Source organism: Candidatus Saccharimonadales bacterium, from assembly GCA_039928925.1.
Taxonomy (GTDB): Bacteria; Patescibacteriota; Saccharimonadia; order Saccharimonadales; family Saccharimonadaceae; genus UBA6022.
In genome coordinates this window covers 229,789-287,459 of sequence record JBDSSF010000001.1, presented here as the reverse complement: position 1 = coordinate 287,459, position 57,671 = coordinate 229,789, and the positions used below count along the sequence as shown (strand labels likewise).

The window sequence follows — 57,671 nt, the reverse complement described above, 5'->3', positions numbered from 1 at the left end:
ACTTATATTATATCGATCAGCAAATTCATCTTTGATTGATCCATCTTCGTTAAATATATTTTGCACATATGGGAAATACACATCCCAACTAAGGACAACGAGTCCAGTCTCGCGAATGGCTGGCACTAACGACTCTACCGCACGTATGCCGCCCCAGTTACCATTACTCGCACCCGCAAGAGCAACAGGTTTGTGGTTATAGTTACCAAGTTCGCTATCAAGCATCCGTTTTAAGCTACCGGGGAAACTGTGGTTATATTCTGGTGTAACAATGAAAAATGCATCGGCTTTTGCGGTAATCTCACTATACTTTGGATCTTTTGCTTCTGGATCATTGCCGTCACCTGGTAGATTGAGATCCTTGGGATCAACAAATATGATATCAACACCTTGCAGTTGCCTACCAAATTCAGCAACGTAATGTGCGGCTTTTATCGATTCTCGCTGGACCCGTGTAGTGCCACCGAGAACGGCTATTGTCAATTTTTCGTCCATTAAAATATACCAAATGAGCCACTATCACCGCGTAGTTCATCTTTCTTGCGTTTGATATCGTCAGCTTGTTGTCGCAACTTTTGCTCTTCTTGTTCGAGTCGCTCTGCTTCTTGTTCGGATGAATCGGCTAGTTTCTCCATCTCCATTGCTTGTTGCTCGAGTGTAGCTGCTTCGCCATTTAACTTATCAGCCTGAGATGTATGTGCCTGCGCTTGGTCATATTGTGCATTTGCGCTAGCATCGGCCGCGGCTTGAACAAACTTTACTGCTTCTTGCCGTTTGCCGCTCGCTGTCTGACGTATTGTGCCGGCATCCGTTCGTTGTTGCTGTGCTCCCATACTGTACCTCCTCTATTACCCTATTTTACACTGTTTGTTTCCTGTTAAGATAGTCTTATGCTAACAATCTTGCTTCATTCATCCAAAACAATGCAGCGCAGAAAGTCTGACGACAACACGTATCAGGCACCGCAACTGCTCGAGAACGCAGTAGAATTAGCGAATTTTGTCTCAACTCTTTCAGCAGATCAACTAATGAAGCCGATGCAACTTTCGTCTCCTATGGCTACAACTACACAGACTATGATGAGATCATGGAACACTAATCCGCATGAGCAACTACCTGCTATTGATGCTTTTTTGGGAGACATTTATAGCGGACTGCAATCCCAGTTATTTACTGATAATGATCGACGGTATGCAAATGATCATCTTTATATTTTATCTGGACTCTACGGGGTACTGCGTGCGTTAGACAGCATCATGCCGTACCGACTAGAAATGGGCTATCGATTAAGTGATGAGCGATACAAAAATCTCTATACATACTGGGGAGATAGCATAGCTAAAATACTACCAAGTGATGTTCCGATCATCAATCTTTCAGCCGCTGAATATACCAAAGTAGTTTTGCCGCATCTTAAAGGTGCAGATATCATATCACCAAGATTTCTAACTATTGATCCAAAAACAAATGAGCCTAAGTTTGTTGTAGTTCATGCCAAAGTTGCGCGAGGTGCTTTTGCAAGTTGGCTCATCCGTAATCGGATTGAGTCTACTAAAAATCTCTGGCATTTTAATGAGTTGGGCTATGCATTTAGCACCGAAATGAGCACGCCAGAAATACCAGTTTTTATATGTAAAGTTTACGGCGGGCTAGGTCTTAGTGTACGTTTGACATAATAAATAAATACTTGTATTATACTAGTTATCGTCTTTTCATGCCTACCCGAAGGAGAAGTCGTGGTTCATTACAAAGAAGGGCTGTGGTACCCAGACGGCTACAAAGATCCATCGGAACCAAGGCCCGCACCGGTATTGATTCCAGCTCAGAACTCGTGGATGGCTATGTCCGTATTAGCCATTCAGTCATGCTACATGATGCCATTCATTGACACTGTAGCTGATGCTGCGAGTGTCAGCGTGCGTGACAAGAGGTTTATCACGCTACGGAAAAACATGCAGGATGACAGCGAAGAGTATCTCATTCGCTGTCTCCAACGAGCTGACGAGTACGAACGAGGGCCGGCGCTCGTCAACCACTACCTCATGGTTGCTTCATGTTTCCCGTGGGTCCGAGCACACCAGGCATTCCAGTTAACTGTCGAGATGTTTCTTGAAAGTCTCGAAATCGACTGATGCGGAGAACAAGGCAGAAAAGGCGAAGGCCACTCGATAGTTTCGAGTGGCCTTTTCCATATAACGACGTGGTGATGGCTACTTTAGGTTGCCGACAAGTTCATCGAGAGTTAATTTAATCTGCTCAGCGATATCCTGACCATCTACAGCTGAACCATCTGGGTTTAGTTGTTTCATGAAGTGAAGGTGTGTTGTTGTTGGGAGTAACTTTGCTTTGAGGTTACTAAATACTTCCTTAGCGGTGATATGAGCAAGCGCCGCGCCACCCCATCCGTAACCAATAATACTAACTGGTTTTTCATTCCATTCTGCAGATATCCAGTCGATTGCATTTTTCTGAATGCCGCTAAGTGAGTGGTTGTACTCAGGCATAAGGAGAAGAACTGTATCAGCATCCGCTACCATCTTTGTCCATGAAAGTACTTTTTCATTACTAGTCGAAAAGTTTGGTGCTGATGGAGCTGTTTCATTGTCAAAGAATGGCAAATCAATTTCTTTTAAATTTGCGATAGTTGCGGTGACGTCATCATAATTTTGAAGTTCTTCTTGAACGATTGTTGCAATTTTATTGCCGACGCTAAGTTCGCGCGCGCTACCTGTGACGATAAGAATGTTTGACATTAGTAATAACTCCTTCGATTAGATTGTATAAATAACTTTGCATACGGCGGACCATTCGGTCACGAGCTGTATTACTAATCTAAGTATACCACCAGTACTATACTTTGTATAGTACATTAAAGATCTATCTTATTTCTGAAATTGAAAGCGGCCATCCCAGAAGGGATGGCCGTGTAGCCTTTCAGATTGAGTTTTCGTTTTCTAGGCGGTGACTCGTTGCTCGCTTAGCGAAGCGGTCAGACCGTCAGGTAGGCCTTTCCGACGCTGAGGAGCTGACGCGGGTCACCGTTGATCGCTGAGCCCATGGCATTGACGACCTTGATCGTCCAACCACCACTCGTCGCGTCGCGCAGGATGCGCGCCATGAAGATGGTGTTCTTGGTCGCATCGTCGATCGGGACGGCGAACTGGCCGAGGCCGAACAGATCCTTCCCGAAGTTCTCGGAGAAGAAGCAGTCGGCGCCGGCGATGTTCGCGAACGACACACCCTTCTTGAAGGCGTTCAGGGTGACGACGATCCCGGTGATGTTGGGCGGCAGTCGGTCGAGATCGATTTCCATCGACTCGTCGATTCCGTCGCCCTTTCCGGTCTTGTTGTCACCAGTGTGGTGCATGCCGCCGCCGAAGAGATCAGGGGTGTCGAAGCCGCAGACTCGTACGCCCGACCCGGTGTTGTCGTACACCAGACCGGCGAGATCGAGATCGATCCCTTTCGCACGGCTGAGCATTCCTGCGAAGCCCTTCTTGCCGCCGGACGACTTGTCCCAGCCGACACCGACGGTCAGCTTGCTGACGGCGTGTCCGTTGGGGTTGACGAGCGGCTCGGCGGGCGTTCCCTTGATGAGCGAGAGAGACATGACGTCTTCTTTCTGTACTTGGCTACATGAAACTATTGTTTCAATAATTAGTATAATATCATATTTATGCTTTATGATCAATAGTATTTTAAAGTATGTTATATATCAATTTGCTCAAATATCATCTTATATCCAATCATAAAAATGTTGCATTCGATACACCCGAAGAGCGTTTCTCCGGGTGTATCGTCAGCGACGTACAGATGTCGATCAGTAGCGACGGTCGATCCCTGGAACTCCAGTGATCAAACCAACCTGTGCACTAGCATCGAGCCAGTCACGCACCTCGCCGGCAAATGCTTCGGCCCATCTCTGGTCCGAGTCCCCAGGACTGACCTTCTGTGAATCAACGTTGTCGATCAGTCGTACTCCTTTCGGATTGTAGTCGAGGATGACGTGACCCTCATGATCATGGACTGTGTTTCCACTGTTGTCCTTACGAACCTCGTACCAACTCTGTAGATCGTCGATCGTTTCGAGATACGGAACACTCTTCACAGCCAAGTTCTTGACCTGAATTGGTTCGCATGACGAACTTACTACGGAGCGAGTCATGGCCTTTTGAGCCATGATCTTACTGACCCCATCGTTGGGATCACCGTCGGTGATATTGATCACCATGGTCGGTAGCCGGATTTCGGAATTGCGAGCGATATCGAGAGCCTGCTCGAACCCGAGTGCCATGTTTGTGCACCCAAAGTCAGGTTTGATCAGGGTGCCCGCACTGCTGTAGTTCGAGAGTTCGATGAGAACCGGACGGCTAACACTTGTGCCGTATGTGAATACAGAGATGGATTTGCTCGGGTCCAGGTTCAGAGCGAACCCGAGTGCCCTATTGAGCATCTTCTGCACATCCTGCTCCGCGTAGGCCCCTTTCATCGAGCCCGAACCATCGACCATCACGATGATCTTGATTCGGACACCGAAGAGTCCTACCGCCTTCAGTGCCGCTTGAGCCGCGTAGTACGGGCCCTTCACAAGCTGGACGGTTTCTGGAGCGTGCTTGGAAAGATCAACGGCTGGCTTGCCGGTATCGTATCCGTACTGCACAGAGCGCCTGATCTGCATCGGCCCCGTCACCATGGTCTTGCACGGCATTGGCTGCGCGGTGGCAAAAACGGGTGTTGCTTCGGGTACCGTCTTGCGACGATTCCACCAAGTCATGTGATTTCCTATCTGTAGTCGCTTCCACAAAAGTATGTGGTCCACTTGATGAGTGGATATAAAATGACAATTATTGTAAACGAGCAATTCTATGCAAAAAAGGTTTAGATTATGATAAAACTATAACATAATTATAGTATTATAGCAATTCATCATTCAGTTACTGAAGCAGAAATCAGTTCTTTATTCATAAGTTCACTTATATCAACGCCATCCGAATAGTCCGTAAGGTATCCTTCAACCGCTCTACCGTTTATTGGACGTTCAAATTTAAAAGGGTCATCTCTTGCTGGCATCCACATACCATCAATCATCATGCCCCCTGTTGTCAGCATTTTCTTAAAATGTTCATCGAGCATGCAGAGGCTTACGACATAGACACCGCTTGGTCGAGCTGTAATATTATCTAACATTACAGGTAGCCTCAGCGCCTCATACTTTTTACTTGTAAGTCGTAGCATGGCGCTATAGACATCAACGTTGTTAATGTCCTGTTCTTTAATACGCTGTTCTAGCTGTCTATTATATGCAGCTAGTGTAGTGAGTTCTCCGCCTTGTATGCCCATAGTATTTTCAATCCTACTGCATTTCAATAAAAATAAAAACCATAACTGGTTAGCTGTATTCCTCTTTCTGCCGACTATCACTTAGTGATCTTATGCCTGTTATATCCATAGCGATTGTTTCCTCACTAGTATCGTCACTATAAGCATCGATCGTATTCGTCGTATTTACAGCCTCCGATTCAACTATTTTCGATGTCCTCCCAGTAGAGGATGTCACTGTACTTGCAGCAAGCGCTGCCATAGCACTGATGCTTGATACACTAAATATTCCAATACTGGCCGATCCTAGAATTAGTCTTTGTACTTTATTCATTCATGCCCTCCTTTCATATGTGTTCTTTAGTCACTTTACCTAGCTCGTCTTAATACTACCTTGGACGGAAAGAATATTTAGCACATAAATTCATCTGCAAGTTGAGAATGATCAGTAAATATGATATAAATATGTGATTATGGAATTAATGAACCCCCGTGTTTGTGCGGCATGTCCAGTGCAGCACAACGCAATGATTGAAATTGCCGATCTTGAGACAGAAAATGATGAAAATATCATGACATGCATGGGCAATCAACCCGAACAGCAAGCAAAAATCATTTTCGAAGAAGAACACGGGAAGTCGGCTGAACCTGATGATGATTCATCAATTAATGAAATAAGTCATCGACTACGCGGGGAGCTTGGTGAATCTATTGAGGAAACTAACGCTGAAATAATCAGTATAAAGAAACAGATGGGTGAATACGCTGTTAAATGCGCTGGTCCGGTTGTATTTCAAAGAACACTACCAAGTGGGCAATACCTCGGTGTTATCGTTTGTGCGTCGCCAGAAATAGAAGATAGCGAAGGCTTCGAGCCTGTCTGTGTTGTTCGACAATCAAGCGCTTCATCAACAAGAATAAGTCTATACAAACAAGACTAACAACTATATAATTCCTATTCAGTTACATGAGTATCCTCATTCTTATTTTTGAAATATTAGCGCTTATTACGATATCGGCGCTCTGCTCTGGTCTCAACATATCACTCATGGCTTTATCACTTGGTGACCTAAAGCGAAAAGCGAAACTAGGTGACGTAAGCGCTAAGCGTGTCCTCCCTCTTCGTCGTAAAAGTCACCTGACGCTATCAAGCATCCTGCTTGCCAACGTGGCCGTTATCTCGACTACATCTCTTGTGCTCGATGATCATTTTCATGGTCTTATCGCCGGAATTGTGAGCACGCTACTTATTGTCATATTTGGTGAAGTCATCCCACAAGCACTTTTTGCTAAAAATGCACTCGCATTTACTGCACGTTTTGCACCATTTTTAAAGTTTCTCGTCTTTGTAACATATATTATTTCTCGTCCGCTCGAATTACTACTTAATAAGCTCGTTGGGAATCACAAGCAAGAGCTACATTCACGCGGTGAACTGGGCATCATTATCAATGAGCAGATCGATGCCGATGAAAGTGAACTTGATGAAGACGAGGCTGAAATTATTAAAAGTGTCCTCCAAATGAGCGAAAAACGAGTTCGAGATATTATGACAAGTATTGACGATGTTTTTTGGGTAACCCCAGATTACATTATCGATACAAAAACTATTGAAAAAATTAAACGTGAAGGTCGCAGTCGCATACCAATTTTCGATACAAATCTCACACGTTGCTATGGTGTACTTCTTATTAAAGATTTACTTGCATATGATTTTGATGATCCAATCGCAGTTGATGATCTCTCACTTCATCCCGTTAAAATAGTTGGAAGTATGACCGCGCTTGATACTATGTTCCGTAAATTCATAAGTGCGCATACTCACTTAATTCCAATCGAGCGTGATGACCATATTGTTGGTATTGTAACGATTGAAGACTTAATCGAAGAAATTCTTGGACATGAAATTGAAGATGAAACTGATTATAAGAAAAAGGCTTCTCGGCGAAATTGATACGTCGCTCTACTTGTGAGCTGATATTGAACGTAGCGTAACTTCAGGATAATGGAGTGGCAAATAGATTAATTTATCTCCAAAGGCTTGCGGTTCATAAGTATTCTGATCTACAACATTAACGTCAGTAAGGACTAGATGAAGGCCAAATGGCTTTTGGTAGTGTCTCTGGACGTCCAGACTAACCTCTTCACCTTCACTTATTACATCTAAATACGCTGGATCTACATATGCCTGGACGTCGAAACCTATAAATATTCCTGATAATATTGCATACTCACTTGTTTGCTCAGGATCAAAATTATTATAAACGTCATTATAAACTTGAAAAATTCCACGACCAGAAGCCGTTACCATAGCACGCGCAGCAGGTGGATCACCTATTAATCTCCAGTGATCTACAATAAGTTCTCTAACCATCGCGCATACTTCAGCCCTATCCGTATCAATCTGAAAGTCGACTTGTCTGCCTAACTTATTTCCCAATTCATCAACAACCAGTGGTAAAAATTGTTCAAAGAAAACAAAGAGTGCTGTACGCCACGATGAGAGATCTGTCTCCATGCTATTTTCAAGCTCAGCAAAGAGTTTCGATTCGTTATTGTCAGCACTTGTCATCCGCACAATATAGCAACAAACAGGACCGGTGTGCAAGCAGCAGTGTCATTAACGAGGCAAATTAAACAGGGTTCAGATTACTCAGTTATTAAGATCTTCAAACTTTACAGCCATAGTTGGATTACCGCGAGTTAGTCGCTTAATTGTTAGATCTTCCGCTTTGTTATTAGCAAGGCGAAGATTGTTCTCCGATGATAATAGAGCGTCTTTAGTCTTTTGTAGATGATCAATAGTTTTATCTATCTCATCAATAGCTGTTTTAAACTTACGGCTTGCAAGATCATAGTTCTTTGCAAATCCCTCTTTAAACGCATTAATATTATCTTCAAAATGAGTGATATCGACATTTTGAGCTTTAACGAGGGCGAGCTCAGATTTATACTTCATAGAGTTCAAAGCAGCGTTACGAAGAAGCGTTATGATCGGTATAAAAAACTGTGGACGTATCACATACATCTTTGGATATTTATGGGAGACGTCGACGATACCAGTATTGTAAAGTTCACTTTCAGATTCGAGAAGTGTCACGAGTACACCATACTCACATTTTTTCTCATTTCTATCTTTATCCAACTCTCGCAGGAAATCTTCATTTTTATGCTTTGTAGTCGTCTCATCTCCCTCGTTCTTCATTTCAAACATGATGGAGATAATTTCATTACTAGACTCGTCTACTTCACGGTAGATGTAGTCACCTTTACTCCCAGTTTTAGCATCATTATCTTTTTCAAAATAGGCATTTGGAAATGCAGTTGCACGCAGTTTATTAAACTCGGTTTCGCAGTGCTGCTCAAGAGTCTCACCTACCATCTTTGTAGATAGTTTAGCCTTCATATCTTTATAATATGAAATCATTTGATCTTTTGATCGAAGCTCAACTTCGTATTTGTCCTTTAATGATGATTCTAGCAATTGGCGTTCCGTGTCCTTATTTTTGAGTTCATTTGCAATATGATCACGTTCTTTTTCAATTTTATTAAGAGCCTCACTAAGTTCGAGTTTCTTTTCAGTTTCAGCTGCTTGAAGTCGAGCTTGAAGTCGAGCGAGCTCAGTGTCCTTTGCGGCTTGAATCGCTAATACATCAGCATTTCTCGTCGCAATTAACTTTGCGATTTCAGCTTCTTTTTGCATTTTTAGTTCAGCAATTTGTGCATCTTTTTTTGCCGCATCTACTTGTAACTGATTCTTTGTGTTCGCTTCAGCGAGCTTAATTGCGTTCTCTTTTTCTTTTTTTAACATCTCAACGCGTTCATGAAGAGCACTCTCAAATTCATGATCACGAACTTGCTTTAAAATATCAGCAAATCCTGCTTCATCAACCTTAAAAGCTTTTTTACAGTGAGGGCAAATTATTTCATTCATTATTCTATATTATATCCTGAACTTAGTAGTTATACTGATTATTGATTTAATATTAATTATATGCTATAATAAAATTAGTACCTATATTTTCGCAATCCGCGATAGATAAGGTAAGGACAGAAGGCGGTTTTATGATTTCCGAGAGGACTATCGATGAGCGCGTAAGGGTCATTCAGCGCGTTTGCAGAGGTAATGGACTTGCTGGAGACAACGATGTCTCCAGCTGGGAATGTGGACTCTTCAATTGCGACACTGCCCAGGAAGTCTTAGAAAAGTTAAAGTCGATATGTATCGAACTTGCGAAGACCGGTGCGAAGAGCGCGTACGCCATCAATAACGCCCTGAACGTGGACATGAATGAGAGCTATGGAATTCTTTCAGACAGGCGAGATGCATATGTGCGCTCGCAGTCGTTTAGCTTCAGGACACTGATACGAAACGAACTTTCTGGAGCAATCAATATTGCAGTGAAGTTTGGTTCAATATCAGTTGAAACCCATGAAACCATGCCTAAAAGAGAAGAGTCCGAGGTCGAAAAACTCCGAAAAAGGATCAAGGAGCTCGAAGATCTCCTAGGGGCTATCAAAATAATGGTCAAGAGTATTTAGAAGAAACTCGACCATGCGTCGCTCATTTCAGTGAGCTCATTTACCGAGAACGGTAGGCCGCGACGATTTCTGTCGCGGCCGTTTTAACTTTGCATACTACTCAAATAGTTGATGGCAAATTATAAATATTTATATAATTAGGCTGCAAATACTTATTATCAATATTCTAGTTCTCACTATAACCAATGTCATTTGTTCCCGATGAGTCAGCTGGATCAGACCTACCTTTATCTCGATCAAGAGGCTCAAGTTTGTAAACCTGCACATCTTTTCCATGAAGCGTTAATAATGCGGGACTACCCTCTTCAAGCTCGTATTCAATCTTCATCGTACCGTCTGCAGAAATCATTGATACATCAGTTACGGCAAAATAAAGCCCAGCTGCAAGCTCTTCAACCATATCTGCACCAGACTGGACGTAATATGGAAAAAGCGTCACTCCTTGATATCTCCCCCTAATTACTGCGGATGGATCAATCGCATGCCCACCACCAACATGGACAACATAGCTAAGCCCTTTTAGCTGTACCCAGTCACCCTCTACGAGTTTGAGTCTCGCTTCATCTGAGGCTATGAGGTCTGAAAGATTGTGGCAATACGCCTGATACTCATTAGTATCATTCGTGTCGACTTCCCCGCAGATTAGCTGCATACTTGATACATGTTCAGCAAATTTTTCAAGAATAACTCGCCGTTCATTTTCTAGATCAATCGGCAACCAGTGGCTGCCGTCTTCGTCGATGATTTCGACCGGCTCATCAAAATCTAAATGAGCCAAAGGATCCTGCTCATGAGAGTATCCGTAAGATTTTTCGTAATCTGTCATTTTGAGATAATACTCCGCTTACACAAACTGATGCAAGCATAAGAAATTAAAGCTCATTTATTGTATCTACCAACTTATCTATGCGCAGTCATATTCTTTTCAAAAGGAAACTATGCAGCAATGACTGGCTCAAATTTTCGTACTTCTATTCCAGGACCATGAAGTGTTAGCAGCACATGATCACCCTCGGGAAAATCAAACTGCTCTTCCGTTTCACCGTCATCGCTCACAAGCCAAAGATCAGTTACAGCGAGACTTACACCGATAGGTAGTGTTTCGATAGATTTTCCTGTAGATATATCGTAACAAGGGTATAGCTCGATACCTTGATATCGACCACGAAGTACACCACCTTTTTTGAACCGATGCGGCTTGCCGTCATGGAGAATATACTCAAGTCCACCTACCTGGACCCATTCATCCATATAGAGTTCGATTTTTTCTTCTTCGTCGGCCATTAGTTCACCAAGGTTATGTACAAATGCCCGATATGACTCTTCATTAGACATATCTACATCTCCGTACATCTGAGTATAAGCAAGCATATGATCATAAAAATCATCAAGTAGTTTTTGTCGCTCTGTCTCAAAATTAACTTGAATCCACTGCTGCCCATCTCTATCAATCATAATAGTAGGTGTTTCAAAATCTAAATGAGCAAATAAGGGGTCGTTTTCACCAGAGTAATTGCCATTTTTCTCGTGATCCGTCATTGAAAGATAATACTCCGAGCATGTGGGCTTGTGCAACCATAAGAAATATATTCTAATTCAAGCAGCTTTACCAACAATTAATGGTACGAAATTAACATACTTTCGTGTCGCTGCAAGACCTAATATTTTTACAGCATGGTGGGGTTTCAATCGCCTATTAATCCTATCGATGTCTGAAAAAACAGGGTTATCCGAAGGAATATTCTGAGTTGCTAAAATAAGTTGTTGGTAGGTTGTGAAATATTTATTAAACTGCTGGGCATGGAATGCTTCACCAACTTCGTCATAATCTCCTTTTATCCTATCTGGGTGTTCAAGAATATCTTGACGACGAACGGAGAAAGTTCGCTGAGCCGTTACTGCCTGTTTGGCAGTCGCAAATAAACGTAGGAAGGCGTGTTTTGCAAGAACGTATGACCGCAAATATTGCTCCATATCGGATAGATCTGGAATTTCAGGCTCATAAGTAACATGGTGAATAACATTATGAAATTGCCGCGGCATAAGTCCTCTATTGGTTGCGAGTTCACGAAAGGCCATTGGGATGGTACTACCTAGATGGTGCACTGGGAGGTATGAATCCATTTCCCAGTGAAAGTGGTGGTCGTCAGGTTTTGTTGTTGGGTCGTCTTTATCGTACGGCCATTCATAATCATCATGAAATAAATCAAGAACAGTCTCAACGGTGTCATCTGGTAATACAAAACCGCGGTCATCTATTGGCGCGTAGAATTTTTGTCTATTGTCGGGACTAAGCCATTTGTCCGGTTCTTTCCATGCATCTGGCGGCGGGAGGTGTGCGTACGACTGCATGCTGGACGCAAGCAGTCGGTCCATCATCTAGTATGTAATTCCAGTGAATACGTTTACGCTCATGTTAATTTATTTATAGCTTATTATTATAATTTATACAAGTAATTTTGATTACTAAAATCTGTTACAATAAGTCTCATGAAAAAGCTTATTATTATTTCCGTTTCTATAGTCGCTATCCCACTTATTGCTTTTGGTACTATTAAAGCGCTAGATCTGTTAGCGCCACATAGCCCTCTAGTTGATGATTCTTCAAATACAGTGGCAGAAATGAAACCCGCTGATTCAACATCTCCGCCTAAAACACAGCCTACAGTTCAAAATGCCGCAACCGACACTATTATTCAATCTGATATGAAACGAATTACCACACTCCTAGAGTCTTACTCGTCCGACAACAATGGCAAATACCCAGCAACAGAAGCTGAAATTGCTACATTCCAAAATAAATACATGGAGGGCTTGGCTTATCCAGTAACACATAAACCTTACACCCTCAGCTCAGTCGTAAGCGATGGATTTACGAGTGTAATCTACAGAAGAGGATATATATGTGTAGGCGACAGAGATGTCCAACTCAGTACCAATTCGAGACAATTCGCGCTTCAGATACCACTAACATCAGGTAAAGACTACTGTGCAGATAATTCTTAGTCACGACTTAGCGATATCTTTTTTAGCGTAATACCGGCTAAGCCAAGAGTCCTTGAGTTCATAAAAAGTTTTATTGATAATACTTACACGAATGTCATCAACAAGTTTGATAATGAAATGTTCATTATGTATTGATACCAGTGTTCCAGCAAGAGTTTCTTTCGCGCGAAATAAATGTTGTATATATGCACGTGTGTAATGTTGACACGTATAGCACTCACAACCTTCAAGTAGAGGCGTAAAATCAGTTTTATATTTTGCGCCCTTAATGTTTACTCTTCCGTCATAGGTATACACTGCGCCGTTACGACCAACTCTTGTTGGGGACACGCAGTCAAACGTATCAATGCCTTGTTCTATTGCGAGAAAAATATCATCAGGCTCACTGATACCAAGAAGATGTCGAGGTTTATTTTCTGGGAGTATGGTGTTTACCCATTTAATAATTTCACCCATTTGACTTTTCTCAAGCGCACCACCTATGCCGTACCCATCAAACGGTAGTTGACCCATAAATGTAGCTGCTTGCTTTCGTAGGTCTTCATACTGGGCACCCTGTATGACACCGAATAATGCTTGGTATGGACGACCTGGGTCTTGTTCTCGTAATCGCTGGACTTCTATAAGGCTTCGCTCTGCCCATGGATGTGTACGAACATTCAGTGACTCGACTTGATAATCGTATGTATCAACCAGTGAGGTGAGTTCGTCAAAAGCAAATGTAATATCTGCGCCAATTCCATGCTGCACTTGCATAGAATGCTCTGGTGTAAATCGGTGCATACTTCCGTCAAGATGCGATTTAAATGTAACGCCGTCATTATCGACAAATGCGTGACGCGCTCCCATCGGTGCGATTGAATCAACCACTTTTGCGCTTCCAGACTCCATGGCAAGTACTTTTTTAAAACCACTTCCAAGTGACAAAACTTGAAATCCACCTGAGTCAGTAAATGTCGGGCCTTGCCAGTTCATGAACTTTCCAATACCACCGGCTTGTTCGATAAGTGCATGACCTGGCTGTAAATAAAGATGATAGGCGTTGGCGAGTACAGCCTGAGCATGAACAGCTTTGACCTGTTCTGGTACCATTGCTTTAACTGCCGCTTTAGTCCCGACTACAATAAAGGCTGGTGTTTGAATATCACCATGTGGAGTATGGATAGTTCCTGTTCGCGCTAAAGAATCACTTGAAAGCTTTGTCTGAATAGTAAAAGAGAATGAGTCCTGCATAACTTGATATATTGTATCCTTTTGACCTCTGTTTTACTAGATCTTACGATATCTATGTCATCTATATAGGCGCGGTTGCAATGTTTTAATAGTAATTAAATATAGATAGACCACATAACAGATTAACTAAGGTATAATAGCAATATGTCCGAACGCTATACGCTATTTGAAATTGAAAACCTACGTGATCGTTTTAAGCTCCCTAACGGCGTTCCCCCGGGTGTAAAGAAAAATTATAATATCAGCCCAACACAGCTTGCGCCAGTTATATTTACAAATTCAGATGGTGTTATTGAGCTAAAGCGGATGAAATGGGGCTTCATTCCCGAACGCGCTAAAGATACAAATGGCGTCTTTCGCTATAAAACATTTGATGCTAAATCTGAAGATGTATTTGAAAAAGTAAGCTGGCAACATGCAATCCGCAATAGTCGGTGCCTTATACCATCAAATGGCTACTACGAATGGCAAAAAACGCCAGATGGAAAAAGACCATTTTATATTAAACCCAAAGACCAAGACTTATTCTCGATTGCGGGTATCTATTCTTCATGGACAGATCCTGAAGGCACACAGTGGGGTATGTTTGCCGTCATAACGGTTGTTTCAAATATAGAAATGGCAACGATCAACCCACGAATGCCCGTTATCTTACGCCCTGAAGATGAAGCTACTTGGCTCGACCCGACAGTAGACGACTACAGCTCACTGTATGATTGTATGCGTACACACCCTGATGGCATGCTACAGATAAAGATGGCAAACCCTGAGGTGAATAGTATGAAAACAAGTGGCCCACAGCTTATTATTCCACCGGTGCGCTAAAAGCAGATATAAAAGCCCACTTATTTTTTACTGGGGTAGTATTTGTCCTGGACATGTTGAGAGAATAGCTGTGATCGCATTTTTTTCAGATTGAGTCACCCACAGTTTGTATTTTGATTTCACTGCAACCTGACGACTGACATACTGACAACGATATAACTTATTTGAGGGTAACCATGTGGCAGCGTCACCATCAGATTTTTGTTGATTTGTTGGACCATCAACGGCAAGTAACTCAAGTGGATCATTAGCAAGTGACACGCGCTGATCCACAGTAAGCTGCTGAGCACCGGTCTGCCAAGCATTACTAAGCGCAACAACATGATCGATCTGCACTGCGCTACTTGATGATTCACCTCGGCTAAAAAGAATTATTTTACCAGTATACGGATCATTGAGCGTACCGCTTATTACCTGGCACTTGTCATTCGCGGTGACATTCGTCATGTCCCTACGTAAAATAATCTCCCGAGTGTCACACCCTTTAGATATTGTCCAGCCATCACCAAATTGCGTCCTCGCGTACCCTGTTTTTGGAGAGCGACCTTTAACCGCAAGACTATTTAGTACATCTATTGCTGGTCCCGTTGCCGTACTAACGGATTGAGGCGGAGCCACTGACTGCATTATATTTGGATGGTTAATAGACACAGCTGCTACGGTAGCGAGGATAAAAATTACCCCAATGATCCGTCGAAGTACGTAACCTTGTTTCATATATCTAGTATACCTTTGTTACAATAGATATATGCAGACAGTACCTCGACTTATTGATCAATTTTCACCAACACATTATGACCTTTCATTAATGCTTGGCCGGGCTGAGCGAACTTTCCGTGGGACAGTTACTATTCACGGCGTGTCACCCGATAGTACCGGTACTATCATCGTTCATGCAAAGGATCTTGCAATTGAATCAGCTACGCTAGATGGCAAAGAAGCAGATTTTGGTAGCAGCGACAACGATGAGCTCCATATCACTCACCCAGATATCCATAGTGGAACACATATTCTTGTTATCGGTTTTTCAGGTACGATCACCGACCCCATGCACGGACTCTATCCCTGCTACTACGAATATAATGGTGTTAAAAAAGAGCTCCTAGCTACGCAGTTCGAAAGCCATCATACCCGTGAAGTATTCCCGTGTATCGATGAACCTGAAGCAAAGGCGACTTTTGACGTCACTCTCACGACCGAACAAAACATTACAGTTTTAGGAAATATGCCTGTCGAGAGACAAGTTGTGGCTGATGACCAGCTTGTGACCTCTTTTAAGACATCGCCAAAAATGAGCACGTATCTGCTCGCATTCGTTGTTGGTGAAATGCATAAAAAGACTGCAACAACGAAAAGTGGCGTCGAAGTAAATGTTTGGGCAACACCAGCTCAACCACCAGAAAGCCTTGATTTCGCTCTTGGCGTTGCAACTCGAACGATTGATTTCTTTGACGAGTATTTCGGTGTCCCTTATCCGCTACCTAAGTCGGATCATGTGGCACTTCCAGATTTTGGATCTGGTGCAATGGAAAACTGGGGCCTCATTACTTATCGTGAAATTGCGCTCCTTGCAGATCCTAAGACAACTTCAATAAGTAGTAAGCAGTATATTGCAACTGTTGTTGCGCATGAGCTATCTCATCAGTGGTTCGGTAATCTTGTCACTATGAAGTGGTGGAATAATCTTTGGCTAAATGAAAGTTTTGCAACCCTGATGGAGTACATTGCCATTGATGCACTTTACCCTGAATGGAATATATGGCTTGATTTCGCATCAGGTGAGGTTGTCATGGCCCTACGTCGAGACAGTGTTGACGGTGTACAGGCTGTTCAGGTAGATGTAAACCATCCTGATGAGATTAGTACGTTATTTGACGGTGCAATCGTTTACGCAAAAGGCGCTCGGCTCCTACGCATGCTAGAACACTACGTAGGCAAAGAAGACTTTCGTACTGGTCTTGGGCTGTACTTTAAAGAACATGCCTACAGCAACACTGATCAAGATGACCTATGGAATGCATTAGCAAAGATTAGCGGTAAAGATATTGCCGGTCTTATGAATACATGGATTTCACAGTCTGGCTATCCGGTTCTCCATGTCTCACAGGACGGTGATCAAGTAACACTCGCTCAGGAACAATTCTTTGTAGGTCCACACGAAGCATCGAGTAAACTATGGCCAATTCCGCTCACCTCTCCTTGTAGCGAGATGCCAGAAATACTTTCTGAAAGATCGGTTGTCGTGACGCGTCACCACACCACACCACTCAGATTTAACGACCAAGATACGGCTCATTTTATTACTCACTATAGTGACGATTTGCTCCAGCGATTAATCGGCGAGGTGAGTGCCGGTAACTTATCTATGCTTGATCGTATCCAACTGCTTGATGAATCAACGATGCTTGCAAGAGCAGGTATTCTTCCGAGTATTCAGCTCATTAGCCTCCTCGGTGGGTATAAAAATGAAACGAGTGAACCAGTATGGACGATTATGAGTATGGCTATTGGTGAATTAAAAAAGTTTGTCGATGATAACCCCATAGCTGAGAGTAAGCTGCGTACATTTGCTGCAAACATGGCGGCAGAGCAATATGCTCGACTTGGATGGGATGCAAAACCAGGTGAATCAGAAGAAGACTCGAAACTTCGTGCAACGATTTTAGCGCTTACACTATACGGTGAAGCTCCCGATGCACTTCAAAAAGCAAAGACTCTATTTGAATCAAATGATCTCATCGATCTTGACCCAGAGCTTCGACCCCTTATTATTAGCAGTGTTGTACGGCATGATGATGGAAAGATATTTGATGCACTATTTTCAACATATAAGTCATCATCGTCAGCTGAACTGCAGCAGGATATATGTCTTGGTATTACATCAACTCGAACTAAAGAGAAAATACTGCTACTTCTTGAAGCAATAAAAGATCCGCTAGTTATACGGCCTCAGGATGCTGCACGCTGGTTCGTGTATCTCATTCGTGGCAGAGAAAGTCGCGATGCCGCTTGGCAGTGGATTCGAGACAACTGGCAGTGGGTCATTGATACATTTGCTGGTGACAAAAGCTACGATGACTACCCGCGCTACAGTGCAAGTAGTCTTGTAACACGAGAACAACTAGCTCAGTATATTGAGTTCTTCACACCTAAGAAGGAGATTCCAGCTCTGAGTCGTGTTATTACAATTGGAGTTTCGGAAATAGAAGGTCGCGTCGAGCTGATTGAACGAGACCGTGATAGTGTCATATCAGCGCTACTGGCACTTTAATTTGGAGTAGAGTCTGGTACCTGCGATCACTTATACATACTTCGTGGATGATTTAGACTTTTTATGATTTGGTGTATCTAGTCGGTATTTTGTTAGTGGCGCAAAAGATAGTCGGTGAAGTGGAGTCACACCTAAGTTCTCTATCGCTTGGCGATGTGCTGGTGTGCCATACCCAACATGAGTCTTGAAGCCATAGCCGGGATACACAGCGTCTTGGTCGGTCATAAAGGCATCACGAGCCACCTTCGCTATAATTGATGCCGCAGAGACGCTAGGAACGAGCAGGTCAGCTTTTGGAATCGTCGTGACATAAGCAGCCCTACTTGTGTTAGCAAGAAAGTTTATTGTTCCATCAATAATAATCTCACTGTAGGCTGAAGTGACCTGTTCAACAGCCCGGCGGGTAGCAAGCCTTAGTGCGGCTGACAGTCCAATACTATCAAGTTCATCAGCACTCACCCATCCTAGACCAAAGCCGGCTGCATCTCGGCGAATAATAGCATCAAGTTCTTCGCGACGCTTTTTCGTTAGCTTTTTACTGTCAGTGAGTCCTTCGATAGGAATATCGCCTAAAACAACAGCTCCCACAACAAGAGGTCCCGCCCAAGGTCCGCGCCCAACTTCGTCAATTCCTAAAATCATATTTCTATTGTAGCTCATTGACAGAATATGAATATACTGCTATGGTAGCAGTAACTCATGTTTATCGACATGAGAACCTACTAGAGTAAGGTACTAACGTGGCGGACATCCCATCAGTGAAAGACGCTTTCAACAATGGAAGACTCGTGGCGACGGTGCGTAACTATTCCAGGAGACCGACGGCTCAGAGCCGAAGTAACGTTCTTCGTGCTTTCACCAGAGTACTCGGAAGAGAGCTCACGGCACAGGAGATATCCGAAGTCGATGCAATCCTCAGCCGGCGGTAGCGGGAGTGAGGGGCGCGCGAATTTGCGTGCCCCTCACTCCAACGATCATCTCACTCTACGTACTCTATTATTAGTAATATAGCTCCGTAAACAAAAAACGCCCGATATACATCGGACGTTTTTTCTTATAGAATGACTATTCTGCTTTTTCAGTTGCAGGTTCTGCAATAACTTCTTTTGCAGGAGCTTCGTTAACTTTGTTGACAGCTTCACGGTCAAAATCTTGCGCTGTAAGACGAGCACTTTTACCACTACGACTACGTAGGAATGAAAGGTAGTTACGGCGTACTTTCGCACGGCGAGCGATCTCGATCTTATCAACAAGTGGACTGTGGATTAAGAAACTTTTCTCAACGCCAACACCACTAGCAATTTTTCGAACTGTGATACGTGCAGTATGCGAATTATTTCGGTCAGTACGAATAACAACGCCTTCAAAAATCTGAATACGTTCTTTAGTACCTTCTTTAATTTTCTGGTGAACACGGACAGTGTCACCGCTCTTTGCGCTAACTACGCCAGCTTTTTTCTGCTCGTCGTTAACCTTTTGAATTAGTGCAAAACTCATTTTTCTCTCGCTTTACTATTTATAATACAATCAGTTACTAACTATAGCATAGAGATACGATTTTTTAAAGAGGTTAAGAAGATAATTGTATATATTATTCAGTACATCAATCTAACTATAGGAAATATGAGCCACGAGACTGTCAAAGGCGGTATAATAAAATGATTATGACTGACTACAACGAACTCGCACTTGAACTTCATAAAAATCATAAAGGTAAAATTTCAACAACACTCCGTGACACGCGCGTCCTCGATAAAGAGCTGCTGAGCGCATACTACACGCCTGGTGTTGCTGCTGTTAGTAAGGCAATTGCTGATGATGCATCACTTCTACCCGTATATACATGGACAAACAATCTTGTGGCCGTCATATCTGATGGGTCTGCAGTTCTTGGGCTTGGAAACATTGGACCAAAAGCCTCGATGCCAGTAATGGAAGGTAAAGCGCTGCTATTTAAGCACTTCGCTGGAATCGATAGCGTGCCAATCATACTTGACGTGCATAGTGCAGACGAAATCGTTGCAGTAGTTAAGGCAATCGCGCCGAGTTTTGGTGCTATAAATCTTGAAGATATTGCTGCACCAATCTGTTTTGAAGTAGAAGAACGACTTAAGGAAGAGTTGGATATCCCAGTTTTTCATGATGACCAACACGGTACAGCGGTCGTTGTTCTTGCAGGGCTAATTAATGCAATGAAAGTTGTCAGTAAAAAATTATCTGATACAAAGATAGTCATCATTGGTGCGGGTGCTGCTGGTACGGCTATTACAAAGCTATTGCACCTTTATGCAAAACCCCAGATTATTGCAGTCGATAGTAAAGGCATCATCGGTATTGGACGAGAAGATCTTAATAATGAGAAGAAGGCTCTTCTCGAATATATCGACGGTTCCCAGACTGGTTCACTCGAAGATGCACTAATAGACGCTGATATTTTTATTGGAGTGAGCAAGCCAGGTCTTCTTACCGCTGATATGATCGCAACTATGGCAAATCAACCAGTTGTATTTGCACTCTCTAATCCAACACCAGAAATTATGCCTGATGAGGCTAAAGCTGCTGGGGTAGCCGTCATGGCAACTGGTCGTAGTGATTTTCCAAATCAGGTTAATAATGCAACTGCATTTCCTGGTATATTTCGTGGAGCCCTCGATAATGGAGTCCCTATGATTACGGATGCACATAAGATACTAGCTGCAGAAGTAATCGCTGGGCTTGTTGATGAAATTGATGCTGAGCATGTGATTCCAAGCGTATTTGATGAGCGTCTTGTTCCTAGCATTGCGGCTGTGATACGATAACAATCAAAGTAACCTGTGAGGAACTAACCTATGATACATACAGAACATTATCCAACTGTTGGAGACGTGGGAAATCACATAATACCTGAAGGTAGTCTTGCCGAAACAGCTGGATTCGTTGATTACGGTGACCATACGGATCTTATCGAAGTTTTTAGTGATGACGCTGCTGGCAATAGCTTTAATTTCAGAGGTCTCCCTGAACATCTTACGACCGATGGTCCACAAACGCTTGTCATCCGTGACAATTTCGAACCGGACTTCACTGACATGGTAGATGGTCAGTATGGCCAGGGACCACTTTCACCAGAGCTAAAAGCTGTTAAACTACAGATAATAAACCGTGAGCGATATCTTGTAGCAGCTGCAGCTGGCCTTATGAGACTTCGAGATGGTGATTACTGGACCAATGTAGCGACACCCAGCCGTTTATCTGAATATAATTTTGATCCCGAAACAATCCGAGATTAGTCTTAGATAACTCGGCTTATTTCTTCAAGTGTAGTTTCACCGCGAAGAGCAGCGAGCACTCCAACTTGAGTAAGCGTGACTAAGCCATTTTCTTTGGCGACTTTTTCTATTTCATCAGTGTTCACGTCTTTTACGTCACCTCGAAGAAACTTTTGAATATTTTCGTTGACCACCATCTGCTCCATGATCACAATACGGCCTTTGTAGCCAAATGGTGCCTCTTCGCTGGGCTTTGGTCGCCATAACTTAAAGTTGTCAAAATCTGGCTTCTCGACATCACTTGGTAAGTTCTCTAGAACACTTCGAACATAATTACGTGTCGCCTCATCAGGGTCATATTCTTCTTTTGAGTCATCATACAATCTACGCACAAGACGCTGCGCAATAACAAGACGTATGGCCGAACTAAAAATCGGGTTTGTGCCGATCAAATCAATCATTCGACTAAAAGCAGCGCTTGTTGAATTTGCGTGAAAGCTTGAGAGGACAAGGTGGCCAGTGATTGATGCCTGGATAGCTGTTTTTGCTGTATCAACATCGCGAATCTCACCAACCATTACAACGTCAGGATCAAGACGAAGTACGGCACGAAGTCCATCGGCAAAGCTTTGACCATGCGTAGTATCGATTGGTATCTGCGAGATACCAGTAAGGCCATACTCGATTGGGTCTTCAAGCGTAATAAGCTTTCTATCACTCGTGTTTAGTGCGTTGAGCATGCTATAGAGTGTCGTCGACTTACCTGATCCTGTTGGGCCCACCATGAGTACCATACCGCGTGGGTGTTTTATAACTTCATCAATTTCATGACGCTGACGCTCAGGAATGCCAAGAAGATCAAGGTTTAATAAGCTCTCATCAAAGTTGAAGAGACGCATGACGGCATCTTGTCCGTAGATCGTTGGTACTGTTTCGATACGTAGATTGAGAAGATGGGTTGCACCATCTCTCGTAATTTCTCGTTGCATGTGACCTGATTGTGGAGTCGTTGCAGCAATAGATATATTGGCCCTTGAGCCAAGCGCACCCATAAGTACACGGTAACGATCTTTTTCAAGGTCAGCTACAGGATGAAGTGCACCATCGATACGCATACGAACACGTATGTAAGTTCGTTCGTTTTCAATATGAATATCACTTGCGCCCAATTTGTCTGCCTGGTCAATGAGATAATCGAATACCCTGTCTGTACTTACAGAGTTTAGTGTCTTGCTCACCTCGCTAATTGTGTCACTGTCACCTTCTTTGGCTATCTCGATATCATCATAGATAACTTCTTTTGGTGGATCATAGCGATTCATGAATGCCTTGAATCCACTACCACTGATCAGGAAGAACTGAATGCTATCACCGCGGTCACTATAGGCTGTATGCATAGATTTAATAAGTGACTGAGGCGTCTGGCTCGTCACGCCAAATCTGAATGCTTCGCCGTTACTCCCAGCAATCAGTGGAACAATATGACCGTTATACATCTCCTGAATTGCCAGTATGCCGTCAGTCAGTGAAAGATTATTTTCAATTTCACGCGTATCAAGATACTGCAGCCCAAGGATAGCTGCACGCTCACGAGTTGCGTCCTCGTCGTGCTGGCGACGGGTTAACTGTATTTTATCTTCGTCCATTAACTATGACTATAGCAAAAAGCTAATGGTTTTTATAGTGGTATAATGACTTGAAATGCCACAAGTTATAGTTATTGCTCACAATATTAGATCTACTCATAACGTTGGTGCTATTTTTCGTACTGCGGAGGGATTTGGTGTTTCAAAAATTATCTTGAGTGGATACACGCCTTACCCAAGACTGAAATCTGATACTAGATTACCGCATATTGCTGATAAGTTAACGGCACAGATTCATAAAACTGCGCTTGATGCAGAAATGATAGTCCCATTTGAGTATCAAGAGAACCCAGATATTGAAACATTACGCCAGGATGGCTACCGTATTGTCGGGCTTGAGCAAGACGCGCGAAGTATCATGCTAGCAAAATACAAGACTCCTGGTAAAATTGTCCTCTTACTCGGCGAAGAAGTAGAGGGTATTACGGGTGATCTAAGAAACCAATGCGATGATTTAATAGAGATACCTATGCAGGGTCAAAAAGAATCATTCAACGTCAGCGTAGCGACAGGTATTGCACTCTACGGGCTGTTTACAAACCCGTAACGCTTGCTGCAGCTAATTATTAGAGATATAATACCGCTATTGTCCATGTACAACCAACCAGAGGAGATGTCGGCAATGACCTTTTCAATCGAGTTCAACGGTAATGGACTTGCAATTGATAGAGGGGTGAATTTCAAGGTAGGTGCTCAGGTCACAACCAGTGAGGGTGTTTTTTTTCTCACAACAATGACTGTCCGAAGCAGTGCCCATCACCTCAGATCAATGATGGAGCGACATTTCGCGATTCCGCTCGATAAGCTGCCGGATAGTATTCAGAGATGGGTAAGGCAGCTCCTTACGGTTATCTACGAAATCCAACGCGCTCAAGCTGACGATGAGGTAGAAAGTGCCGAAACTCGGACAGTACCCCTAGACTATCGAGTGCCCGTTGTTGGCACATCTTTCGGTCGAGGGGGCTCTATCCTGAGAAAAGGTGATCCGCTTCGAATCATCATGATGCGTGGTACGCCACTCGGTGAATATCGGTCACTCGGTGTAATAGATAAATTCGAACTGATCGACTGACCAAGATGGATTGGAACATATGACAAACGCTCCGCCTGTCACGTAGAGTAAAATACTCCGTGGAGGTGGAGTATTTTATTTTAAAACGACGCAGTCTTCGCCAATCTGTTTTACAAGCTTTCCAATTAGATCAAGCTCAGCGTTAACCTTAAAAGGCATCTTGATAGCTGACTTCTTGTCAGCACCAAGGACGAGGACAATATCTACATTACCTGGATATTCACTACATACACGTTTTAATGCGATAAGAGCTTCATGATCATCTGGGTTTTTAATATGTACATACACTTTCTTTGCAACTGGGCTATCCATCATAGGTCTTGGCTTTTCAGCTACAGATGTTGGCGGCAATGAGCTACTGGGTGCACTGATTGTCTTTCCAGTTTGCTTAGCTCTATGCTCAGCAACGCGCATTGCTTTTACTTTTGTACTCATTTTGGGCGCATCCATCTTGCGTCCTGTTGATTCGTACGTGCGTAATTCTTCGTCACTCACAACAACGACTTCATCAGCGATCATTTTTGCATCAGTGCCAAGATTACCGTCTCGGTCCCTTGCACTAATTTTTCCTGTGACACGGATAACAGCGTCCTGAACTAACTTTGCGCCGACAAGTTCATATAGATTTGGAAAGATGATAACTTCCCCTTCACTCGTCTTATCTTCAATTCCAACAAACGCCATTTTCGTACCTGACTTCGTTACAATACTTCGTACTGTACTAATTAGTCCACCAATTGTTGCCTTTTTCCCGTCAACATCTGGCGTCATGCGCATGAGTGGAATCGTCTGTTCTTCAAAATATGCATCGTAGTTATCGAGAGGGTGTGCGCTAATATACAGACCAAGTAGCTCTCTCTCCCAAGTGAGTCGTTCTTTATCTGTATGTCGCGCAGGGGCTGATTGGAGCGTAACGGTCGGTTGAATCGATCCCATATCTCCAAGACCACCAAATAAATCAGTCTGGCCACTGAGTGCTTCTTTTTGAACTTTACTCGCAAATGCCTGGATGGTTTCAAGGTTGAATAGAAGATCGGATCTATCGCCCATCGCATCAAAACCTCCTGATTTAATAAGCGAATCCCATGCCTTTTTATTAAATCGTGATGTTGTGACGCGTTTGGCAAAATCTTCAATTGAGTCGAACTTACCGTTTTCACGAGCACGAAGAATTTCTTCGACTGCACCGACGCCCACGCCTTTTATTGCCGCCATTCCAAAACGTATTTTATTTTCATTAGGGACAATAGCAAATTCCACAAATGACTCATTTACATCTGGTGACATGACTGTTATTCCCATATGCTTACACTCAGTAATTTCAATTGCGAGTCGGTCAATGTCATCTTGATCACTGGTCATAAGCGCAGCCATGAATGCATCTGGGTGATGAGCCTTAAGATAGGCAGTCCAATAGCTTATCAGTCCGTAGCAAGCAGCGTGGGACTTATTGAAACAGTAGTTTGCAAACTCCTCTAACTGATCCCAAAACTTCTCAGCTGTCGCCTTATCAGCACCACTGTGCTTAATTGCCCCGTCCACGAAATCAACTTTGACCTTACGCATCAAATCAATCTTCTTCTTGCCAACCGCTTTTCGTAGCGTATCTGCCTGACCACCAGTAAACCCACACCAATCTTTACTGATCTGCATAAACTGCTCTTGATAGACTAGGATACCATACGTACTTGATAGCGCAGGTTCCATTCCTTGGTGAAGATAACTAATTGGCTCCTGACCATGTTTACGTTTGATAAAACTGTCAATAAACTGCATAGGCCCAGGACGATAGAGAGCCACCATTGCAATGATGTCTTCAAATGCTGTTGGTTTTAGCTCACGTAGGTATCGCTTCATACCAGCTGATTCTAACTGGAATACACCCGTTGTATCGCCTCGCTGGAATAGTTCGTATGTCTTAGCGTCATCTAGTGGGATTTTTGATAAAATAATATCTTCTTTATATACCTTTTTGATAATACGAAGAGCATTATTAATAATAGTAAGATTTGACAGACCTAAAAAGTCCATCTTAAGAAGGCCAAGCTCTTCAACAGGGTTCATGGAGTACTGGGTTGAGACAACTCCTTTTTGTGCCATCTCAAGAGGTGCATAGTTAACAATGTCATCAGGTGCAATAACTACACCTGCAGCATGAACACCATGCGAGCGAATCGTACCTTCAAGACGAACTGCATAATCAAACACTGTCTTTGCAGTAGGATTCGTTTCATACTCACGCTTTAAGTCAGCATCGTCAACAATACTCCTGCTAAGTGGAATATGGCGCCCCTGGACAGGTGGAGGAATCATCTTGGACAATCGGTCCGCCTCCGCATATGGAACTTGTAGCACGCGTGCTACATCTCTTACAGCAGCACGTGCAGCCATTTTTCCAAATGTCACGATGTTTGCTACTCGTGATGATCCATATTTTTCAGCACAATATGCTATTACCTCGTCTCGACGGGTGTCTTGAATATCAATATCGATATCAGGCATTGAGATACGATCTGGATTTAAAAATCGCTCAAAAAGAAGATCGTATTTTAATGGATCGAGATCTGTAATATTAAGTGCATAGGCAATAATTGATCCTGCAGCCGACCCACGTCCAGGTCCAAAAATAATACCTTGTGCTTTACCCCAGTTAATAAAATCTTGGACAATAAGGAAATATCCGTTATATCCCATTTTTTCAAGAACAGACAGTTCCATATCAAGCCTATCTCGTACTTCATCACTAAGTGTTGGTCTTATCTCGCTAACCGTTAGTGTACTCGCCTCTTCCTGTAATTTGTCGCCGTAGCGTACAGCGAGCCCCTGATAAACAAGCGTATCAAGATATGACTTTTCCGTTTCTCCCTCAGGAACTGGGAATGTTGGAATAAGAATACCGCCAAGTTCGATCTTCACTCTACAACGATCTGCAATTGTTTTTGTATTCATCACCGCGCGTGGATTAGTAATGCCCCATCTGGAGATTATATCTACAGGGTCGGCTACATGAAGTTCAAAATCTTTTAAGCTCATGCGCTTTTCATCCGAAAGAAACGCGCCAGTTCCTACGCAGAGAAGAATTTCATGTGCATCTTGGTCATCGTGTGAAATATAATGACCATCGCTCGTGACAACGCATTCGATATCAAGTTCCTCGGCTAAGCGTTCAAGGTGTTTATTAATACCGACTTGAACATCCCACTGGGCTGGACTATTAGGATGGCCGTGATCTTGTAGTTCTAAGTAATAACGGTCCCCAAATACAGACTTATACCAACTCGCTATCTTTTTTGCTTCTTCATAATTGTCGACTCTTAACTGCTCACCAAGCTCACCGCTTGCACATGCTGAAAGAATAATAAGACCTTCATTGTACTGCTCAAGTAGCTCATGATCGATACGCGGTTTGTAGTAAAAGCCTTCAAGATTTGCTTTTGAAGATAAGATCATAAGATTCTTATACCCGGTCTCATTCATTGCAAGAATGATGAGGTGATATCGAGCTTTGTCCTTAGCTGGATCACGATCATGTCTTGACCTTGTGGCAACGTAGGCCTCCATACCAATGATCGGCTTAATTTCTTGATCATTTGCGGCTTTATAGAATTCAATAGTACCCGACATCGTACCGTGATCTGTGATCGCCACCGCCTCCATGCCCATTTTCTTGACAACAGAAACAAGCTCGTCAACCTTCGTAAGCCCGTCAAGAAGACTATGGTGTGTATGATTATGTAAATGAACATAATCCGCTGGTTGCAGCTGTGTTTTTACATCAGCGCTAGTTTCAATTTCTACCCCCATGGCTCCATATAGTATAGCGTTTTTAATGATTATTTGTCTGTAGTAAAATCAGATGATGCTTATTTTTGTACTTTATGAACGGTATCGGTTAACCCGCCAATGAAGTCATTCAATGCTGGAAACCAGCCTGTAAATACATTCAATATCCACAATAGTAACGCAACAAGTAGTGTACCGCCCAAGACACTTCCAAGTCCGAAAAATAATCCACGGACAAAGTTAATCTTATAGATATTTACTCGGTTCCTATTAAAATCCATAAATAATTCTTCAAGCATATCGTGGCGTGCGCCATTTTCGTTATCTCGTTTGAATTTACTGAGGATACCCATTTTCTTCTTTTTTTCGGCCATATAACTCCTTAGAAAATATGGCACGCCTGAAATATTATCAGACGTGCCATACTAATTAGATAGATTTAGCGTTTTGCGTTAAAACCTTTTTTAGCACCTTCGACAGCACCATTGATTGCATTTTCGCCACGTACTTTGTATTCTTCTGTCTTAGAAACAACATCGTCTACTACTTCAGTTGCCTTTGCTTTGACATCATGGGCAACTTCTGTTGATTTGTTTTTAGCTACATCTGCTTTTTGAGAAGCTTCTTTTTTTAGTTCGTCTGCTTTTTTCTTAATATCAGCTCGTGTCTCTTTACCTGCTTTTGGTGCCGTAAGAAGGCCAGCAACAACTCCTGCTGCTGCTCCAACTAGTGCTCCGAGTGCGAATTTTCCTTTTGACATAACTATGTTCTCCTTATTTCTTACTTTTTGTAAATTTCTTAAATTGCTTTGTTAATAATCCTATAAGAAATACTGGTGACGTTGCCTTTGAGACATTCGCAACAACTGATTCGATATTTTCGGCTGCACGCTGTGCGGTCGAAGTAACCGATTTAATTTGCTGCGTGACACGAATCAGCATGACAATCAATATGATAGCGAGTAATATAAAAATCGCCAAGAAAATTGAAAGGATTATAACTAGTATTTGTGCCCAATCCATTAAATAACTCCTTTCATTATGTGTAATCTATAAGATTGATTCACATAATTAACTATATCACATGTTGTTTACAGTGTGAAAACAAGCAGTTTAAAAATTCTTTTAAAGGCCAACCTGAGAGGTAAAACTGCTACAATCTTTCGCGTATTAACTTCTGAGCAAGTGCTGGATTTGCTTTGCCTTGTGATTTTTTCATGATTTGGCCGACTAAAAATCCGATGACCTTATCGTTACCGTTCTTAATATCCTCAATCGCTTTTGCACTTGCTGGATCTGCAAGAACTTCATCAACAATGAGTCCAATTGCGCCTTCGTCACTAACCTGAATTAGGTTCTTTCGCTCAGCCACTTCGCGCGGTGATTCATTGGATGTCTGCATTTCAAAAAATACGTCTTTTGCGGCTGTCGAGCTTAACTCGTTTTTGTCTACCATTTCAGCTAAGTCAACCAATTTGTCATCAGATATTGATATTTTATCTGTTAAGACATCTTCATCGGTCACCGTCATGAGTAGCCATAAAGCTGAACGGCGAGCCGCACTCTCGCCAGCATTTTCTAAAATACGCTGTACTGTTTCGGCAAGTGACTTAGATATCAAAAGAGCATTTACAACTGTGCTATCGAGATTCATTTGTTTCCATGACTGGCGGTAAAATGGCGGAAGCTTCGGCACAGTTGCCTGGATTTCTGTAATTTCCTCATCAGATAAGATAATCGGTGGAATGTCAGCATCAGGCATGTAGCGGTAGTCCTGCGCATCTTCCTTGGATCTTTGTGAGTTTGTTTTTTGGGTTGCTTCGTCCCAACCACGAGTTTCTTGAACAACTTTATCACCATGGTCTAGGAGCGCTGCTTGACGACGAAATTCGTACTCGGCTGCCTTTTCAACGCTTTTGAATGAGTTAAGGTTTTTAACTTCAGCTCGTTTTCCAAGCTCAGTGGCACCTTTTGGCGCAATTGATATGTTAACGTCAAAGCGCATATTACCGTTGTAAAGATCGCCGTGTGTAACCCCCGCATATGTCATGAGTCGGTATAGCTCAGTCGCAAATGCTTTTGCCTCTAAAGCTGAGTGCATATCAGGCTCAGAAACAACCTCTATAAGTGGGGTGCCCGCTCGATTAAGATCAACAAGACTGTGATCAGAAAAATGAGTTAACTTACCAGCATCTGTTTCCATATGTGCGTGATGAATTCTTACCGTCACCTGTGACCCATCTTCAAGTGGCGCAGTCACGCTACCGGCTAAGATAATTGGATGATACATCTGTGTAATCTGGTAACCGTTTGGAAGATCAGGATAAAAATAGTGTTTTCGATCAAATCGGCTAACACGTGCAATGTCACTTCCGAGCGCTTTACCTGCTTTAATAGCCAGATTTACAGCTTCTCGATTGAGGACAGGGAGCATACCTGGAAGACCAAAATCAATTGGGCTCACGACACTGTTCGGTGTTTTATCACGTGCGTCATTGTCTGCACCACTAAATAACTTAGTTGTTGTTGCAAGCTGAACATGGCACTCAATGCCAATCGTCATATCATATTTCTGTAATAATTCATCTGTCATTAAATTGCTCCTAGATCTTTAAGCGCCTGCTTGAAACAACCGAGTGCGCTACGCGCTTCGTCGTATGATACACGCACATCAGATTCGTGAGCGATCTGATTACGTAGCTTATGAGCACGCCAAACACCATCTCGGCTTGTCCATTTGTCATGGGCAGACTTCATACGCTCACCCATTGTCTGCCCCCTATATCCTCGCTCACGGAGCGCTTGATCAAGTAACTTGTCGGCGTTAAGCACTGCTAACTGGCAACTACTTGGTTCATCACGTTTTAATTGTTGCTCGATGGCAAGCCATTTTACACGGTATTTATCAACATTTAGTGGTGATCCGCCGCGCTTTGTTAGGGTGATAACAGCAAAAAGAATAGCACCAACAACAAGTATTGCAACAAAGAAAAATACTACTGAACCATCCATTACACAGTCTCCAATGACTTCGCGAGTGCAAGTAGTGCAGCATCACTTTTACGCGCACCAATAAGTTGGACACCGACAGGAAGGCCAGAGCTCGTCATCCCTGATGGAACACTTATTGCAGGTAAACCTGCAAGGCTAGGCGGAACGGTCATGATATCTGCAAGATACATTTTAATTGGGTCACTCGTGTTTTCACCAAGTCCAAATGCGGGTGTTGGGCTAACAGGGCCAAGAAGTACATCGTAGGTTTTAAATAGATCATCAAATGCCTCGATAAGGAGTGTGCGAGCTTTTTGTGCCTGCAAATAATATGCATCGAAGTAGCCGCTTGATAATACATAGCTCCCGATCATAATACGACGCTTATTCTCTGTAACAAATCCTTCATCACGGCTTTTACCGTATAGTTCTGCAAGCGTCTTAACTCCTTCGGCACGGTGGCCGAAGCGGATTCCATCATAGCGAGCAAGATTACTGCTGATCTCCGCAGGAACAATGATGTAATACATTGCAAGCGTATGTGCAACGATAGGTAAACTGATTTCCTCGACTGTATGACCATTTGCTCGTAGTTTTTCGACATATTCTTCCACCTGAGTACGGACATCCTCATCAACATCAGATGTCATAAATTCTTTAATAATCCCTATTTTCTGTCCAGGTTTTGTTTCTGTAAGCGGCTCAAAGAAATCAGTTAGCGTAGTCATATCACGATCATCACGACCAGCCATAATACTCATCACCAGCTCAGCATCGCTTGCACTTGCAGTGAAGCAGCCAATAGTATCTGTACTACTTGCCATTGCGACAACGCCGTAACGACTGACTGTACCATAGGTAGGCTTTACTCCAATGACGTTATTAAAACTAGCAGGTTCACGAATCGAGCCACCCGTATCACTTCCGAGCGCAAATGGAACAATGTCAAGAGCCGTGACGACTGCTGATCCACCGCTACTTCCACCAGCAACTTTAGTTTGATCAAATGCGTTTTTTGTCGGGCCAAAAGCTGAATTTTCCGTACTGCCACCGTGAGCAAATGCATCAAGGTTTGCTTTGCCGATGCAGATAGCTCCTTCAGCTTCAAGTTTTTCTACAGCAGTTGCCTGGATTGGAGCCATAAAATTTTTTAGCATGTGACTGGCAGCTGTCGTTGGCGCACCAAAAGCAAGAAAATTATCTTTTACGACAAAAGCAATACCAGCGAGCTTACCAGTGATAGTTCCGGCGTCAACCGCATCAGCACGTTCAAGCGCTCGTTCTTCAGTTAGGCTAAGTAGTGCATGGTACTCGTCATAACTCTTTGCTCGATCAATTGCTGCCTGAACACGGTTACGTGTCGTATCACCTGTTTTTAAATAGTCAGAAATAGTCATAATTATAATACTTTCGGTACTTTAACTTGATTTAGATGGCTTTCAGGAGCTAACTCGAGTAATTGCTCACGACTAACGCCATAGTCAATAACGACGTCATCACGCCATACGTTTTCTAAGTCAGTCACCTGATATGTTGGCTCCACTCCTGAAGTGTCTAGTTGGCTAAGTTGCTCAACGTAACCTAGAATGTTACCAATATCAATTTGCAGGCTGTCAATTTCATCATCGGCAAGCTGCAAACTACTTAGCTGCGCTAAATGCAGCACGTCATCTCGCAGAATTTGTGTCATATGATTATTATAACGTAATTTTGATTCAGCCACTACCTTTTAATAATCTAAAAACAGTAGTTAAACGATCAATTATGATTACTATTGAAACAAACTAATATACTGCACGTGATGTATCTAAAAGCTAGGATGTAGATTATTTAGTTAAGCTCAACGTCCAGAGCCTGGCTTTTTTGGAGTAGCGTCATCACTAACTTTAGTTACCTGATTAGCTGTAATCATGGCTGTACGCATTTGCTCAGAAAGATCTGACATACCTGCAGGTGAGTGTGGTATAAGAATCGTATTTGTCTTACTTGAAAGACCAATATCTTTTATTGTGTCAAAGTACTGTGTCATTAGAACCAAATTCATAACATCCTGTGCATTCGTGCCTTCGACATTTTTGCTAAAGTTCTCAACTGAGTCTTTAAGTCCATCTATAATCGCGCGACGTTGGTTTGCAATACCCTGACCTTGTAGCGCTTTACCTTCAGCTTCACCCTCAGCAGCTTTTACGACACGAATCTTATCTGCTTCTGCTTGCTGAATTGCTGCTTCGCGCATACGCTGAGCAGCATTAATTTCGTTCATACTTTGCTTCACTTTAGCGTCTGGATCAATATCTGTGACAAGCGCTTTCATGATGCCGTATCCAAAATCATCCATAACAACATCAAGTTCAGTTTTAACAGCTGAAGCAATTTCGTCTTTCATCTGGAAAAGTTCATCAAGATTAATCGTAGGAACACGTGCGCGAACGGTATCGAAAACGAATGATGTGATCTGCATTTCTGCATTTTGCAAACGATAAAATGCATCGACAACTTTAGCAGGTAATACGTAGTACTGAACGCTAACGATAACAAATACAAAGACGTTGTCTTTAGTTTTAGTTTCAACCCGAACATCAAGTTGTTGCACGCGGAGATTCACCCGGCCAGCAATTTTATCAATAATAGGGATTTTAACATTTAAACCAGCCGTGCCTACCCGTTTGAATTTACCAAATCTTTCAACAAGTGCAGCGGTTTGTTGACCAACCGTAAAGAACATACCAAAAGCTAAAATGATAAGTATGAAAATAATAACACCAATTGTAAACACGCTTTTTCTCCCTATTTATACTAAGCTTATAATACCATATTAGCTGTCGCGAGCGCGTCGTTTTGCCACCGTGATAATTCTTTCTTCCCGACGATTATCAAATCGATCAGCACCAATTTTAGATTTTTCCATTAATGCTGCGAGTTCATCCCGTGCCAGCTCTCCTTCTCCTGAAAGATCAGTTCGTGAAAAAACTTTCCAATATTCTAATGTAGGTAGTACAACTTGCTTGAGGTGTTTCGGAGGATCATATATTCCCGCAAGTGCAATATCCAGCGCCATATCTTGAAAGTCAGGCATACCAGCACCTGGCATCTTAAAGCCTTTGATCTCTTTTAATATTGCCTTCATCATTCTATTAGGTGCACGATTAAATGTTGCTGTAACTAGCCCACGATAAAGCATCATATGATTATTTTCGTCTTTTGCGATCTGTGCAAGTAGTTGATCGGCAATATCATCACCAGCTGCCTTACCTGTGTTTCTGTGGGATACACGGGTAGCTAGTTCCTGAAAAGTGACATATGCAATCATTTCCGGCAGAGTTTTTTCTCCCGCATCGTAGCCATTTGTCATGTGCTCCATCCTCATCGATTCAAGCATTACAGGATCTACCCCTCGAGTGACAGTCAGGTAATCTCTGAGTGCGATACCGTGACGATTTTCTTCGGCAGTCCATCGCCCAACCCAATGGCGCCAAGTTTCGTGATCACCAAATTTAACAGCAATTTCACGGTGATATGAAGGGAGATTATCTTCCGTAAGAAGATTAAGTGTCATCGCAGACTGAGCGACAGGGTCAAGTCGCGACTGCTCTGGCGACCAGTCTTCACCACCAAGAAATTTAAAATTACGACCTTCACTCCATGGTATAAAATCATGTGGGTGCCAGTCTTTAGCTACACGATAATGTTGATTGATAAGCTCGGCTAATGCAGGTGTTAGATCGTGCAATAATTCTATGTCAGTAGGCTCAATACGCTCACCATTGGCGTCCAGTCGATAAGTAGATAAGTCGATAGCCTTACCGGCCATTAGTTTCAGAGGCCGATCAGCACCTTTTCGTAATATTTCAGGTTCAGCAATTTCGAGTTGAACAGATGGAATATTTTTTTCTAACTCACTCATGTTTATAGTATAACCTTTAATTGACAAGATGCGCAAGTAATGTATAGTAAAGCTACTACGTAACACTTTAGGAAATTTTATGAACAGTATTGAACAAGATATTATCCTCATAGCGGGCAAACCAGGTAGTGGCAAAAGCCGACTTGGTCGTGAAATGACGACCGCTCTTGGTAAATATGGTCAAAGTGTCGAACATATTTCTTTTGGTGATCATATTCGAAAAATAGGATCTGGTGCGGTTGCCTCTGAGTTTCGTGAACAAATCCTCTCTCATCTTAACGAACATCCATACGGTCTTCTTGACGATGAGGTTATAGCAGGTATTCTCGAAAGAGAACTTGCTCGATCTGCGGCGACTGCACTTTTATTCATCGATGGCATGCCACGGAGAGACACACAGGTCAGTATACTAGATACACTTTCAGGTGACCGCTCGATTCGCGGCATGATAATTACTGATGTAAATGACCACGCAGCTGCACTCCGTCTTCAAAAACGTGCACATCGTTCAGAGCGTAATCCAGTTAACTCAGATACTATCCAACTTCGGCTTCAAGTCCACAACCAAACCTTCCCTGCTGTTAAAAAAGCTTATGAAGTGGTTGGACTTCCTATTGAGGTAATCGATACGTCTGGCGACAAGGATATTACGACACAAAACGGGTTGATGGCTGTCAGTTGGATGATGACCGAAACAGAAGATAACCAACAAAAAAACGCCTCATAATTGAGGCGTTTTTCTTAAGTAAAGTATTATCGACGATCGATAAAAGTAAATGCTTTACCACTTGCACCAGCACGGCCCGTTCGGCCAATACGGTGAATGTAATCTTCATACGTTTGTGGTGTGTCAAAGTTAATCACATGACTTACATTTGGAATATCAAGACCACGAGCGGCAACATCTGTTGCAACAAGTACTTTCACACGCTGATCTTTGAACTGTTTCAAAGCACGCTGACGCTGTGACTGATTCTTGTTACCGTGGATAGCAGCAGATGGGATACCACTGTTATCAAGGTGATCAGATAGACGCTGGACACCAAACTTTGTTTCACCAAAGATAAGTACCTTATCGTAGTCTGAGCCACGAAGCATCTCAGTAAGGATCTCGAGTTTATGAGCCTTATCACGTGATTCAATGATGTCTTGTTCAACGTGCTCACTTGTTTCGCTTGTGCGAACAGAGACAGTGACAGGATCATTAAGAAATGCGTGAACGAGCGCTGAGATTTCAGGTGTAATCGTCGCACTAAAAAATAGTGTCTGACGTTCTTTTGGCATCTCACTTACGATTTGACGTATATCAGGTAAGAAGCCCATGTCTAGCATGCGGTCTGCCTCGTCAAGAACAAGAGTTGTCATGTTCTTAAGCTGCAAGAATCCACGTTGCATCAAGTCTTTTAGACGACCTGGTGTACCAATGATGAAGTGTGGGCGACGTTTTAGGTCACGGATTTGGCGGTCTATATTGACTCCACCGACGATAAGAGTCGAGTAAAGATCAAGGCCACGAGCAAATTCGCGGAACTGTTCGTCAATTTGCTGAGCTAGCTCACGTGTTGGTGCAACGATCAAGACGCTTGGTCGAAGTGTAATACCACTTTGGCGTTCGATAATTGGAAGTAGGAACGCTGCTGTTTTACCAGTACCAGTGTTAGCGAGTCCAATAACATCTTTGCCTTCAATAATATGAGGAATTGCCTGGTCTTGAATCGCACTTGGAGTTTCATAACCCTTGCTCGAGATGTTGTGATGCAACTGAGCGCCAAATGGAAAGTCTGCAAATTTATGAGTTGGTACATATGCAACTTCGTCAGCTTTTGCGACTGCTTTATTTATAAATTTTGATGGATGAATGTACTTTTTAGCTGGACCACGGTTTCCACCGCCACCACTACGACGACCGCCGCCGCCTCCACCAAAACTACGTCCACCACCGTTACTTGGGCGGCCTTGATTAGGGCGTCCGCCCCTTTGTTGTTGAAATGCCATAGAAAATAACCCTTTCGTTATATGTTGATAGCTGTTTTTGCAGTCAGATCTAGTACTAAGTGTACTTAGGAGAACAGCGAGAGGATATTTCGGTGGCGGCGTTTCGTCACGCTCGTCTTTGAAAGAGGCTCGACATTCTATCGAATGCAATGTATTTAACTATAGCACAACTACTATACTTTTGCAACCATTCTCTAGGACAAAGGAGTCTTAGGAGGTTCGAATTCAGATGATTTCTCAGGTGGTGACAGCGAAGTCTGAGGCGATTTTGGTAGTGTGACTTGTGATTCAAACTCAGGAGCTACTTGTTCCGGTATAGTATTTACCTGGATATCACTAACTGGTACAATTTGCACCGCTGAACCGTGGATTTTCTTTGTTCTTAGGACCATAAATATAACAAAACCAGTGCTAAAAGCAATTGCGATAATAACAATTATAATTGCTACCGCAATTGTTGAAACAAAATCATAGTTTGATGATGTGTCATCACTTGCCCCAATGTGTTTACCAGTAAGAGTGATCAAGCTACTTGCGAGATAGTTCGATGGGTATTGCTTCGCTGAAGACTTAAAACCACTTAGAGCTTGTTTGTAATTCCCTGCAAGATAATCATCAATGGCAGTATCCCATTGCTTCGTAATATCGCTATCAGTATTTAGTGAAATATTCTTTTCACTTAACAGGGATTTATAATCAGCAATGTCTCTAATTGTTCCATCCCCAAAACATTTCTGATCAGGGCACGTAATTGCACTGTATGTATTCAGTCCAATTTGCTTACCGTCAGTTGAGAATGCCGGACCTCCACTATTTCCATGTCCTATTGGAACATTCGTTTGCAAAATCTTTCGGCCACTCACTTGCCCATTATCGGTGCTAATGGATAATACAATGCCCTGAGTGACACTAGGAACAGTTCGTAACTTAGTAGTATTAAGACCGTTATCAACAAATGCCGGAAAGCCAATTGCAGTCAACTCATCACCATCTGCTACATTGTCCATACTACCGAGCTGCACACTCGGATAGTTGCCATCAATCTTGAGAATAGCAACATCTGACGTCGTAAAGTTACCAGTTGCAAGATCTTGATCTGCAGTTTCTGCGTTATAATCAGCACCAATAAATTTTGCTGGCACAACCGTACTCGAATAGTTAAGACCTACCCGATTAGCGCCATTTGCCTTCATCTCGATTGGCGTATTGCCTAGCTGGATAGCATAGCGAGTAGCCTGATTAGCTGATGTCACTTCTGAATTAGCAATAAGAGATGGGAGTTGCTGTACTGCGGCGACTGCATCACTACTACCAACTGAAACATCTCGAATAAGAGCGTTGCCTTGAGTTTGACTCATCTTTCCACTGGTAACAAGAAACCTCACAACGTCTTCGATGTGCTGTTGCTGTATATCTGTATCTGATACTAAATTAATATAGCCCTGAATGGTGTCTTTTGGCGTCACGACAGCTACGTGGCCATTCGTTGCGATATAACCATCACGAGATACGATAGAGCCACTTCCGATGCCACCACTACATGCATCTTTGAGCGCAAGCGTCGCCGCACCTGACCTAAGTGTCAGATCATTACAATATAACGTCGCAACCCTCACGACGGCAATTTGATTTTTTACGACAACCTGAGCGACTGTTTTAGGATCAAGTGGTGTCGGTACATTGGCACCATCACTTGGTAGTGAAAGATCAGATGATGACTGCTGCGCACTAGCTGTCTTTGCAAGCGTCATATCAAGGCTCGCTTTACTTAGTTTAGTTTGATCAAATGATGTAAATGTAACCGTTTTAATGACTGACTCGAGTTCGGCAGTTTGGTTCTTGTTAGCATCCGTTTGATTACTAATTTCTGCATAGTATGGACGATGATTCTGAACGGTGACATACATTGTCGTCGTGTGGATTACTTTAATACCATACGAATCATTCGCATGTGTGAAAGTAATTTTTTTGTATGCAACATTATTAATATTCACGTCGGATGGTTGACCTGGAGTTTCACCATCTGCACTTTTTTGCGAAATAATATCATCTACCCAGAGATCAATCTCACTCTTCATTTTATTTTCTGGCAAAGAAAGTCGACTCGTAAAATAATCTTTTCTTATACTTGTCAGTAGTGTTAGCGATTGATTCGACGCAAGAGTGCTCGTGTCTGATTTCGGATAATCTATATGAATCAAACCGTACGGCCGTGAAGTTTCAAGATCAGCCCCGTCAAACTCTTGACCCGTAACACGTGAAGGTGTTGAGCTTCCGTCTGTTACTTGGCCTGTCGCTGATAAATCATCTGGACTATATGTAACAGCAAAACCAAGCTGTGATGAAACTGTTCGGACTTTTTTGACTTGTTGCCCAACCCCTACGATCTCATTTTTTGCTGTATCCGTTTTTTTAGCATTGAGAATGTGTATGGCAATAAAATACGTGACGAGGAGTCCAATAAGAATTGCAGCACCAGTCGCAATGACAACGTACGTGTGTTTAATAATCTTTTTTGAACGATGGTGATGAGCGGAAGAATGTATTTTATCAGTCATGCTAAATATGAGTATATCAAGCTTCTGATTGAATAACGACGGTTACTAAAGCTAAAGTTTTTCTTTAATACTAGCAATCATATCTCGTAGTTCTGCGGCCTTTTCAAATTCAAGATTGGCACTGGCGAGTTCCATTTGTCCTGTAAGATCTTTCATAAGTGACTTATATTCATCTTTTGGAATTTTCTTAAGATCAAGTGTTGGTTTCTTGTTCTTATCTTTATCTGGAATAATTGCTCGAAGACCCTCGTCAATACTCTTCGCGATGCTCGTCGGCGTGATGCCATGTTCAGTGTTATATGCTTCCTGAATTGTATGTCGCCTATTAGTTTCGTCAATCGCAGCCTGCATTGAGCGGGTAATCTTATCTGCGTACATAAGTACTTTACCCTCTTGATGACGAGCTGCGCGGCCAATTGTTTGGATGAGTGCGCTTTCAGAACGGAGAAAACCTTCTTTATCGGCATCCATGATCGCAACCATACTTACCTCAGGAAGATCAAGTCCCTCTCGGAGTAAGTTAATGCCTATAAGTACATCGTACACACCGCTTCGAAGATCATTAAGGATATCACCTCTTTCAAGTGTATCTACATCACTGTGAATGTATGCAGTCTTCATGCCGATCTCAAGCAAGTACGCAGATAAATCTTCAGCCATACGTTTTGTAAGTGTTGTTACGAGAACACGTTGATTTTTTGCGGTTCGTTCACGAATCTCAGCAATTAAATCATCTATCTGCCCTTTTGTTGGACGAATTGAGATCTCAGGATCTAATAGTCCTGTTGGACGAATAATTTGCTGTGCAGGTTCAGGACTATGTGCAAGTTCATAATCACCTGGTGTAGCTGAAACATAAATTGCTTTGTTAATATGTCGATCAAACTCCGTAAATGTGAGTGGACGATTATCGAGAGCTGAGGGGAGTCGGAAACCATAATCAACTAGCACTTCTTTTCGAGCCCTATCACCATTGAACATACCCCTGATTTGCGGGAGAGTTTGGTGACTTTCGTCGACTAATAAAAGGAAGTCATCAGGAAAATAGTCCATGAGTGTTGCTGGTTGTTCGCCTGGTTCGCGGTTAGTGAGGTACCGGCTATAATTCTCAATACCTTTTACAAAGCCTGTCTCTTCAAGCATTTCAATGTCATACTTTGTCCGTTGGCCAAGCCGTTGAGCTTCAAGTAATTTATCATTTTTCTCGAACCATTCCATTCGCTGATCAAATTCTATTTTGATATTCTCAATTGCTCGCTCAAGCTTTTGCTTTGGCGTAACATAGTGACTACTTGGGAAGATCGTTGTTTCTTTTGGTTCACCAAGAATCTCACCTGTTAGAGGATCAATGCGTGTAATACGATCAACTTCGTCGCCAAAAAATTCAATACGGTATGCAACATCGCTACCAGCTGGAAAAACATCAACGACATCACCTTTTACGCGGAATGTTCCACGATGAAAATCGATATCATTACGCTGGTATTGAATGTCAGTAAGTAAACGCACAAATTTATCTTGCTGTCGGCTCTCACCTGTCTTTACTGTGATAGACATCTCAGAATAATCATCAGGTGAGCCAATACCGTAAATACAGCTAACACTGGCAACAATGATTGTGTCTCGTCTTGTGAGGAGGGCTGCGGTAGCTGAATGACGAAGGCGGTCTATCTCGTCGTTAATCTTACTGTCTTTTTCAATATAAGTATCACTGCTAGCCATGTAAGCTTCTGGCTGATAGTAGTCGAAGTAGCTAACAAAATAATGGACTTCACTATCAGGAAAAAACTGTTTAAATTCGGAAAATAACTGTGCAGCTAGCGTCTTGTTATGTGCCATAACAAGCGTTGGAACTTGACGATCAGCAATAATATTTGCCATTGTAAATGTCTTACCGGAGCCAGTAACTCCAAGAAGTGTTTGCTCCCGGACACCACTATCAAGACCATCTATTAGCTGCCTAATAGCACTCGGCTGGTCACCGGTTGGTTGGTAGTTAGTTTCAAGACGAAATTTGTGATCCACCCAACTATTATACTACGTATCTGTCAGGGTCAGTAGGATGCGTTTTGCAGTGTTATACTCCGCGCCGCTCAGCGCATCGATTATTTTTTGTTTATCAGTGATTTGTGTATCACTTTCTAGTGCATTTGCAACAATAGAAACACTTGCTAGGCTGCCATTTTCACCCATATCCACACTACCCTTACTGAACAAACCAGCGTACATGAAATTGCAACCTGTGCCACCAACTTTCGTTGCTAAGATTTCGGGTGATAGACGCTGTATCTCCGATCTATATGTGTATGTATCTGAATTTTGATCAGTAAAGTGTAGGATTGACTCGGCGAATCGAAGATTCGGTAGACTGGATAAAAGCGTTGTTTCAAGTTTTGTGACCTTAACGGTTTCTGGGTCACATGCACCACCAAGTCCTCCATTTTTCATAATATTAAACCTAATCGAGAACTTCCCACTTGGACTCGTTATTTTTACATTCTTTAGATAAGGCTCCTGGATGCTATTTTTATTACCCTGTTCGTCAGTTACAATTGTCCAACTTTTCGGGTAATGAAGTGTCAGCTCACGGTCAACTAGCGAACTAGCTACGACTTCTGTAAGATCTGCGTTTGGATTAATTTTTTGAGAGACATCTGTAAACGTTTTACCGTCAGCGGTAACGCACTGCTCTGGCAATGTGATAAGCATCTTGCTCGCAGTGTCCTTTTTACAATCTGAAAAAGTGTCAATGGAGGATACTGTTGGCTTTGCACTCATATACTTTTGCCAAAAAACAATACCGAGAGTACTAAGAACTGCAATTACAACTAAGATGACAATAATGGTTAGAGCACTGCCGGATTGGTTACGTTGCCTACTCATGAAAAACTCCATTAATCTAATGCTTTCATTTAAGCATTAGATTAAGCTAATCACAAGCAATTTATCCACGACCAGCGCGCTTTGAACTAATTTGACTGTCGGTACCGTCATCTTGAAAATCTGCATACTTTTTATCAAGTGCATCAATAATACGGTCAACAATTCTTTCTGGATCGGTATCGTAAATAATATCTTTTGCACCAGGTGCTTCGATATTTTCAAGCAGTGTTTTTGTGAAATCCGCAAGACCGCCACTTCCGATTAATACACCGCAGACTTTACGACTTTCAAGCGCAGTTGAGAGTTCGTGTAAACTACCCATGCGGCCACCTACAGTAATGATAGCATCGCAACTACGCACCAGGTGGACGTCACGTCCAACATACTCCATACCAGTGAAGTTAATGTAGTCAAACTCTTTAGTTGGAAGACGGTACGTGGCAACATGCTCGCGAAACGAACTAGCAGGTGAAAAACCAATAGAGATTCCTCTCTTACCTTTTACGCTCGTTGCACCCATTGCCGCATAATGCGGCAGTCCCACGGTCGCTCCTGTAAGTAGCGTCTTACCGCGTGAAGAAATTGCATGACCTATATCAAATGCTAGTTGGTGCGATGACTGGACTGTGTCGCCGCTTGCAGCGCCCGACACACAAATTTGATAGCGCATTTTATTCCTGTACCTCTGTCACTCGGTAATCCTCTGGTGCATTTTGTAAATATTCAAGAAGCTTCTCTTTCGTAAGTAGCCCAGCCTGAGCGCCGACATGCTGTACGACATTCATTGAGTTAATTGGAGCCCAAGATAGTGCAGTTTCTACAGATTCACCTGCAGCAACTGCGGCGACGAATGTTGAAGAGAAAGCATCACCTGCACCGGTACGTTCAACTGGCGGAACTGGATCAGGATAGTTTGGAATAGTAAGAAGTCGACCGTTCTGTGATACAAATGATCCATTTGGTCCATCAGTGATAACAACGATTTCTGGTCCAAGATCATGAAGACCATTTGCAAGGTTTCTTACAGAATCATGAGGAAGTCCAGTGACATCCATAGCTTCCTCGCGGTTCATGAGGACAATTCTACTTCGCTTGTAGAAGCTTCTCATCTTCTCAAGGCCCCATTCGAATTGGAATGTTCCTGGCTGGAGCGCAAAGTTAACGCTTGGGTTACGTTCAAGATAGTCAAGTAAACCTTCGTGAAGTGGCCATGAGTCCTCTCCAAGATATGCAAGGTAGATCCAGTCTGGAGCTGTTGCAGGGTCACGCCATTCGTATCGATACTTTTCACTCTTCACCAACATCGTACGATCGGCTTTGTAGCAAAGAACATACCAGTAGCTTGTTGCCTTATCAGATTCTACGATCATCGAATCAGTCGCAACATGTTCGGCTTTTAGATGATCAATCGCTTCCTCGCCAGTCGCATCACCACCAATCCATGCCATGAGGCCAGCTGAATAACCAAGTCGTGCGATCGAGACAGCAACGTTTGGCGATGGTCCAACCGATTTAACAATATCAACACGTTCGTATGGTGGCTTACGTCCAAACGGTACTGCCAACCATTCTGTATCACCTTCTTTAAAGATCTTTGCGGTATCATCACCAAGCGTAATAAATGCGTCTGTGAAAATATCACCAATCGCCAAAATATGTGGTGTTTTATTAATCGAATTTTCTGTATGGTCTGTGTCGGTTGGATTCATGTAATGTAGGCCAATCTCCGCGGCGAGTGCGGTAATTATTTTATTATCTGATCGATCACTGTCAGCATAACGTTTAACAATTTCACTCCGAAGATGTAATTGACCATGTGTCGAAACACGATGTTCAAAATCAAGTTCGTGATGATGATTATCTATAACGTCCTGAATATTAAATGATATTGGACCGTCTCCAAGGTTTATGAGGACGTAACTTGTATTGATGAGTAGGTTCTCGGCTTGTCCGGATACTGCAGTTGCTGTAAGCGCTTTATATAGCTCGACACTTGTCGTGTCGGCTGTATCAAGCCCAAGTTGACGCATGACATTGTGTGCAGCATGTGTGATGTCCGCAATTAAACGCACATCGATATTACTACTTCCCGAAGCTTGCTCAAGCTGATGGATTGTTGTAGTGAACAATGGATGGTTATTGCTCAGTAAATCTTGTAACGCTTTGGCCACGTAATCACCTCATATCCCTAAACTCATTTTATACTGGCCATATTATAGCATGCTTATGCTTGCCATATCTATCCGTCAAAACCATACTATTATAAGATATGTCATTCTCATCAAAGGAACTCCCTCTTCTTGCCTCACTCGAAAACACTATCGAGTCATGGCCTGAGATGCGTCCAAGTGAAAAAACGGCGGCTATACTTGCAAACATGACTTCAGCTGCTCGACCTGCAGCACGTCTGATTCACGAGCTTCATCGAAAAGGAAAGCCTTCTTCAGCCGATATCATTGCAAGTCTCGCTATTATGCTGAGCGATAAAGCTGATGGTGTTATCGCAAAAACTTTTGATGGACAGACAGAATTTGGCAAAGAGTTTGATCCACTGATGGATAAATTTGATTTCTTTATTTGGGAATTTGCTCAGTATCAGCGCGGTAACTTAACGATACATCACCTAATAACACGTCTTGGCCGAGATATTGCCGTCACACTTGTGCGGTCACATGTTAAAGGCGCGACAGACGGTGCTGTAGATATTAGTGCCGGCTGGCAAGGAAAAACAACCACTGCTATTCGCGGAGCATCGCTCGTATCAACAGATACAACTCTTGAGCGTTTTGCACCCAGAACACTACATCAACATCTTGCAACTGCAGCAATCGTAACGTCTGGTGCTATTAACATTAAAAATCTACTGAACGAAAAGACCAACTATTTAAATAGTCTACCTGTAGAGCAACGAGAAGACTAGAAGGGTTTTTCGTGCAGTGGCATTTCATGAAGATGAGTATCTTTATGTAGAATGCCTTTTTTAGCACCAATTTTATTTACGACAGATGTCGAGTTTGCGCTAGCAAATAGCACTGACTGTTTTAACGACTCTCCTGCTGCCCATTGGCTCAGGAAGCCAGATCCAAACGCATCACCAGCACCCGTTCGGTCAATTACTTTTACATCTTCATACATACCAGCACGAACAATCGTTTTGCCATCGCTTGCCATAACCCCATTTGGGCCATCGCTAATGACAACTGTTGGTACGTAGTGATGTGCATGACGTACGAGGCTCTCAAGATCAGTACCTTCAACGATCGTCTGAATCTCTTCTTTATTAAGAGAGAGAACATCAACATCCTCAAGAAGTGATTTTAGCTTTGTCGTATGTGCAAGCTCACCCTTTCCAGGATTAAAAAATACCTTTATGCCCAGATTCTTAGCTTGTTCAAAAATAGTATGAAGCGCATCCATACTACCTGCCATACTCGATACGTATAGCCAATCTGCATCTGAGTCTTTTAAGTCAAAATTATTAGCATCATAGTGAGTACTGGCACCGCGGTACGTAAGGATAGTTCGTTCGCCAGTTGGTGCAAGGAGGAGGACTGAATAGCCGGTGTTGTATTTCGGTGAATAGCTTACTCCGGCAGTATCAACGCCTTCACGATCGAGATCATCGAGTACCGCGAGCCCAGCTGGATCATGACCAATCGTTCCCATAAATTGACTGTGAATGCCTTGACGTGCAAATGTAACAGCAGCATTTGTCGCTCCACCACCTGTACTAAAATCAATATTGTTCACATCTGCTTTAGCACCAAGTTCGAGTTTCATGAACTGTTCGTGAACAGATTTTTCGCTTACAGGTTTAAATTCATCACTGTGGCTGAGGAATACATCTTGTACTGCAGCTCCTATGGAAAGTATCTTCAATTTTTTTGTAGTCATATGAAAATAGTATACCACTTACGCTTGGTTTTTAATCTAGTATAGGGTACAAATGGACATATGCCATCAACCCCTCGTTCTCAAGCGGCTCGTCAATTTAGCAGTGAAGAGTCATGCCCATTTCCTGGCAAGAGCGCGCCAGAAAGCGAGCTAAAGCCTCCCCACTATGGTGAGTCAGCTAAAGTCATCGATGCGGCGATGAATAAATTCCTTCTTGCTTATAGCGACAGTGATAGTGATATAAGACAGACTCAAACACAGCGTTCACTGAGTAGGACAATCGCATCAGAACTTGAACGTGCGTATATGCTCATCCAGTCTAACCCAAAATTTTATGACACGATTGAATATTTAGAAGAATCCCAACAATGTCGTCACCGACAAAATGAGAACCGCTGGTCTTCATTTGACGATACATTTATTGCAGGTATCCAGACTGCACTCAATGCTACTGAAAATATCTATGATACGCTAGCGCCTCTGGCTCCGGCCGATCAGCTGTGCCATCCTAAAACAAGTGGAATTGCACGTCATATCGCGTTAATGCATAACCGCCAATTCGTTGCCTTTCGTGATACATATCTTCAATGGCAATCTGCTTCAGTTGGACCTATTTTGGACTTAAAAGATTTACTCACTATCAGTAGCGATGAAGTATCACACTGGCTTGCTTTCAGGCCAGATTACCCAGGAAAAGCACCGGTACTACGTAGGTTTGTCGATTTCCAGGGTAAACCGATAATATTTGCCAGTGACATGGCAGTCTCCGACCCATCAACAGAGCCTATGGTTACAATTGAAGATATCGAGCTCCCCACTGACTCGCCAATTGTCGGCTGTCCACTTACTTTCATGCCAAAACATATGAAAGCATTTTGGGATGTATACTGTACCGAGCGTTCACGAATTGATAGACAGTTAAAAACTGGCAAACAAGTACTTCACCACATAAATACGTAGCGGGATATGACGCAGTTACTCTAAAACTAAACGACAGCCTTACCGACGCTACCGAATGCTTGAATTTTTTCTTCGACAACTGCCTGAACAGCACCGTACACCTGAGGCATAAGTTTGACGATTGCATATTCGTCTGGATTTTCAGCAAGTACTTTTTCGAGTGTTTTACGGAACGCATAGCGCATATCGCTATTGATATTAATTTTGCTAACTCCGATTTTTGCTGCTTCCTCAAAGAAATGAAGAGGTGTACCACTACCACCATGAAGGCTAATCTGGCAGTCAATTGCATCACGAATTTGCTGGAGTAGCTCAAGATCTAGCTGTTTTGGCACAGGATAAAGCCCGTGGAGGTTACCAACAGCAGCTGCAAATGTATCAACACCTGTTACTTCTGTAAACTGCTTAGAATGTTCTGGTGTTGAAAATGTTTTCCTGATTTCTTCGTAATCAATATCTTCTTTATGGACATTACTACTACCACCAAAATAATGAGGTTCACTTTCAACAAGTGCACCAGTAAACTTAGCGTATTCAACGACCTCTTTGGTTTTTTCAATAATTTCTTCTTCTGTTGCATCGTGATTTGCCTGGGAAATATCAATATGAATGAACTCGTAGCCAGCATCTATCGCACGCTTACACGCCTCGACTGATGGACTGTGGTCAAGATTAATATACATCTCGACGCCGTACTCAACTTTGTAGTTATCAACAAGGTCACGAATGTTCTCAATGCCCATTGCTTTAACTTCGCCGTCACTCACTTCAACAAGTACGGGGGCATTTAGTTTTTGTGCAGCTTGTGCAACAGCGATAAGCGTTTCCTGATTATCAATGTTGAAGGCACCGACAGCAAAATGTTGCTGACGTGTTCGTTGGTATAGGTGGCGTGCTCTTACTGTATTGTCACGAATTTGTTTTATTGTTAGTCCCATATTTTCTCCTTAAAATCCTTGATGATAACGTGGTACATCGTCAATAAATTGTTTAGCGGTTTTAGCCATTGATGCACCATCCAGGCCAAAATATTTAAATAGTTCACGTGGTGCACCTGACTCGCCGAAACGATCATACATCCCAACACGCTTTAGAGGTGTTGGGAGTTTTTCTCCTATAAGCTCAGCAATCGCGCCACCAAAACCACCATTTACCTGTGCCTCTTCAGCAGTGAGCACACGGCCTGTTTTCTTGATACTCGAAAGAATCGTGTGCTCATCAAGCGGCTTAATAGTTGGTACGTGAATGACTTCAGCCGAAATACCATGCTGTTCAAGCTCGCGGGCAGTAACGAGAAGCTCGTACGACATCGCGCCTGTTCCAAGTAATGTTATGTCATGGCCTTCGCGAAGTAGGTATGCTTTACCGATTTCAAAAGGAGAATCGTCAGTACTAAAAATTGGTGTTTTCTCACGAGCGAGGCGAAGATAGCTTGGTTTACCATTTTCTGCTATTGCACGCGTCGCTTTCTCTGCCTCAATACTATCTCCGGGGGCAACGACTACCATATTTGGTAGTACTCTCATTAACGCAATATCTTCAAGCATTTGATGAGTTGCGCCATCTGGTCCGACACTGACACCTGCGTGAGAGCCAACAATTTTTACCGGCTGATCATTGAGTGCAATTGTTGTCCGAATCTGCTCCCAGTTTCGTCCAGGACTAAATGCAGCATAACTACTTGTAAATGGAATTTTTCCAGCACGAGCCATACCACTTGCGACAGTTACGAGATTTTGTTCAGCAACACCGATTTCAACAAATCTTTTAGGAAATGCTTCTTTAAATAAAGACATCTGCGTACTGTCTGTGAGGTCTGCGCAAAGTGCAACAATCTGATCGTTCGCCTCACCAGCCGCTTTTAAGCCACGGCCAAATCCTGCCCGAATTGGTTCTTGTTTCACATCATCTGCAAATACATCTGGATTTAATGGATAGCTCATACAGATGCTCCTTCATGAGTAATTTTACCGTCAAGCGTCCTTAGTTTTTCAAGTGCTTTTTTAGCCTGATCACTGTTTGGTGCAATACCATGCCATTTGTAGTCATACTCCATGAAATCTACACCCTTGCCAGGAATTGTGTGACAAATGACAACACTTGGTTTATTAGTGATAGCACGAGCCATGCTCGCAGCATCAATAACGCTCTCAATATTGTGACCATCAATTTCTTGAACGTGCCAACCAAATGACTCCCATTTACCTCGAAGATCTTCAAGAGGCATGACATCTTCAGTACTACCATCGATTTGAATATTGTTTCGATCAATAAAGACAATAAGCTGACTCAACTTATTTTTACCAGCAAACATAGCTGCTTCCCAGATATTACCTTCATCAAGCTCACCATCACCGGTGACGACATATACCCACCTGTGCTTAATTTCATCAATGTACTGAAGTGTATACGCATACCCAGCACCTTGACTAAGACCACTACCGAGTGGGCCACTTGTGTTTTCAAGTCCAGGTAGTTTTGTTCGTTCAGGATGACCCTGAAGACGAGAGCCTAATTTTCGAAGAGTCTGTAACTCATTTACTTCAAAGAAACCACGTTCTGCCATTGCAGCGTACTGAACAGGAACACAGTGCCCATTGCTAAGTAGCATAATATCTCTGTCAGCCCAGTCTGGATTTTTAGGATCAATATTTAAGATATTGAAATATAGGGCTGTAAATATGTCAGCAAGATCAAGTGGACCTGCACTATGTCCACTACCGGCATGCTCGAGCATTGTAATGATGTCACGACGAATATCAACTGCTTTCGCCTCTAGACCAGTGATCGTTAATTTTCCGTCCATCTTTAAATCACTCCGTGTTTATTAATTTCGTTTACTAGTATCCGGTAGGTACTGGCTGGATCATCATTTTTAGCAAGTGTTGAACCAACATTAAGTACGTCAATCCCACCCTGTGCCAAACTGAATGCATTCTCAACCGTCACTCCACCGTCCCATCCAATCTCAGCCGTTGCATTAATTGCTTTTATCAGTCGAATCTTTTCAAGCTGCATCAAACTAGCTGTTCCACCATACTTACCAAGTTCACCGCTAAAAATCATCACATGATCTGCTGCACGTATTAATGCATCAACAGTTGAAGGTACCGTTGATCTAAGTAGTGCGACGCCTGCTTTTATCCCTGCTTGCTGTAACTGTTTTAGAATTGGCAAAAGATCTTCTTGGACTTCTGCATGGAAAATAATCATGTGAGGTTTTAGACTAAGAAGGGTTTGAAGATGTTCAGATGGACGAGCAACCATAGCGTGGATATCAACTGTCCATTCTTGTGGCCACCATACCTGGGCTTCTCCAACGGTAAAACTTGGAGCAAATTCGCCATCACTAATATCAACATGGGCACGCTCAGTAAAGCTGTGCATGCGATCGACGCACGTCTTATAATCGTCTGCTGTTTCAGCAAGTATAGCTGGAGCAATCACACTCATTCTTACATCTCGTCAATCTGCGCGTTGCGGCGGTTATACCTAGGTGCTGCAGCAAACGGAGTACTGAGCCATGTTTCAATGATGCCTTTCCATGCAGCAGGATCATCTTCGAGGACACGAGCTGGTAGACAAAGAACATTGCTATCATTGTCATTACGTGTCATGCGCGCTTCATATGCGTCCCAAATGACACTAGCCCGAATACCACGAAAACGATTTGACGCCATCGCCATTCCCTGTGCACCTCCACAAAGAAGGATTGCACGTGGGTCTTTATCCGTATCGCCAATCACTTTAAGTGCCGCCATTTGAGCGAACTCTGGAAAGTCATCATCTGGATCAAGCGCTTTATCGCCAACATCTTCAACATGGTAGCCATGTTTAACAAGATACGCGAATATCTTTTCCTTCATCGCGAAGCCATTGTGATCAGAACCTAGGTAAATATTCATGATATAAGTATAAGCATTTTCGATATAATACGATAGATCTATGACTTAAGTGTTTTGCCAATATCAGCAACGAGTTCAACAAGACGGTTGCTGTAGCCCCATTCGTTGTCATACCAAACCATGATTTTTGCTAAGTTACCACCAACAACTTTTGTAAGAAGAAGGTCAACGACACCAGAGTGGCTGTTGCCAATGTAGTCACGGCTGACAAGTGGTTCTTCACTTACACCGAGAATACCTTGGTAAAATGGCTCTTCAGCAGCTTTTTTGAAAACATTATTAATTTCTTCGACTGTTGTGTCGCGGCCAAGAAGGACTGTAATATCACTAATTGATACAACTGGGGTTGGGACGCGGATGCTCAGGCCATCGAACTTTCCTTCAAGTTGAGGAAGCGTCTTTGTGACTGCAATTGCAGCTCCTGTCGTTGTTGGAACGATATTTTCTGCCGCATTACGACCTTCACGAAGATCCTTACTTGGTGCATCTTGTAGCGCCTGGCTAGCTGTGTAGCTATGAACAGTCGTAAGAAGTGATTTTTCAACACCAAATTCTGCGTCTAGAATTGCCATTACCATACCAAGTGAGTTTGTCGTACAGCTCGCGTTACTAACGATCTGGCTAGAACCTTCTATCTTATCTTCGTTTGCGCCAAGCACGATTGTGTCCACACCTTCGCTTTTTGTAGGTCCGGAAATAACAACACGTTTTGCACCAGCTTTAATATGCAGCTCTGCATCTTCTTTTAGAGTAAAGCGACCAGTTGATTCGATAACGAGATCAACGTTTAGATCACCCCACGGAAGAGCTGATGGATCGCGTTCAGCAAGCACTTTGACGTGGTGGCCGTTTACAATAATTCCAGTCTCATCACTCGTAACATCATGTTGGTAGTCACCGAAGTTACTATCGTGTTTTAGTAAATATGCCAGTGTTTTTGTATCAGTTAGGTCGTTAATAGCAACAATAATGATGTCACTACGCTCAAATGCAATCTTGAATGCATTACGGCCAATGCGGCCAAACCCGTTAATCGCAACGTTTACTTGACTCATGAAATACCCACTCCTGGTTCATTAACCTTTAGCATTATTGTGTTTAGTATAACTGCTTTCGTCTAAGGTGTAAATCATTGACTATATGATATATTTATGTCATATTAAAGTAGTCAGATTATCTAGTGAAGGGACATAACCATGTCGCTGACAGTTTTGAAAAATCACGAGGGGATTGATGTTGAAGTTGGCTTTGACGTCGATGACTTCGAGCAGTGGCTCGTGAACTACCACCTCCAGGAGGTGCTCTCCGTTGCAGGCAGTGAAATACTGGCTCACAGAGAACAGTACGAACCAAGTCTGCAAATTGACAATGCTGCGCTAATCGTAAGGATGTGGCAGTATCTCGATCGGATCAGAATGGTCGTCTTCGGCTATGACGAGCTGCAAAAACACTACGTGTTCGCCGTGTTGCACTACGACGGCGCGAACTACACGATTGGTGAGTTCATCGTGGTGATCACCGCTGAAGATGGCGGCGAGCCGGACTTCGAAGAATTCGATCGAATGCCACTCGCCAGCCAATTCGGAGCTCTCGGCCTCTGACACAAATCGGTGGACTTGGTGGCGCACTTCGCGCCCCAGTCCACCGGTTACTACCCACATACTCACAGGTGGTTTTTATTTTTCTACCGCTCAATACCACTAAGATTTAATTGCTTGACTAATTTATGTAAAAGTGATACAAACATATAGTCAGATACCTCTAGAGAATGGACATGCATCATGTCGCTGTCAGTATTGAGTAACTCGACGGGATCATCCCGTACGGATATCCAGCTGACCAGCAGTACACGCACTATCGACGATTGGCTTAGTCGAGCCTGCCAAGTGGAGTCCTTCCACGCCGGCAGATTCGGAGAAGCGGAGATATGGGATAAAAACGGGGTCAGAGCTCCGCGTGCCACAATCTCCGCGGGCACGGAGCTCATACTCGAGCTGTGGCTGTATCTCGATGAGGATACAGCCGTCGCATGGATCGACAACGGAAAGGCAATCTATATCTTCGGTCTTAAGCGAGGTCACGAACCCCAGTGGGTAATCGGAGATGACGTCGTTGTATCCGATAGCGATCTCAACGAATTCGGTAATCTGCCGAGGTGGCAACAGCTGAAGCTTCTGGAGATCTGATCATCAAGGCCGGCTGGAGGCGCGAATGCGCCCCAGTCGACCTGCACTACCCCACCCATAGAGGTGGTCTTTTATTTTCTACTACCCTATACTAGAAAGACGATGAAAAAACGTGCGCTGATTGAACATGCTACGCCGTACTACGAGGAGAATCAACTACTCGAACTTGAACATGCAATCGATTTTGCAACAAAAAAACACTTTGGCCAGAAACGCAAAAGTGGTGAACCGTATATCATACACCCCCTTAATGTCGCCGATGTACTTATTGAATGGGGTATGGATATTGATAGTGTTCTCGCAGGTATCTTGCATGATACCGTCGAAGATACTGATGCAACTCTTGAGGAGATCGAATCTCTTTTCGGGCATGATGTTGCATTCTTAGTTGACGGCGTGACGAAGGTCTCACAGGCGCGTGCAGGAATGCGAGATCTCGAAAGCTATCGTCCTCAAACGAAAGATAACTTGTCTAAATTACTTATTGCTGTTGGTCAAGATGTCAGGGTTATTATCATTAAATTAGCTGATCGTCTACATAACTTATCGACATTACAACACATGAAACCGGATAAGCAGATAAAAATCGCACGTGAAAGTCTTGAGGTATTCGCACCAATGGCAGACCGGCTTGGTATGGGTCGTGTTCGTATGCAGATTGAGGAACTAGCCTTTAGCTACCTTGATCCCACTCAGTTTAAGCACTTATCATCACAAATGAAAAAACGGCTTGGTAAAAGTACCCGTAAGCTCGGTGCTGTCAGACAGGAAGTTGAAGCAGAACTAAAAAAGCATAGCATTGCCGTCGAAATAAATGGCCGCGTCAAGAGTATCTATAGCCTTTACAAGAAACTAAAAAAGGTTGATGGTAACATTGATGATATCTATGACTTAATGGCGTTACGTGTCATCGTAAAAAATAAAGATGATTGCTATAAAGTACTTGGTATCTTACATGGTATGTACCAGCCGATGATAAGCCGCATTAAAGATTATATTGCTGTTCCAAAACCAAACGGCTATCAAAGCCTTCACACGACTGTGATCACTCCAAGTAAGCAAATCGTTGAGTTTCAAATACGAACATACGAGATGCATGAGTATGCGGAGCGTGGGCTTGCAGCTGGATTTCACTACCACGACCAAAAAAATAGTAACGACTACCTGAAACGTCGTTCGAAATCAAGTACACTCCCAACGCAACTTCAGTGGATATCTCAGCTTCAAGAAATTGCAACTCGCCTTCGCGACAATGAAGATATCTCTCAGGACCAACTCAACATTGACCTATTTGGTGATAGGATCTTTGTTTACTCGCCAAATGGTGATATTTATAATCTCCCAGAAGGTGCGCTACCACTTGATTTTGCATACTTGGTACACAGTGACATCGGTAAACATACCTATAGCGTTCGTGTGAATGGTAATATTCATGCATTCGACAAGCCACTTCAAAATGGTGATGTCGTTGAAGTTATAACTCGCAAATTATCAACGCCAAAGCAGGCCTGGCAAGAACTTGTTACGACAACTCATGCGCGTAACAAGCTACGTTCTCAATTACGAGGTCTTGGAATAATTGAAACAATTACAGGAGCTGCGGCAATCATTCGCAGCAAAGCTACTCGAAAAAAGAAATAACTAACTGTTATTCCAGCGCTCTACCGATTCATGAATGATCTGTTTTGCTTTTTCGATGTCACCCCAGCCTTTAACGATTGTACTGCCTGGCTTTTTAAGATCTTTGTAGTGAGTGAAGTGATGAGCTATTTGGTCTAGTTTTTGCTGTGGGATATCTGAAAGAGATTGAATCGCATTTCCTATAGATCGATCGTCAGATGGAACTACGACAACTTTATCATCAACCTCACCATCATCCTCAAACATAAGTACGCCGATAATTTTTCCCTCAAGAGTAACTCCTGTTGGTAGTGGCTGATCTGTAATAACAAGAGCATCTAGTTCATCGCCATCCTCATCAAGTGTTTGTGGGATAAAACCGTAGTTTGTTGGCTTTGCAAAGATTGCAGGCTCAACACGATCAAGCTGCATGATAGCAAGTTCACGGTTCCATTCAATTTTGTGACCACTACCCATTGGAATCTCAATGACTACATTCACTAAACCATTATCAATATCACCAGTACTTACTACTTTATTAAAATCTGCCATATAAATCTCTCCTCATGTATCCGTATAGTTACTGTCGCTATTGTAGCAAATTTGCTATACTCGTAGCAATTATGTTAATAATCGGACATCGTGGGGCGGCTGGATTAGCGCGCGAAAATAGCATGGAAGCGCTGCAGGCTGGGCTCGATGCAGACGCTGACATGCTCGAGTTTGATATCCGATTAACCAAGGATAGAATCCCCGTCTTAATTCACGATGCAACGATGCGAACCAGTCACGGGACATCGATTATTAGCCAGCTCACCTTCGACGAACTCTCCGAGCGCAGTTCTGATATGCCACTTGTTCTACTATCTGACGTACTCGATACTTTCTTTGGAAGAATCCTCCTGAATATTGAGCTCAAGGGTCGTAGTACGGGAAGTGTTGTTGTTGATCTCGTTAAAGAATACATAAAGAAGCCCAACGATTGGGATAATGTCATATTTTCATCTTTTAAAGGTGCTGAGCTATCAGTTGTACGAAGACAATCAAAAAGAGCCAATCTAGCACTGCTACATAATCAAAATCCATTTTTATTTATCGCGTATCATCGCCGCCTCCGACTAACCGCAGTTGGCTTTCATCGCCTCTATGTAAACCCATTTGCACTCGAGATTGCAAAAAGGTCTGGCATCTTTACTTACGCATATACAGTGAACCGTCCTCACACTGCTGCAATACTTGCCGAGCAAGGTATCGATGGCATCGTAACGGACAATCCACTCGCAATACTAAAGGAAGTCGATAAGCTAGACAGCTAATTTGTGCTTATCGAGATATTCACGAATTGCTAATGCAGCTGCAGCACCTTCACCGACAGCACTAGCAATTTGCATCGTTGCTCCACTTCGAGCATCACCGCTCGCGAAAACACCAGGCATATCAGTAAGAAGCTTTGCATCGGTTTTAATAAGACCGCGCTCATCAAGCTGAATGATACTGTTTTTTAGAAAATCGGTGTTTGGCTTCAGCCCAACAAATATGAAAACTCCATCAGTCGGGAAATGAACTTCATTACCTTCGAAAGTGCCCTTCACTTCTTTGACTTTTCCATCAATAGCAATAATTTCATCAGTTGTCGTTCCAAGATGAACAGTGATTTTACCTTCATCAACAAACTTTTGAAGTTCCTCTTGTAGTACTTCACTCGCCGTTACGACACTGCGAACAAGTAAATCGATGTGTGTTGTAAACCTTGTAAGAAAGATTGCTTCTTGGACGGCAGAGTTGCCGCCACCAACAACGACTAGGTTTTTATCACGGTAAAAAGCACCGTCACATGTTGCACAGTAATGCACACCACGGCCATAATATTCTGCTTCACCTGGAATACCAAGCTTATTGTAGTCACTACCTGTAGCAATAAGAACGGATCGTGCACGAATATCCTGACCATCGACAACAACAACTTTTAAATCACCTTCGTCACGAATTTCAGATACATCACCAAATTCTATTTGAGCACCGAATCTTTCTGCCTGACCTTGAAGTTGTTCGGCAAGTTTTAGACCAGCAATACCGTCAACAAAGCCTGGGTAGTTATCTACCCAGTCAGTGATTGCAGCAAGGCCACCAATTACACCTTTTTCATATAATACTGTATCAATAGCTTCACGAGTTGTGTAAACAGCAGCTGCAAGTGCACTTGGACCTGCGCCAATCATGATAACGTCACGAATTTTTTCGTCCATAGTGTCTCCTTATTACTATACTTAGTATAGCACTATTTAATAGATTTCACAGTAACGATGAACTGAAGTGGCTCACTCGCGCCGATTGTTGGAGGACTTCCAGCTGTGCCATATGCAAGATCAGCTGGGATAGTTAGTTTCACTGTTGAACCAACCCTGACTCCATTAAGTCCTTTGGTCCATCCTTGAATAACCTGTGCGAGGCTAAACGTGGCAGAAGTATTTGTGCCGTCCTGGTTCGTACTATCAAAAATCTTACCGTCACTTGTCCAGCCAAAGTAGTCAGCGACGATTGTCGAATCAGCCGCAACCGCTGCCCCATCACCTTCTTTGACTACTTCAACGCCAAGCGCCGTGACACTTGCTTTATCAAATGCTGCCGCACTATAACCGTCAAGCGGCTTACTAGATGCCGCGTGTGCAATTGATGCTGCCTCTTGCTGCGCAGTTTGATCTGCAACTGCCTTCTGCTGCGCTGCTTGATCTATTTTTGCATTACCTGTTCCAAGTATCATGACTGCAAAGCCACCTAACGTACCGACGCATAATGCGATGGCAATAATCCATATTCCAATTCTTTGA

61 protein-coding genes (2 of these 61 only partly in view) are annotated in these 57,671 nt (G+C 42.9%); 18 read left to right on the top strand and 43 right to left on the bottom strand.

Annotated elements, in window-relative coordinates; translation table 11 throughout:
- Both ABIS22_01520 and ABIS22_01515 read right to left on the bottom strand, forming a co-directional pair.
- On the bottom strand, positions 1–495 hold the 5' portion of the coding sequence (locus tag ABIS22_01520; protein MEO7740576.1) for an NAD(P)H-dependent oxidoreductase. The gene continues 75 nt to the left of window position 1, outside the view; only the first 495 of its 570 coding nucleotides appear in the window; it begins with the start codon at positions 493–495; its stop codon lies off the left edge, out of view.
- A complete protein-coding gene (locus ABIS22_01515) occupies positions 495–833 on the bottom strand; it encodes a hypothetical protein (protein ID MEO7740575.1) in 339 nt (112 codons plus the stop codon). Before ABIS22_01515 ends, ABIS22_01520 begins: the two co-directional genes overlap by 1 nt.
- 57 nt (positions 834–890) lie before the next feature.
- On the opposite strand from ABIS22_01515, the gene ABIS22_01510 reads away from it, so the two are divergent.
- Entirely contained in the window at positions 891–1,676 is a 786-nt protein-coding gene (locus ABIS22_01510) for a YaaA family protein (GenBank protein ID MEO7740574.1), read from the top strand.
- A 165-nt stretch (positions 1,677–1,841) separates the two neighbouring features.
- Positions 1,842–2,132, top strand: a complete 291-nt coding sequence (locus ABIS22_01505; GenBank protein MEO7740573.1) for a hypothetical protein — start codon at positions 1,842–1,844, stop codon at positions 2,130–2,132.
- A gap of 78 nt (positions 2,133–2,210) precedes the next feature.
- Here ABIS22_01505 and ABIS22_01500 read toward each other — a convergent pair whose 3' ends face one another.
- The 5 genes from ABIS22_01500 to ABIS22_01480 form a co-directional block, all read right to left on the bottom strand.
- Positions 2,211–2,753: an NAD(P)H-dependent oxidoreductase gene (locus ABIS22_01500; GenBank protein MEO7740572.1), complete on the bottom strand. Its 543-nt coding sequence runs from the start codon at positions 2,751–2,753 to the stop codon at positions 2,211–2,213.
- 236 nt (positions 2,754–2,989) lie between these two features.
- Positions 2,990–3,610, bottom strand: a complete 621-nt coding sequence (locus ABIS22_01495; GenBank protein MEO7740571.1) for a TerD family protein — start codon at positions 3,608–3,610, stop codon at positions 2,990–2,992.
- Between the two features lie 210 nt (positions 3,611–3,820).
- On the bottom strand, positions 3,821–4,774 hold the full coding sequence (locus ABIS22_01490; GenBank protein MEO7740570.1) for a VWA domain-containing protein: 954 nt from the start codon (positions 4,772–4,774) through the stop codon (positions 3,821–3,823).
- Between the two features lie 152 nt (positions 4,775–4,926).
- Positions 4,927–5,340: a hypothetical protein gene (locus tag ABIS22_01485; protein ID MEO7740569.1), complete on the bottom strand. Its 414-nt coding sequence runs from the start codon at positions 5,338–5,340 to the stop codon at positions 4,927–4,929.
- A 49-nt stretch (positions 5,341–5,389) separates the two neighbouring features.
- Positions 5,390–5,653 (bottom strand): hypothetical protein, encoded by a 264-nt coding sequence (locus tag ABIS22_01480; GenBank protein MEO7740568.1) that lies wholly within the window; start codon positions 5,651–5,653, stop codon positions 5,390–5,392.
- Between the two features lie 139 nt (positions 5,654–5,792).
- Here ABIS22_01480 and ABIS22_01475 point away from each other — a divergent pair, with 139 nt between their 5' ends.
- Both ABIS22_01475 and ABIS22_01470 read left to right on the top strand, forming a co-directional pair.
- Positions 5,793–6,260 (top strand): hypothetical protein, encoded by a 468-nt coding sequence (locus tag ABIS22_01475; protein MEO7740567.1) that lies wholly within the window; start codon positions 5,793–5,795, stop codon positions 6,258–6,260.
- A gap of 26 nt (positions 6,261–6,286) precedes the next feature.
- Positions 6,287–7,273, top strand: coding sequence for a CNNM domain-containing protein (locus ABIS22_01470; protein ID MEO7740566.1), 987 nt, complete (start codon positions 6,287–6,289; stop codon positions 7,271–7,273).
- Between the two features lie 9 nt (positions 7,274–7,282).
- Here the strand turns inward: ABIS22_01470 and ABIS22_01465 are convergent, their stop codons facing one another.
- Complete coding sequence (locus tag ABIS22_01465; GenBank protein MEO7740565.1) at positions 7,283–7,891, bottom strand: hypothetical protein; 609 nt, start codon at positions 7,889–7,891, stop codon at positions 7,283–7,285.
- Between the two features lie 81 nt (positions 7,892–7,972).
- A complete protein-coding gene (locus ABIS22_01460) occupies positions 7,973–9,253 on the bottom strand; it encodes a DUF2130 domain-containing protein (GenBank protein ID MEO7740564.1) in 1,281 nt (426 codons plus the stop codon).
- 131 nt (positions 9,254–9,384) lie between these two features.
- Between ABIS22_01460 and ABIS22_01455 the strand changes: the two genes are divergently transcribed.
- A complete protein-coding gene (locus ABIS22_01455; protein MEO7740563.1) occupies positions 9,385–9,861 on the top strand; it encodes a hypothetical protein in 477 nt (158 codons plus the stop codon).
- 166 nt (positions 9,862–10,027) lie between these two features.
- On the opposite strand, the gene ABIS22_01450 is transcribed toward ABIS22_01455, so the two are convergent.
- The 3 genes from ABIS22_01450 to ABIS22_01440 form a co-directional block, all read right to left on the bottom strand.
- Positions 10,028–10,687, bottom strand: coding sequence for a hypothetical protein (locus tag ABIS22_01450; GenBank protein ID MEO7740562.1), 660 nt, complete (start codon positions 10,685–10,687; stop codon positions 10,028–10,030).
- Positions 10,688–10,797: 110 nt separating this feature from the next.
- Positions 10,798–11,400, bottom strand: coding sequence for a hypothetical protein (locus ABIS22_01445; GenBank protein ID MEO7740561.1), 603 nt, complete (start codon positions 11,398–11,400; stop codon positions 10,798–10,800).
- Between the two features lie 57 nt (positions 11,401–11,457).
- The gene (locus ABIS22_01440) at positions 11,458–12,240 is read right to left on the bottom strand and encodes a hypothetical protein (protein ID MEO7740560.1); all 783 of its coding nucleotides are present in this window, start codon (positions 12,238–12,240) and stop codon (positions 11,458–11,460) included.
- 111 nt (positions 12,241–12,351) lie between these two features.
- On the opposite strand from ABIS22_01440, the gene ABIS22_01435 reads away from it, so the two are divergent.
- Complete coding sequence (locus tag ABIS22_01435; protein ID MEO7740559.1) at positions 12,352–12,867, top strand: hypothetical protein; 516 nt, start codon at positions 12,352–12,354, stop codon at positions 12,865–12,867.
- Here the strand turns inward: ABIS22_01435 and tgt are convergent, their stop codons facing one another.
- Positions 12,868–14,100, bottom strand: a complete 1,233-nt coding sequence (tgt, locus tag ABIS22_01430; GenBank protein ID MEO7740558.1) for a tRNA guanosine(34) transglycosylase Tgt — start codon at positions 14,098–14,100, stop codon at positions 12,868–12,870.
- Between the two features lie 144 nt (positions 14,101–14,244).
- Here tgt and ABIS22_01425 point away from each other — a divergent pair, with 144 nt between their 5' ends.
- Positions 14,245–14,925: an SOS response-associated peptidase gene (locus ABIS22_01425; protein ID MEO7740557.1), complete on the top strand. Its 681-nt coding sequence runs from the start codon at positions 14,245–14,247 to the stop codon at positions 14,923–14,925.
- Between the two features lie 27 nt (positions 14,926–14,952).
- On the opposite strand, the gene ABIS22_01420 is transcribed toward ABIS22_01425, so the two are convergent.
- Positions 14,953–15,642, bottom strand: a complete 690-nt coding sequence (locus ABIS22_01420; GenBank protein MEO7740556.1) for an HNH endonuclease family protein — start codon at positions 15,640–15,642, stop codon at positions 14,953–14,955.
- 31 nt (positions 15,643–15,673) lie between these two features.
- Between ABIS22_01420 and ABIS22_01415 the strand changes: the two genes are divergently transcribed.
- Positions 15,674–18,196 carry a M1 family metallopeptidase gene (locus ABIS22_01415; GenBank protein ID MEO7740555.1) on the top strand — a complete coding sequence of 841 codons (2,523 nt, stop codon included), beginning with the start codon at positions 15,674–15,676 and terminating at the stop codon, positions 18,194–18,196.
- 30 nt (positions 18,197–18,226) lie between these two features.
- Here ABIS22_01415 and ABIS22_01410 read toward each other — a convergent pair whose 3' ends face one another.
- Positions 18,227–18,838, bottom strand: a complete 612-nt coding sequence (locus tag ABIS22_01410) for a ribonuclease HII (GenBank protein ID MEO7740554.1) — start codon at positions 18,836–18,838, stop codon at positions 18,227–18,229.
- A gap of 423 nt (positions 18,839–19,261) precedes the next feature.
- Positions 19,262–19,693, bottom strand: a complete 432-nt coding sequence (gene rplS / locus ABIS22_01405) for a 50S ribosomal protein L19 (GenBank protein MEO7740553.1) — start codon at positions 19,691–19,693, stop codon at positions 19,262–19,264.
- A 167-nt stretch (positions 19,694–19,860) separates the two neighbouring features.
- Here rplS and ABIS22_01400 point away from each other — a divergent pair, with 167 nt between their 5' ends.
- Together ABIS22_01400 and ABIS22_01395 are read left to right on the top strand one after the other, a co-directional pair.
- The gene (locus ABIS22_01400; GenBank protein ID MEO7740552.1) at positions 19,861–20,997 is read left to right on the top strand and encodes an NADP-dependent malic enzyme; all 1,137 of its coding nucleotides are present in this window, start codon (positions 19,861–19,863) and stop codon (positions 20,995–20,997) included.
- 30 nt (positions 20,998–21,027) lie between these two features.
- Entirely contained in the window at positions 21,028–21,468 is a 441-nt protein-coding gene (locus ABIS22_01395) for a hypothetical protein (GenBank protein MEO7740551.1), read from the top strand.
- Positions 21,469–21,470: 2 nt separating this feature from the next.
- On the opposite strand, the gene ABIS22_01390 is transcribed toward ABIS22_01395, so the two are convergent.
- On the bottom strand, positions 21,471–23,093 hold the full coding sequence (locus ABIS22_01390) for a GspE/PulE family protein (GenBank protein MEO7740550.1): 1,623 nt from the start codon (positions 23,091–23,093) through the stop codon (positions 21,471–21,473).
- A 55-nt stretch (positions 23,094–23,148) separates the two neighbouring features.
- Here ABIS22_01390 and ABIS22_01385 point away from each other — a divergent pair, with 55 nt between their 5' ends.
- On the top strand, positions 23,149–23,640 hold the full coding sequence (locus ABIS22_01385; protein MEO7740549.1) for a TrmH family RNA methyltransferase: 492 nt from the start codon (positions 23,149–23,151) through the stop codon (positions 23,638–23,640).
- A 45-nt stretch (positions 23,641–23,685) separates the two neighbouring features.
- A complete protein-coding gene (locus ABIS22_01380) occupies positions 23,686–24,165 on the top strand; it encodes a hypothetical protein (GenBank protein MEO7740548.1) in 480 nt (159 codons plus the stop codon).
- A 75-nt stretch (positions 24,166–24,240) separates the two neighbouring features.
- Here the strand turns inward: ABIS22_01380 and dnaE are convergent, their stop codons facing one another.
- The 10 genes from dnaE to ABIS22_01330 form a co-directional block, all read right to left on the bottom strand.
- Positions 24,241–27,969: a DNA polymerase III subunit alpha gene (gene dnaE, locus ABIS22_01375; GenBank protein ID MEO7740547.1), complete on the bottom strand. Its 3,729-nt coding sequence runs from the start codon at positions 27,967–27,969 to the stop codon at positions 24,241–24,243.
- 59 nt (positions 27,970–28,028) lie between these two features.
- The gene (locus ABIS22_01370; GenBank protein ID MEO7740546.1) at positions 28,029–28,322 is read right to left on the bottom strand and encodes a DUF5665 domain-containing protein; all 294 of its coding nucleotides are present in this window, start codon (positions 28,320–28,322) and stop codon (positions 28,029–28,031) included.
- Between the two features lie 65 nt (positions 28,323–28,387).
- A complete protein-coding gene (locus tag ABIS22_01365; protein ID MEO7740545.1) occupies positions 28,388–28,708 on the bottom strand; it encodes a YtxH domain-containing protein in 321 nt (106 codons plus the stop codon).
- A 13-nt stretch (positions 28,709–28,721) separates the two neighbouring features.
- Positions 28,722–28,970, bottom strand: a complete 249-nt coding sequence (locus ABIS22_01360; GenBank protein MEO7740544.1) for a hypothetical protein — start codon at positions 28,968–28,970, stop codon at positions 28,722–28,724.
- A gap of 130 nt (positions 28,971–29,100) precedes the next feature.
- Positions 29,101–30,540: an Asp-tRNA(Asn)/Glu-tRNA(Gln) amidotransferase subunit GatB gene (gene gatB, locus ABIS22_01355; protein MEO7740543.1), complete on the bottom strand. Its 1,440-nt coding sequence runs from the start codon at positions 30,538–30,540 to the stop codon at positions 29,101–29,103.
- Complete coding sequence (locus tag ABIS22_01350) at positions 30,540–30,959, bottom strand: hypothetical protein (GenBank protein MEO7740542.1); 420 nt, start codon at positions 30,957–30,959, stop codon at positions 30,540–30,542. Before ABIS22_01350 ends, gatB begins: the two co-directional genes overlap by 1 nt.
- Complete coding sequence (gene gatA / locus ABIS22_01345; GenBank protein ID MEO7740541.1) at positions 30,959–32,335, bottom strand: Asp-tRNA(Asn)/Glu-tRNA(Gln) amidotransferase subunit GatA; 1,377 nt, start codon at positions 32,333–32,335, stop codon at positions 30,959–30,961. The genes ABIS22_01350 and gatA overlap by 1 nt, the downstream gene beginning before the upstream one ends.
- Positions 32,336–32,337: 2 nt before the next feature.
- Positions 32,338–32,628 carry an Asp-tRNA(Asn)/Glu-tRNA(Gln) amidotransferase subunit GatC gene (gene gatC, locus ABIS22_01340; protein ID MEO7740540.1) on the bottom strand — a complete coding sequence of 97 codons (291 nt, stop codon included), beginning with the start codon at positions 32,626–32,628 and terminating at the stop codon, positions 32,338–32,340.
- A 150-nt stretch (positions 32,629–32,778) separates the two neighbouring features.
- On the bottom strand, positions 32,779–33,714 hold the full coding sequence (locus ABIS22_01335; GenBank protein MEO7740539.1) for an SPFH domain-containing protein: 936 nt from the start codon (positions 33,712–33,714) through the stop codon (positions 32,779–32,781).
- Between the two features lie 39 nt (positions 33,715–33,753).
- The gene (locus ABIS22_01330; GenBank protein MEO7740538.1) at positions 33,754–34,842 is read right to left on the bottom strand and encodes an acyl-ACP desaturase; all 1,089 of its coding nucleotides are present in this window, start codon (positions 34,840–34,842) and stop codon (positions 33,754–33,756) included.
- Between the two features lie 79 nt (positions 34,843–34,921).
- Between ABIS22_01330 and ABIS22_01325 the strand changes: the two genes are divergently transcribed.
- Complete coding sequence (locus ABIS22_01325; protein MEO7740537.1) at positions 34,922–35,569, top strand: nucleoside monophosphate kinase; 648 nt, start codon at positions 34,922–34,924, stop codon at positions 35,567–35,569.
- A gap of 26 nt (positions 35,570–35,595) precedes the next feature.
- Here the strand turns inward: ABIS22_01325 and ABIS22_01320 are convergent, their stop codons facing one another.
- The 6 genes from ABIS22_01320 to ABIS22_01295 all read right to left on the bottom strand — a co-directional run bounded on the left by ABIS22_01320 (position 35,596) and on the right by ABIS22_01295 (position 44,449).
- Positions 35,596–36,837 carry a DEAD/DEAH box helicase gene (locus tag ABIS22_01320; GenBank protein MEO7740536.1) on the bottom strand — a complete coding sequence of 414 codons (1,242 nt, stop codon included), beginning with the start codon at positions 36,835–36,837 and terminating at the stop codon, positions 35,596–35,598.
- Between the two features lie 194 nt (positions 36,838–37,031).
- Entirely contained in the window at positions 37,032–39,395 is a 2,364-nt protein-coding gene (locus ABIS22_01315; protein ID MEO7740535.1) for a serine protease, read from the bottom strand.
- A 51-nt stretch (positions 39,396–39,446) separates the two neighbouring features.
- On the bottom strand, positions 39,447–41,420 hold the full coding sequence (gene uvrB / locus ABIS22_01310; GenBank protein MEO7740534.1) for an excinuclease ABC subunit UvrB: 1,974 nt from the start codon (positions 41,418–41,420) through the stop codon (positions 39,447–39,449).
- A 12-nt stretch (positions 41,421–41,432) separates the two neighbouring features.
- Positions 41,433–42,278: a hypothetical protein gene (locus ABIS22_01305; protein MEO7740533.1), complete on the bottom strand. Its 846-nt coding sequence runs from the start codon at positions 42,276–42,278 to the stop codon at positions 41,433–41,435.
- 61 nt (positions 42,279–42,339) lie between these two features.
- Positions 42,340–42,948, bottom strand: coding sequence for a hypothetical protein (locus tag ABIS22_01300; protein ID MEO7740532.1), 609 nt, complete (start codon positions 42,946–42,948; stop codon positions 42,340–42,342).
- A 1-nt stretch (position 42,949) separates the two neighbouring features.
- Complete coding sequence (locus ABIS22_01295; protein MEO7740531.1) at positions 42,950–44,449, bottom strand: carbohydrate kinase family protein; 1,500 nt, start codon at positions 44,447–44,449, stop codon at positions 42,950–42,952.
- Positions 44,450–44,547: 98 nt separating this feature from the next.
- On the opposite strand from ABIS22_01295, the gene ABIS22_01290 reads away from it, so the two are divergent.
- Positions 44,548–45,198 carry a CDP-alcohol phosphatidyltransferase family protein gene (locus ABIS22_01290; GenBank protein MEO7740530.1) on the top strand — a complete coding sequence of 217 codons (651 nt, stop codon included), beginning with the start codon at positions 44,548–44,550 and terminating at the stop codon, positions 45,196–45,198.
- Here the strand turns inward: ABIS22_01290 and ABIS22_01285 are convergent.
- The gene (locus ABIS22_01285) at positions 45,195–46,172 is read right to left on the bottom strand and encodes a carbohydrate kinase family protein (protein ID MEO7740529.1); all 978 of its coding nucleotides are present in this window, start codon (positions 46,170–46,172) and stop codon (positions 45,195–45,197) included. The genes ABIS22_01290 and ABIS22_01285 overlap by 4 nt on opposite strands.
- A gap of 60 nt (positions 46,173–46,232) precedes the next feature.
- Between ABIS22_01285 and ABIS22_01280 the strand changes: the two genes are divergently transcribed.
- Entirely contained in the window at positions 46,233–47,132 is a 900-nt protein-coding gene (locus ABIS22_01280) for a hypothetical protein (GenBank protein ID MEO7740528.1), read from the top strand.
- 26 nt (positions 47,133–47,158) lie between these two features.
- On the opposite strand, the gene ABIS22_01275 is transcribed toward ABIS22_01280, so the two are convergent.
- The 6 genes from ABIS22_01275 to gap are packed head-to-tail and all read right to left on the bottom strand — an operon-like array spanning position 47,159 to position 52,092.
- Positions 47,159–48,070, bottom strand: coding sequence for a class II fructose-bisphosphate aldolase (locus ABIS22_01275; GenBank protein MEO7740527.1), 912 nt, complete (start codon positions 48,068–48,070; stop codon positions 47,159–47,161).
- Positions 48,071–48,079: 9 nt separating this feature from the next.
- On the bottom strand, positions 48,080–49,075 hold the full coding sequence (locus ABIS22_01270; GenBank protein MEO7740526.1) for a transketolase family protein: 996 nt from the start codon (positions 49,073–49,075) through the stop codon (positions 48,080–48,082).
- Positions 49,072–49,938, bottom strand: coding sequence for a transketolase (locus ABIS22_01265; GenBank protein ID MEO7740525.1), 867 nt, complete (start codon positions 49,936–49,938; stop codon positions 49,072–49,074). Before ABIS22_01265 ends, ABIS22_01270 begins: the two co-directional genes overlap by 4 nt.
- Positions 49,939–49,940: 2 nt before the next feature.
- Entirely contained in the window at positions 49,941–50,585 is a 645-nt protein-coding gene (locus ABIS22_01260; protein ID MEO7740524.1) for a hypothetical protein, read from the bottom strand.
- Positions 50,586–50,587: 2 nt separating this feature from the next.
- On the bottom strand, positions 50,588–51,037 hold the full coding sequence (locus ABIS22_01255) for an RpiB/LacA/LacB family sugar-phosphate isomerase (protein ID MEO7740523.1): 450 nt from the start codon (positions 51,035–51,037) through the stop codon (positions 50,588–50,590).
- A 38-nt stretch (positions 51,038–51,075) separates the two neighbouring features.
- Entirely contained in the window at positions 51,076–52,092 is a 1,017-nt protein-coding gene (gene gap / locus ABIS22_01250) for a type I glyceraldehyde-3-phosphate dehydrogenase (protein MEO7740522.1), read from the bottom strand.
- Positions 52,093–52,233: 141 nt separating this feature from the next.
- Here gap and ABIS22_01245 point away from each other — a divergent pair, with 141 nt between their 5' ends.
- Complete coding sequence (locus ABIS22_01245) at positions 52,234–52,638, top strand: hypothetical protein (protein MEO7740521.1); 405 nt, start codon at positions 52,234–52,236, stop codon at positions 52,636–52,638.
- Between the two features lie 687 nt (positions 52,639–53,325).
- The gene (locus ABIS22_01240; GenBank protein ID MEO7740520.1) at positions 53,326–54,864 is read left to right on the top strand and encodes a RelA/SpoT family protein; all 1,539 of its coding nucleotides are present in this window, start codon (positions 53,326–53,328) and stop codon (positions 54,862–54,864) included.
- On the opposite strand, the gene ABIS22_01235 is transcribed toward ABIS22_01240, so the two are convergent.
- On the bottom strand, positions 54,865–55,395 hold the full coding sequence (locus tag ABIS22_01235; GenBank protein MEO7740519.1) for an inorganic diphosphatase: 531 nt from the start codon (positions 55,393–55,395) through the stop codon (positions 54,865–54,867).
- A gap of 71 nt (positions 55,396–55,466) precedes the next feature.
- On the opposite strand from ABIS22_01235, the gene ABIS22_01230 reads away from it, so the two are divergent.
- On the top strand, positions 55,467–56,159 hold the full coding sequence (locus ABIS22_01230; protein ID MEO7740518.1) for a glycerophosphodiester phosphodiesterase: 693 nt from the start codon (positions 55,467–55,469) through the stop codon (positions 56,157–56,159).
- Here the strand turns inward: ABIS22_01230 and ABIS22_01225 are convergent.
- Positions 56,148–57,089: an FAD-dependent oxidoreductase gene (locus tag ABIS22_01225; protein ID MEO7740517.1), complete on the bottom strand. Its 942-nt coding sequence runs from the start codon at positions 57,087–57,089 to the stop codon at positions 56,148–56,150. The two genes, ABIS22_01230 and ABIS22_01225, sit on opposite strands and share 12 nt — an antisense overlap.
- Before the next feature lie 32 nt (positions 57,090–57,121).
- Positions 57,122–57,671, bottom strand: partial view of an FKBP-type peptidyl-prolyl cis-trans isomerase gene (locus tag ABIS22_01220; GenBank protein MEO7740516.1) — the 3' portion only. It continues 17 nt past the right edge of the window; the window shows 550 of its 567 coding nt (coding positions 18–567); its start codon lies off the right edge, out of view; its stop codon occupies positions 57,122–57,124.

Coding starts and splice junctions, on each gene's coding strand:
- ABIS22_01515 (MEO7740575.1), bottom strand. CDS start 833: ATGGGAGCACAGCAACAACGAACGGATGCCGGCACAATACGTCAGACA.
- ABIS22_01510 (MEO7740574.1), top strand. CDS start 891: ATGCTAACAATCTTGCTTCATTCATCCAAAACAATGCAGCGCAGAAAG.
- ABIS22_01505 (MEO7740573.1), top strand. CDS start 1,842: ATGTCCGTATTAGCCATTCAGTCATGCTACATGATGCCATTCATTGAC.
- ABIS22_01500 (MEO7740572.1), bottom strand. CDS start 2,753: ATGTCAAACATTCTTATCGTCACAGGTAGCGCGCGCGAACTTAGCGTC.
- ABIS22_01495 (MEO7740571.1), bottom strand. CDS start 3,610: ATGTCTCTCTCGCTCATCAAGGGAACGCCCGCCGAGCCGCTCGTCAAC.
- ABIS22_01490 (MEO7740570.1), bottom strand. CDS start 4,774: ATGACTTGGTGGAATCGTCGCAAGACGGTACCCGAAGCAACACCCGTT.
- ABIS22_01485 (MEO7740569.1), bottom strand. CDS start 5,340: ATGGGCATACAAGGCGGAGAACTCACTACACTAGCTGCATATAATAGA.
- ABIS22_01480 (MEO7740568.1), bottom strand. CDS start 5,653: ATGAATAAAGTACAAAGACTAATTCTAGGATCGGCCAGTATTGGAATA.
- ABIS22_01475 (MEO7740567.1), top strand. CDS start 5,793: ATGGAATTAATGAACCCCCGTGTTTGTGCGGCATGTCCAGTGCAGCAC.
- ABIS22_01470 (MEO7740566.1), top strand. CDS start 6,287: ATGAGTATCCTCATTCTTATTTTTGAAATATTAGCGCTTATTACGATA.
- ABIS22_01465 (MEO7740565.1), bottom strand. CDS start 7,891: ATGACAAGTGCTGACAATAACGAATCGAAACTCTTTGCTGAGCTTGAA.
- ABIS22_01460 (MEO7740564.1), bottom strand. CDS start 9,253: ATGAATGAAATAATTTGCCCTCACTGTAAAAAAGCTTTTAAGGTTGAT.
- ABIS22_01455 (MEO7740563.1), top strand. CDS start 9,385: ATGATTTCCGAGAGGACTATCGATGAGCGCGTAAGGGTCATTCAGCGC.
- ABIS22_01450 (MEO7740562.1), bottom strand. CDS start 10,687: ATGACAGATTACGAAAAATCTTACGGATACTCTCATGAGCAGGATCCT.
- ABIS22_01445 (MEO7740561.1), bottom strand. CDS start 11,400: ATGACGGATCACGAGAAAAATGGCAATTACTCTGGTGAAAACGACCCC.
- ABIS22_01440 (MEO7740560.1), bottom strand. CDS start 12,240: ATGATGGACCGACTGCTTGCGTCCAGCATGCAGTCGTACGCACACCTC.
- ABIS22_01435 (MEO7740559.1), top strand. CDS start 12,352: ATGAAAAAGCTTATTATTATTTCCGTTTCTATAGTCGCTATCCCACTT.
- tgt (MEO7740558.1), bottom strand. CDS start 14,100: ATGCAGGACTCATTCTCTTTTACTATTCAGACAAAGCTTTCAAGTGAT.
- ABIS22_01425 (MEO7740557.1), top strand. CDS start 14,245: ATGTCCGAACGCTATACGCTATTTGAAATTGAAAACCTACGTGATCGT.
- ABIS22_01420 (MEO7740556.1), bottom strand. CDS start 15,642: ATGAAACAAGGTTACGTACTTCGACGGATCATTGGGGTAATTTTTATC.
- ABIS22_01415 (MEO7740555.1), top strand. CDS start 15,674: ATGCAGACAGTACCTCGACTTATTGATCAATTTTCACCAACACATTAT.
- ABIS22_01410 (MEO7740554.1), bottom strand. CDS start 18,838: ATGATTTTAGGAATTGACGAAGTTGGGCGCGGACCTTGGGCGGGACCT.
- rplS (MEO7740553.1), bottom strand. CDS start 19,693: ATGAGTTTTGCACTAATTCAAAAGGTTAACGACGAGCAGAAAAAAGCT.
- ABIS22_01400 (MEO7740552.1), top strand. CDS start 19,861: ATGACTGACTACAACGAACTCGCACTTGAACTTCATAAAAATCATAAA.
- ABIS22_01395 (MEO7740551.1), top strand. CDS start 21,028: ATGATACATACAGAACATTATCCAACTGTTGGAGACGTGGGAAATCAC.
- ABIS22_01390 (MEO7740550.1), bottom strand. CDS start 23,093: ATGGACGAAGATAAAATACAGTTAACCCGTCGCCAGCACGACGAGGAC.
- ABIS22_01385 (MEO7740549.1), top strand. CDS start 23,149: ATGCCACAAGTTATAGTTATTGCTCACAATATTAGATCTACTCATAAC.
- ABIS22_01380 (MEO7740548.1), top strand. CDS start 23,686: ATGTACAACCAACCAGAGGAGATGTCGGCAATGACCTTTTCAATCGAG.
- dnaE (MEO7740547.1), bottom strand. CDS start 27,969: ATGGGGGTAGAAATTGAAACTAGCGCTGATGTAAAAACACAGCTGCAA.
- ABIS22_01370 (MEO7740546.1), bottom strand. CDS start 28,322: ATGGCCGAAAAAAAGAAGAAAATGGGTATCCTCAGTAAATTCAAACGA.
- ABIS22_01365 (MEO7740545.1), bottom strand. CDS start 28,708: ATGTCAAAAGGAAAATTCGCACTCGGAGCACTAGTTGGAGCAGCAGCA.
- ABIS22_01360 (MEO7740544.1), bottom strand. CDS start 28,970: ATGGATTGGGCACAAATACTAGTTATAATCCTTTCAATTTTCTTGGCG.
- gatB (MEO7740543.1), bottom strand. CDS start 30,540: ATGACAGATGAATTATTACAGAAATATGATATGACGATTGGCATTGAG.
- ABIS22_01350 (MEO7740542.1), bottom strand. CDS start 30,959: ATGGATGGTTCAGTAGTATTTTTCTTTGTTGCAATACTTGTTGTTGGT.
- gatA (MEO7740541.1), bottom strand. CDS start 32,335: ATGACTATTTCTGACTATTTAAAAACAGGTGATACGACACGTAACCGT.
- gatC (MEO7740540.1), bottom strand. CDS start 32,628: ATGACACAAATTCTGCGAGATGACGTGCTGCATTTAGCGCAGCTAAGT.
- ABIS22_01330 (MEO7740538.1), bottom strand. CDS start 34,842: ATGAGTGAGTTAGAAAAAAATATTCCATCTGTTCAACTCGAAATTGCT.
- ABIS22_01325 (MEO7740537.1), top strand. CDS start 34,922: ATGAACAGTATTGAACAAGATATTATCCTCATAGCGGGCAAACCAGGT.
- ABIS22_01320 (MEO7740536.1), bottom strand. CDS start 36,837: ATGGCATTTCAACAACAAAGGGGCGGACGCCCTAATCAAGGCCGCCCA.
- ABIS22_01315 (MEO7740535.1), bottom strand. CDS start 39,395: ATGACTGATAAAATACATTCTTCCGCTCATCACCATCGTTCAAAAAAG.
- ABIS22_01305 (MEO7740533.1), bottom strand. CDS start 42,278: ATGAGTAGGCAACGTAACCAATCCGGCAGTGCTCTAACCATTATTGTC.
- ABIS22_01300 (MEO7740532.1), bottom strand. CDS start 42,948: ATGCGCTATCAAATTTGTGTGTCGGGCGCTGCAAGCGGCGACACAGTC.
- ABIS22_01290 (MEO7740530.1), top strand. CDS start 44,548: ATGTCATTCTCATCAAAGGAACTCCCTCTTCTTGCCTCACTCGAAAAC.
- ABIS22_01285 (MEO7740529.1), bottom strand. CDS start 46,172: ATGACTACAAAAAAATTGAAGATACTTTCCATAGGAGCTGCAGTACAA.
- ABIS22_01280 (MEO7740528.1), top strand. CDS start 46,233: ATGCCATCAACCCCTCGTTCTCAAGCGGCTCGTCAATTTAGCAGTGAA.
- ABIS22_01275 (MEO7740527.1), bottom strand. CDS start 48,070: ATGGGACTAACAATAAAACAAATTCGTGACAATACAGTAAGAGCACGC.
- ABIS22_01270 (MEO7740526.1), bottom strand. CDS start 49,075: ATGAGCTATCCATTAAATCCAGATGTATTTGCAGATGATGTGAAACAA.
- ABIS22_01265 (MEO7740525.1), bottom strand. CDS start 49,938: ATGGACGGAAAATTAACGATCACTGGTCTAGAGGCGAAAGCAGTTGAT.
- ABIS22_01260 (MEO7740524.1), bottom strand. CDS start 50,585: ATGAGTGTGATTGCTCCAGCTATACTTGCTGAAACAGCAGACGATTAT.
- ABIS22_01255 (MEO7740523.1), bottom strand. CDS start 51,037: ATGAATATTTACCTAGGTTCTGATCACAATGGCTTCGCGATGAAGGAA.
- gap (MEO7740522.1), bottom strand. CDS start 52,092: ATGAGTCAAGTAAACGTTGCGATTAACGGGTTTGGCCGCATTGGCCGT.
- ABIS22_01245 (MEO7740521.1), top strand. CDS start 52,234: ATGTCGCTGACAGTTTTGAAAAATCACGAGGGGATTGATGTTGAAGTT.
- ABIS22_01240 (MEO7740520.1), top strand. CDS start 53,326: ATGAAAAAACGTGCGCTGATTGAACATGCTACGCCGTACTACGAGGAG.
- ABIS22_01235 (MEO7740519.1), bottom strand. CDS start 55,395: ATGGCAGATTTTAATAAAGTAGTAAGTACTGGTGATATTGATAATGGT.
- ABIS22_01230 (MEO7740518.1), top strand. CDS start 55,467: ATGTTAATAATCGGACATCGTGGGGCGGCTGGATTAGCGCGCGAAAAT.
- ABIS22_01225 (MEO7740517.1), bottom strand. CDS start 57,089: ATGGACGAAAAAATTCGTGACGTTATCATGATTGGCGCAGGTCCAAGT.